The organism is Halomicrococcus pelagicus (assembly GCF_050954125.1).
Genome location: NZ_JBPBWC010000017.1, coordinates 57,672 through 114,506, shown reverse-complemented (window position 1 = coordinate 114,506; position 56,835 = coordinate 57,672). Strand labels below are relative to the sequence as shown.

Here is a 56,835-nt window from a genome sequence, read left to right as displayed (position 1 = left end):
ACGTACTCACGGCCGTCTGCCGCTTGTGCGAATGACCCGAGTTCTGAGGCGGTGCGAACGCCATGGACGACGACTGAAACATCGCTCTGGGACGACGTCTTACCGGGTGAGAGCACATCGACTTTGAGCGACTGCTCAAGATTAGCGATTGACTCTGCTTCCTCGTCAAGCGCTACTGTGACACGGTTGAAGTTGAAGAGATCGAAAGTAGTGAAGTCGAACTGTAAGTTTAGTCCCGACGCGTCTTTCGGGACTTCGAAGACGATATCTCCCCGGGCGACTTCTCCTGCTGCGAGGATACCACTCTGGATTGGGTGGTCAGTACTACTGACGGTGGCGTCATAGACGTGGTTCGAATCGTCTTTGAGTTGAGCCTGCAGGAACCCGTTAAAGTCGATATAGTCCCCGCTCGTGTTTTTGACGGCCATTCGAATAACCCGGTACGTGTTCCCACTTTTGGCCTTCTGGAACTCGCCCAGTTTCTCTGTTTCCTCCACTTCGCGGACAACCATCGCCAAGTTATCGCCTTCGACAACTTCCCCAACCTTGACTGACGCCTTCTTCTGTTTTTGCTTGGACTCCGAGGTCCCATCTCCGCCCTGTGACGATGATGAGCCGTCGCCTTTCGTCGAAGAACTAGTTGTCGTATTCGACCCCGTCCCTGCACAACCTGCAAGGAGAGTGAGAGCACTTGCTGCCACAAATTGTCGTCGACCTAAACGAGATTCCTTATCCATCGATATTATTACAACCCTACATGTTAAATAGAAATGTGCTATATTTATAGTTTTCGTATTGGAGTTTGTAATGTGAAGATTCAGAGGAAATACAGTCATCAAAAGGATGACTCCTAAAGGACTACATTGCCGCGGGACGGGGGTGTTTGGTCGAAGCATATCGCCACTCTGTTCTGCGATTAGGCCGCTGGTTGGCGGCGAGTAGTACCATAGCTGCGATGTGAGTTTTGTTTGACAGCTACGGGAAAACCTTGCGGAGGAATATCCTATATGGTGATAGAAATGTAGATCCGAATTAATTCGAAAATGAGGTCAATAATGGCCATGACGGCTCGTTTGGCGTTCTGGAAGGCTTGGTTATTGCGACCAGAATACTTGTTACCTTCTATGAGATGACTACAAATATGCGAGAGGAGCGCGTAAAGGCTGTGTCAGAAGCGATTGCGGACATCGGCTATGAAGGGATTGTTGCCTTCGATCAGTTCGAACCTGAGTACAACACTATCAAGAGACTCTATCGAGAGTTCGAAGATACCGACCGAGTTCAGCTGCTGGTTATTTGTGCGACGACCCAGGATTTCCAGCTCAATGGAGACGCTCAAGCATTCTGGCGCACACTCACCGACATCTCGCTTGAACACGGCTCCTTAGGCTCACTCACCGATGTAGAGACGATATTATGGGAGTTCATGGAGGAGCCGGTCAACGCCAGGTTCACTAGTATGAAGAGTGCTCGTCTCGAGAAGTTGCTCAATTCAGGATTCGCAGAATGGTTCTTAGCGAATCACCGGGATGTAGAACCGTTCGAAGTGTGGGAACAACTTGCGGATGGTATCGAGAATAAGAAGCGAAAGAAGACGGTGGTCCTCTCTATGAAAATCTATGATATCGCTCACCTCATTGAGACAGGCGAGTATCTGGAATTCCCCTATGATATTCCGATTCCGTGTGACCTACAGGTCGAGCGCGTCTCAGAGACCTCGGGGATAACGGAGTCCACAGAGACGAACAAGGTCATGGCCGCCTGGACAGAGGTGATGGAACGAGTAAGCGAAAAGATCGGTCACCCCATCTCGTTGCTCCGAATCGACTCGATCATCTGGCAAGCCGGGCAGATTATCGGAAAGGCAGGTGAGAATCTCGAAGAGAGCCGCCATGCCCTCGACGCCCATTTCCAAGAAGTCGGTCTCGAGAACCCCGAGCGCACCGCTCTTGCCAACGAACTGACCGCGTCTTTAGAACAGCATCTAGAAATACCATGAAGCGCTCGAGCCATCGAATCTGACAATTGGCGCAGGCCTTCGCAGACGCAATCCCGACCGTCGATGAGACAGCCAACCATAGTAGGTGGAAGCCCGGCATCGGCCCCTTCGAAGAAGAAAACCAAATCGAAAAGACACGAACGGAGCTAGAGAAACAGGCCGCCGTTGAGGAGACGATCAAATACGAAGAACCCTATCCCGACTCCAGCCGCCGTGTCGATCTGCTCCTGGAGAATGACGGCGACCAGTTGCCGATTGAGGCGAAGCTCATCCGGTTCCGACGTGACAACGGCAATATCGATCCGAACATGCATAAGAGCGTCTTCAGCCCATTTCCGGAACGGAGCTCGTCCTCGATGCTGACAGACTGCCAGAAATTGGCAGAATCCGGATTCGACTTCCCCTGTGGAGTACTCGGACTCTATTACGAGCGCAACGAGGAAGAGTACGAGGAACTCCGTGCGAAACGGATCGCCGAGAAATTCACCCTCGATGTAGAGTACTGGTACGACATTCCAATCGAAACTGTTTGCATCGAATCCTTCAGTGGCCTCCGCCACCCCCATCACCAGCACGGGGCGGTCATTGCCTGGAAGCTCACAGAACCATGACACGGGAAATCGGGCTCGTTAGCTGCGTCAAAACCAAGCAGGATAGGCTGGCGAAACCCCGTGATCTCTATACGTCTCAGTACTACCGGAAAATGCGGTCGTATGCCGAAGAGGAACACGACGAGTGGTGGATCCTCTCGGCGAAACACGGCCTACTCGATCCCGATGGACCACCCATCGAACCCTACGATGAGACGCTCACAGGTGCAAGAGTCGCAAAAAAGCGTGACTGGGCGGAAGAAGTGTACCAAGAACTCGAAGAAGCCGGGCTCCTCGAGACTGGTGTGCATCTTGTGATTCACGCAGGGCAAGATTACTACGGTGAACTTCTCCCGAAAATACGGGATTTGGATGGTGTGAGTGTGGAAATCCCGACAGAGGGTCTTTCCATCGGTGAAACGCTTTCGTGGTACACGGAGCGAGAGAACTGACGGATTTGACCCAGGTCCCGTCCAATATCGAACTGCGACCAGCTCGGAAGTCACGTTATGAATATACCCTCTGTATTAGACTATCGGACGGTCGCCACCCACTACGGGTGTGTATACAAGAACGACGGCTCTCGTACAATGGAGGAAATGGCCGACCAGATCTGACCAGCCGGGTGCGAGCACACAACGCCACCATGGGAGGAACTAGAAGTACTGGTCAGGCTGGTTGTCGAGAGTCTACGTGATGATGGCGCCGCGTTTGTGGACGGGGTGCTGTAGTCCGGAGAAGTGGGCGATGGTGTCGACGCTGATTGTGTGGTCAGTCCACTGGTCGACCTCGGTAGCGAATTTCTCTGCGATTTCTTGGGCGGAGATACCGGTGCCAGCGCCGTTGACTGGTCAGTAGTAAGGAGCGAGAAATGTTTTTGTCGCGCGAATGTCTGAGTCGGCGAGCTTTGAGACGTCGTGGACGAACGACCGCGAGTTCTTGTCCTGATAGGGATTGAAGACCTTGCTGAAGCCGCGTGAAGAGAGTTGTTCGTTGGCTTTCTGAAACCGGAAGAGCTTCGCTTCACAGTATTCGCGGCTATTCTCTGCGTCAATGACGAGATCAGCAGACTGCCCACCGGGATACCGTACCTGGCTGGCGTCGGACTTCACAGTATAGACAGTGCCCTCGAATAGGTCGCTGTCCACAACTTCGGCGACGAGGCGTCAATCCGGTCGTCTTCGTCGTGTGGGCCGATCCCCTCACATAGGCCCGATTCTCACCAATTGTTTCATCGACAGCATGTATCACATCCGAGAACTTGGTTGCAAGCTTCCCCGTTGATGTCATTAGCCATTATCAGTGCAAATGGTAATAAAAGTGTAGAAATCCCAGTAGAATTTTGAAACCCGAAACGTCGGGGAGGAAACGGCCGCGTCGGGCGCAGCGTCCTTGCGCATCTGAACGAGGAATCCCACCTATATGTAATAATTATTTTATGATAGCTTGGATACGACTGTCTAGTTGAGGACCGCCTCAGCTGGCGTTCGTCTCTATGAGCTGACTGGCGACATCGGGCTCATCGGTCCGGCGAAGTGGGCAAACAACTGATTCGATGAACCCGCAGTGGCCCACCTTTAACGAAGAGAAAATTGAACACAAGATAGATTATGCTCTGAATACTGATTACAGTTATATGAAATTGAGAAGTTCAAGTAGGTATATTTTTGGTTTCCTGGTAATCGTTGGGATCATTCTTGTTCTATCGTACCCAGGTTCGAGACAATTTCTGAATAATAATTCTGGGGCTGTTTCTGGAACGTTATCCGCATTCTTGATTCTTCTCTACTTCGCCCAGTACCGTACAAATCGAGAGCAACAGCAACTGATGGAGGCAAATCACAAACCGGTGGTAGAGATTGAAGACTACACAGTTGACGAAGACCGACTAGTTATTGAGCTTTCTAATTTCGGCAATGGCGTTGGGAGAAACTTGGAGCTCGTTGTTCTCTCAGTGTTTAAAGAAACCGACAATGTAGCTCCAGACATTTCTACCGCTACTCTCACGCGCCAACCAGAAGATCCAACTCAACATCGGCAAGGTCAATCCATCAAGCCAGGAGAAGACAGAGTATCGTTTGAAGCCCAACCTACTCTGAAGCTAAACTTCAAAGAAAAAGATGGGCTCCAGAATTCCAGATATAGCTTTAAATCTGGAATTCCCGAGTTAGGCCGCCAAGACGTCGGCATAACGTACTTGTATTTTTATATCCGATACGAAGATTTGCTTGGCAAATATTATATAAATAAAGTATTAACTCTAGAAACTAATCCAGAAAGTGAACTAAATGATTTTGCGAAAGTATACAAAGATGCGGGAATTCATCCTGCAGGCTCCCCGCTCGTTGATCAACCTACCGTCATACCGACTACCTTGAGTTTTGACCTTTCAGACGTTGAAATTCATAAAGAGAGAAAAGTAATGTAGATGTATCTCTATCTTATCGTATCGAAACGAATCAAAACTACGCTCTGATCATTCGTTCAGCACGGCTATTCTCTCTGAGTCGCCGTATGGTGATGTGCCGGCTATTTTCACGCACATAGAATAGGAGCGGGCAACCGAGGCCCGGCTATCCAGGCAGGAGTTGTATCGCGACCTTAGCAGTCTGGAACCGGAACGCGTCCCGTGATTGGCCGTTTTCGTCGGGAAGCGTATCGGTTTTATGCGAGACGTATTCGTACTCGCCGAGGTATGTGACGATCCACGGTATCTCGGTATCCTCGAACAAGTGAATGGACTCGCCGTTCGCTTTGTGGTCACGGAGGGCTTTGTTCCCGCTGTCCATCGTCATATCTCCCTCAGTTCCCTCACCGGTGTAGAGGAACGTATCGTCTTCGAGGAATTCGTCGTTGTAGCCGTAGACACTCCCCGAGTCGCCGGTGAAAATCATAATCAGCGGTAGTGCACTCGGGGTTGCAATTCCCTTGTAGCGTTCGCCCTTTAGCACGTCGTGGATGAACCAGCGATTGTATCGCTGCCCGACGTCAAACTCGCCGCCCTCAATTGCAATCCGATATTCGCCGTCTTGTTCTATGATGAGATCGAGTGATTTGAGCCAGTCAAGATGGCCGGTGATGACGTCTATCGGTAGATCATAATCAGGATAGGCTTCTTGCGGGTCACGCTGAATCGCTTCTAACGACCGATGCCCGGCGGCAATCGACCGTGCAATCTCCCGAAAGCCATCAACACCAGTCGCCAATCCCTCGTACATCACAAGTGGTTCCCGGTGCTGCCAGAACGCTTTGCCCTTATTCGTGCACTCTATGCTTTCGTTGGTGACATTGAGGAGGTCGATCGATTCGAGAAACGCAATATTCCGGCGGACGGTACTCTCGGCTCCAGCCGAGGTGTGATTAAGGATCCAGTTGGTAAGTTCGGTCTCAGTTGGCTTCGAGTTCGAAACATAGCGTAGCATCTTCTGCAGGTTGTCGAGTCGCTCATCCACACCACCGAAGAACCGCTCTGTAGTCATCCGAGACTCATTGCCCATGATATCACCAGTCTATCACTCATGTAAATATACTTCCCGTTTCACTGAAGATTACACCGACTCAGATCAAGATGCGATCTCTATTTTATTGAAATCGTGGTTGAGTATCTCAAAGTTCTATCAGCGCCTCTCAGCCCCACGCCTCACTGTAGATGATCAGTTGTTCTGTGATCTAATTCATTTACCGCTTTACCAGTGGATTTTATACATCTCGTACAGCACCACTCTACAACAATTCCCAATATGGATGAAGCCGATGTCGATGCCTACGTTGAGCGGTCTCAGTCACTGATCGAGCAGACGCCACAGATGGATGAGCAGAATACGAAGGTCAAACTCATCCAGCCGCTGATCGAGCTGCTCGGTTGGGATATCTACTCTGCTGATGTCGAATTAGAGTATCCGATGCAGATCGGTCGTGGGAATACTCGTGCAGACTATGCGCTTCAGTTAGAGAACGCACCGGTGGTCTTCATTGAAGCAAAGGGCTGTGACAACTCGTTGTCTGAGGGGGATCGTGGTCAACTAACGAGCTATATGCGACAGAAAGGGGTTGATTGGGGGTTGCTGACGAATGGAGCGCGTTTCGAACTTTTCCGCCGCCGGCAGGACAGTTCTCGACCGGACGAGGTCTCACTGGCCCAGTTCTCGCTTGAGGAGCTTTCAGAGAACTGGTCGACGCTGAAGCTGCTTTCGAAGGAATTGGTAGAGACAGGGGAAGCAGAAACGATTGCCCATCGTATTGAAGCACGGCGACACGCTGTTCAGCGATTGCAGGGAGAGAAGGAACGAATCGCTGAAGAAGTAACGGAGGTTGTCGTTGATGAGATTGGTGAGTCGCTGGCTCAGGAGGTTGAACCCGAATCAAAGGAGTTCATCGATAAATTGATCGGAGCCTTCGAAGAGAGGGAAAATGATTCGAAAGCTCCGGTTGCAGATAGTCAGTCTGAACTGACTGACAAACAGTCCCCGGATGAGTCGGGAGAGGAATCATTCACTGTTACTCTGTATGAGAATGGTGATATTGTTCAGTCTTTCACGGATGGGAATCAGTCGAATGTGATGGCGTCAGCGGTTGATTTTCTAATCCGGGACTATGCTCTCGACGAAAAACTGGAGTCGATTCCATATGTGCCCGGGAAGAAGAGCGCGATTCTCAATACTGAGCCAGTGCATGCGTCAGGTGATCAGATGCGACTGTATAGAGAACTTTCCACTGGATACTATCTTTTTGTCTCGCTAAACCAAGAGGCTAAAAAGCGGCACCTCAGGCACTTCACCGACTGCTGTGGACTAACCACCGAGTTCAGTGGCGATTGGTGACAGCAATGCCGGGGTCGCGTTGAGAAGGCGATCGCGTGACGGAGGAAATGGCCGACCGTGTTTCCTATGTGAACAATATGGAGAGTCAGACAGCATTGGCAGCCAACATATCGAGATCTCGTTCGCTGATCCCGATCTCGCCGGCTGGATGCGAGCCCACGACGCTGACATGGGAGGGAACTAGCCACGAGAGGCAGCGTTACCCGCTCTCGGCGGTCGCGACACGGTAGAAACCCTCTGCTAGTCGCGAATGGGGACTTCCTCCGGATCAAGTTCGTATAGTCCTCTATGGATTTGTTTAACAATATCTGCCATCTGAAGATCACGGAGACGGTTAGAAACGAGTTGTCGACTCTCTCCCGTTCGAGTGGCGAGATAGCTGGGTGTACCACGTCCTTCGCGGAGAATCTCGATGATCTCCCAGTGTAGTTCGTCTAAGTCCTCTTCTTCCGCCATCCTTAGTCTAGTCATTATAGGCCGGTGATTATAGTGTCTATCTGTTCTGCCATAGCTATTTTCACTTCCATTTACGATACTTTTTACAACGTAAATACTAAGGAGCTTGGGTGTGTGTATTCAATCAGAAGCGTGGAGTCGCCTGAAAAGGCCGGTGCTAGTGACACCGACCACGCTTCGGCAAGGATTCCGAAGCATGAGTGCAATCACGTGTGCGAGTGAAAAGCGCATCGACTACCAGCTAACCTCGACGGGAGGCCGTTGTTGATGGCGTCGTTCGACGAGCAGCCGAACGGCGGCGCGCTCTCGGTTGAGGCCACACTCGGCGAGACGGTGTTCGAACCAGTCGAACGCCTCGAGCCAACCGACCAAACCATCAGTGAAGACGCCGACCAACCCACCACTAGCGACACGCCCGACGACGAGATCACGCGAGCGTACCTTGTCGAACTCCGTGTTGGCTGGCAGACCCACAAGAAGACGAGCGACGAACAGCCCTATCTGTACTGCATTTACGCAACCGGGGACTGCCAGCGGTTCTTCGAACGCCGCCTAAGGATCGACTACGACGAGGACGGCTTCCAGATCCCCGACGACACCACCCTGTATAGCTCGGTCACCACCACAAAAACAGGCAACAGCACGCTGCCCTCCACCCCACCAGGGGAATCCCCCACAGAAACACGCAGGCACTACCGGCACATCCTCGAAGCCCGCCACGGGATCGACACCAACGCCCACCACGACACTACCGCGAGCGACTACAGGAGCGAGGTGCGTGCCTGAATGCCTACCAGTGCACGCCCCTATTGGATAGCGACAGCGCCCGCCGCACACCCAGGCCACCCACCACGCCACGCCGGGGGAGGTGAGCGACGGTGACGCGTGAGGACGACGGCGTGATCCGGTCGCTCGCCCAGACTGATCCGGTCCAGGTCGACACCAAACACCGCACACTCACCGGAGTGGTCTACCAACACACTCACCACGAGCCCGAACTCACCTTGCGTGGCCCCGAACCCGGCGAGCACATCCTGTACTTTGCGACGCCGTGCCACGACTGCTACCGGCTCGAATACACCTACTATCACGAGTACGACCACACCCAGACCAGGCTCGCCCGCTACGAATGCCGACCCGACGGCGAGTACGCCTGGCACCACACCCACGCCACCATCCACACCATCACCAGTCCCAACCAGGGTGACCACCAATGACCCACGGCGTCCCACAGCCGCTCGACCCCCGCGACCCCACCACGCTCGTCCAGGAGCTGTCGCCCGGCGACCGCGTTCGCATCACAACCACCGAGCGACCACGCACCATCCTTACCGTCGCTGATACCATACCCACCCCCTCCAAGGGGCCACGCCTCGTTTTCAGTGTACCGCCGACTACCACTAACGCTCACGAGCACGTCCAGCACGCCCACTACCACTGCAGTCCCTCCGAGTCTGATTCGTCGACGATGACTGTCACCGAGTACCCGAGTAGCGACACGCCCCCAGAGTGTATCGGCACGCTCACCACCATCGCCCACCTCCCACGGCTCTCCACGCCACCAACCGACGACGCTCCCACAACAGCACCAGCAGTATCGGAGGTGCACGTCAATGAGTAACAACACCACCAGTTCCGGAGTAACCAACCACCACACCAACCGAGAAGCGTCCCAACCCCAGTCTGACGACGGCAGCCAGCCACCGTACCGAGACCCCGACCGCCTGCGCGAAGTCTACGAGCAGGAGGGCACAATAGCTGCAACAGCTACCTATTTCGATATCTCCGCGATGACCGCCCGCACGTGGCTGATCAAGTTCGACATCTTCGACCCCGACACCGACAGGGTGGAGCGGCCCGCCCAGCAACTCCAGGAACTCGACCCCGAGGACGTCGGCCTCCCACCACGGGGTGAGCGATAGATGGCTGCCACCAGCCAGGCCACCCAGCCACAGCAGCCCGAGTCGGAGCCCCAGCCCAAGAACACTCAGAAGACGTTCTGGACCGACAACGAGGGCGACACCAAGCTCGAAACACTCGCCGCACTCAACGACTGCTCGCAGGGAGCCCTCCTCCGCAATCTCATCGACGACGCGTTCACCGACCAGTTCGACGACCTCGACCCCACGCATATCGAACAGGGCCATGTGTCGGTAGAGGACCTTCAGGCGCTCGCGAACGACGAGATCACCGTCGAGGAACTCGATCTCGAGGCCGACTCCGACACATCGATCGGGGAGTACGAGCCCGACTCATACTATCTCACGGTCACGCCCGACGACCTTGCCGAACCCGGTCCCGAACTCGACTGGAAGACGCTGCGGGACGCGGTCAAGAATCCCGAGGATGGCGGGTACTGGAGCGACGACCTCGAAATCCACGAGAGTCGTGTCAGTGAAGACACCCTGAAGGCGAGCCACCGACCAGCCGCTCGCATCCTCACTGGCCTTGCACGCTCACAGGCCTACGAGAACGGTATCGTCCCCCGAGAGACGATTGACGACCTCGTCGACACCTACTGCCTCCACCTCACAAACCGCGTTGCAGACGCTGAACAAGAGCGTGGCGAGGAACACATCCGCGAGACGTACACGAACATCGTCACCGACCTGCTGTACGAGAATCCGAGCCCGTCCGCCGATTCGTACTACTGTAGCAAGGACACCCTCCGGACACGGCTGCAGACGGAGCTCGACACGGCACAGTCTGTCGCCGAGCGCGCCGACACCGTCACCAACTTCGACGCCTGGAAATCGACCGATGTCGACGAAGACGATGACACCAACGAACTGCGCGAGGAGTGGAAGCGAGATCTCGCCCGCTGGCTCACCGATATCGCTCGCGCAAAACATACCGGCCGCATGTACGCCATGGAACTCCAGCGAGGCAACTACGAGGTCGACCACGCTGATGAGAATATGACGGCGTTCGATGCGGTACACGCTCGCCTGGACGACGCGCTCGAAGCGGTCGACGATCTCCCAGCGGATGTGACTGCCGACGTCATCAGCCGACTCGATGACGCGTTCGTCGCCGTCATCACAAACGAGTAGGCATCCATCGCCAGCGATAGTCGCCCTAGCGCCGGTAGCGACAGCTGTGGTGATCACGACCGAATAGCCCGGTAGAAGCGACTCGCTACGATTGCTCCGGCACCGGTAGCCACATACCAGTCGGAAGAGTACTACATCCGGGATGCGTCCAGCACGGTTTGTGACGCTGTGTTTTGTGTATAGCGGCGTAGTCTTGTTAGTACAGTCGCTGTTCGTCTATCACGTGCAACTCGGCCTCGTGAGTCTCGCGCGGGTTGGCGTTGCCCTGACGTTTCTTGGAACTGGTCTTGAGCGGCTTCGCCGGCCAGCGGTAGAAGAAGATAATCCAGCAACCTACGGGCTATTCGCATACACAATAGCGGTCCTCTGTCTCGCCCTGACAGTAATCGTGCTTGCGCAACTATTCGTCGTCTAAGAGTCACGGATAGTGCGATTAACACGGAGAGAAGGCGAGCCGTGACCGAGAGCCATCACGATAACGGCGCTGCCAACGGATGCAAGCGTGGGATCACGACTAGCACTGTTGCAGGACACACTAGACCATCATAGGACACAGTACCTGATGGGCGACCAACGAGAGTGATATCACTCGACGGGTGTCAACAGCTGCCGGGACACCACGTGTCCAGTGAAACTGACGCTCACCACCCCGAGACACCCCCGGTCGCGAGTGATATCACAATCGCCGCTCTTGTTCTCGTCCACGCTTGTCCACCTACATCTGGGGCCGACGAACGCAACACGAGACGCTCACGCCGATACGCCGTCGATAGCACGCAGAACGAGAAACACCACGGAGAGCGGCAAGCGAGTACCGTTCCGGACTCCCCGTGGTCGTCCGTCACTCCAACGGGTGTCGTACGGACGTCTAAATTCACTAGCCGTATAAAGGTTGCTCGTATAGCCAATTAGTTTAAACGTCTATACAGAGGAATCGACACAGGATTTCAACTGGTGTTGCCCCAGACGACCGTAGTCAGTGGTGCGTTCTACCCCCATCCCGGGGGTGGTGTCGGCGTGAGTTGGACGACGAGAACACCCGGGGTTGTGATATCACTTCGACGAACCGTGGTAGGTCTGGAGAATGCAGAGATGATTATATCGGAGGCTGTATCAACTCGGTTCTATGCCCATGGTCGGTATCGTGGTCAGCGTTCGCGTTACTCGAGTAGATGCTTGATTTCTCCGTCGAGACCGCGTGACGAGTTTTGATGGCAATTTAGAATGTGTTGGAATCCTTGTCGGAGCAGATTCGGGCGAGATCAGGGCGCGACGGCTGCCTGTCAATATCCTCGATAGGAGGCACTAATACAGAATAGCCAAATTCAGATTAGGCTATTTTGGAGTTGATTATTCAGGGACTTTAATGATATATAAATGTAAATAGTTTGGGCTGGTTCATGGACTGAGAGAGCGAGTTTGGACGGCGTTGCGAGCTAATTAGCAATTTTGTTACCGCAGGTTAAGGAGTATGAGGAGACAGCTGATAACCGATAGCTGGCACGACGATAATATGTTGACAGGTTTGTCAGCATTATCATCTAGATCGTTGACGGATCGGTTTTGTTGATGGATTCCTGTAAATCAACGACTGAAACGAATACGAGGCTAGTTCTTTGAGCAGTATCTCGATGATATTGTGCGCAGGGGAGCGATCAAATGGACACTCATGAATCTCGTGCAGAGCGATTCTGTTGTATCTTGGGGAGAGCGGAATCGGGGGGAATAATTATCTGGCGCCCCTCTGGTAAATTGTGAATAATCGTTTCGCGACTGTTGGACTGTTTGGGATTCTGGCTACATTATGGGGGCTTTCGTTTCTAGCAATTTCGGTCGGGCTGAAGTCGCTGGAGCCAGTACTTCTTGCTGCTTTCCGTTATGATGTCGCTGCTGTTCTCCTGCTGGGCTATGCGAATTTCCGGGATAACAATTAGTTGCCGACTGACCGTGCGAACATGAGTGCCATTCTCGCCGGTGCAGTGTTTCTCGTCGGATCAAATGCCTTTCTCTTTATCGGCCAGCAAACGGTGTCGACTGGAATGGCTGCCATCCTACAGAGTTTACTTCCGATTGTGACATCGTTGTGGGCGTTAGGTTTTCTTCCGGAAGAACGGGTCTCGATGATGGGTGCATTCGGTATTTTACTGGGCTTTCTCGGTGTTGGCCTGATTGTACGCCCGGATCCTAGCAACTTACTTGGGAACGAAATTGTTGGGCGGTTTCTAGTTTTTCTTCAGGTAGCGGGTGTGGCGCTTGGTGGTGTTCTTATTCAGCGTGTAGGCCCAACGCTTGACAAAGCTGCTCTCTCAGGATGGTCGATGTTCATTGGAGGACTCCTCCTTCATGCGGTTAGTGTTGGTGTCGGCGAATCGTTCTCGCTGCCAACATCTTTTGAAGCCAGTGTTTCTGTTGCCTATCTTGGAGTTTTTGCCACCGCTATCGCCTTTTTTATCTACTTTACTCTTCTAGAGGTCCGGGGCGCGCTCGAAACGTCGCTCATTTCCTACCTCATACCAGTTGTCGCTACGGTGGTGGGAGTTGTCGCTTTAGGAGAATCTATCACACCGCTCACTGTCATTGGGTTCCTCGTTGTCTTCACTGGGTTTCTTCTCCTCAAACGTCAGGCGATCGCTGAGATACTGAACGAGACGATGGGGAAAAAGGAGAAAACAGGAAGCTAAAATATACTTGAACGGTTTTTCGGACGTAGCCTTCGCTAGCTGTTCAACCATCACTAAAGTGATTTCACATCTGTTTCTATCCGTCCGGGTTCTGCTTTCGTCGGTTATGGAAATCTGAGAAAAGAATCTTCTATTTGACAGAGGAAGAAGACTATGACATCGCTCTGCTTGGTTATCTAACTGGAATTCAGGGGTTTGTAACGCTCTACCATCGAATTGCTTTTGTGGGTTGACTCTACAAGAGGTTCAGAAGAATGTTGAGTGTACGGATCCGGGTGAATTACGAAGGGGATTGGACGACGGATCTGCGTGGCTACGACGTGAGCGGACAGTTTCTGGCATCTACATTTCGTGGACGGCGATATTTGGGGATTATGAGTCTTGATCTCACTGAGGAGAATTTCGATGATGTTCTCCGGACAATACGGGAGCATGATAATACTGAATCTTTAGATGTAATCGAATCAAGCCAGTTCCAGTATCGTGATCGACTGACAGTAACAGTCCTCATCCGAGGCAACTACATGGAGTACACACCACTACAAATCCTCCTGTACGAAGGCTATCTACCATTTGGAGCATTCGGTGAGCTAGAAAATGGTCAAATGGTGTTTGATCTGCTAGTTGAGGATCGGGAAAGTATCTCCGAGGCAGTGAATCTGCTCCGGGAATTTGGCAGTGTACAAGTCGAACGAATCACGAAAGATTTCCAGACTCATGTCGTTCCGAGTGTAACCGAGTGGCAAAATCTCTTGCAATCGTTTTCTGACCGACAACGAGAGATACTAGATACGGCCATTGAGATGGGATACTACGAGCGACCGCGTGAAACGACGCTAAAGGAGCTTGCCGAGGAATTAGAGCTCGCGAAAACAACGGTATCACAGCATCTTCGTAAAGCAGAACGACGGGTAGTAGAATTTGTTGCTGAATACGTTAATCTAGCTCACTCCAGCTAACAGCTACTGAGTAGTATAAAAATCGATAACAAAGTACTGTGCTCAGTACTGTTTCACGGATTGTTTGCAGATGTAAATGATACTGCCGTAGGGGGAATAGTGAGAACCGGTACAGTAGCATTTAGCAGGATATGCTGGATGGTACTCCCGAAGACAGCTTTGCCAGCGGAACTCCGTCGTCTGCTGAAGAGATAGAGGCAGTCGACATCGACTGCTTCTGTTGCGTCGAGGATTGCTTCGCCGAGATTGTCTGAGACCGTGCCACGGGTCGTGATCGTGAATCCTGCTTCAGTGAGGATGTCTTGAGCTGCAGCGATATTTGACTGTGAGTTAGTGAGACGCGTAATATCTGAATTGTCTCCGAGGTCAGTATCAGCGAGAGCGGCTTGTTTTTCTTCCTCGGTAAATACATGCAGCAGGATTAGTTCAGTAGTGTCTGGTTCTTCTAAGTCAACAATTGCGGTGGCAAGCGCTCTTGCCCAGGGAACAAACGGACTAACAGGGACGAGGATGCGTTTCGGCATAGCTCGTTCGAAAGAATTGTCCCACGAATTATAGTCTCTCTGTTGGAAATGGGCAGTGTTTAATTTCGGTTGACGGTAAGACTTGGAAGTTACTACTTGTAGGTGAGTTCCACAATCTGATAGCCGATGAGAGCAGCTAAGTTGGTTACAGAGTATGCGAAAAGAGGATTCGAAAAAGTGCTAGTTGGAAAGTGAGCGAGTATCGAATGGATATGTTCAGGTCAACCCTTATCACAGAACGATAGAAACTACCGGCAGCGTCGGAGACCTCCGACGGATTCCATGGAAATCACTGATATCAACCAATACCATCTTCGGTATCCACTGGACAATAGTTGGGAACCTGCGTGGAAGCCCGGCTACGAACAAGACGAACACGAGGTGCTGCTTTTCGAGTTAGAAACAGACCAAGGCATCAGTGGGGTAACGACTGCCTCCGGATTCGCCGGCCGGATGGAGTATCTGGAACTGGCCGAGATGTTCCTCCTTGGGAAAGACCCACGCAACGTTGAGGAGATCGTCGAAGAACTCGATCCCCTCAATCTTTGGGGACCACGACCATGGCACTTCGAAGCTGCACTCTGGGATATCAAAGGAAAAGAGGCGGGAAAACCCGTCTATGAGTTACTCGGCGGTGACGATGAACCGCTTCCAGCGTACGCCTCAACTGGCGAACGACAGTCAGCGGAGGACCGTCTTGAATATGTTGCCAATCGCGTTGAAGAAGGATTTGAGGCAGTAAAACTTCGCATTGATTCCAACAATCCTGAAGTCGATCTTGAAGTCGCGCGTCAAGTTAGGCAAGAGTATCCCAACCTGACATTGATGGTCGACGCTAATCAGGGATGGAGCGTCCCTATGGTTGAGGAAAACCAGTGGAGTTTCCAGGAGGCACTGTCGGTCGCCCGTGACCTCGAAGAAATTGGTGGTGTCGCTTGGCTCGAAGAACCGCTTGATAGACGGAATTACGCGGGGCTGGCCCGCCTTCGTGAAAAAACGGATGTTCCGATCGCAGGCGGCGAATTCAATAACGGAATGTTCCATTTCCGCGAGTTCATCAAGCAGGGTTCGCTCGATATTCTGCAGCCAGATGCTGTCCTTGCTACGGGTATCCTCAACGGGAAGAAAGTAGCCGGCATGGCTGAAACACATGGCCTTGAGTTTGCACCGCACACATGGAACGACGGCCTCGGCTTCGCAGCGAACCTCCACATGCTGGCATGTACGAATCCGTCATGGTGCGAATACCCGATTGAGCCGCCAGGCTGGACGCCTGAGTCACGAGATTTCCTTCTCGAAGAACCGATCGTCGCAGAAAATGGAGCTGTGAAACCGCCGTCTGGACCAGGTCTCGGCGTTGAACTAGACTGGGATCTCATCCACGATCTCGACCAGTCTTCATCCGCCTAGTCTCTCTCACTTGCCGGGGTTCCCCACTACTATCGTGGTTTCTCACTGCTTTGTTCTCTCCTTTAGTGAAATTACGAAAATGGCCAATAGAACGTCGCTGGCCTAATCGTAGTCAGAATGCGGACACAACTTCGATGCCGACTGTGTCGAAATCATCCATCGACCGTAATCGGTCAGAGACCTCGTCAAGTGCGACTTCATCTGTAATAAGCTTCCGTGGCTGTAATTTGTCTGTTGCGATCATAGAGAGAAGTTCGTCGTATCGGTTCGGTGGCATTCCTTTGACGCCCACGACTTCCAGCTCACTATCAACGATCGTATCGATAGGAAGTGCGACCTCACCACCTTCTTCGTCGGTGGTCATCCCGACCTGAACGTGCTGGCCTTGCGTGCCGAGACAGTCGACTGAGTTCCGGCAGGTTTCGGCGATACCGAGTGCATCAACGGAGATGTCCGGCCCTCCGTTTGTGACGGACTGTACCTCTGTCGGAACGTCGTCGACAGCGGCTGCGTTGACTGTAGTTACAGCGCCAACGTCCTCTGCGAGGGTAAGGGCGTCCTCGCCGAGATCGACGGCGACAACGTTTGCGCCAAGTGCGTTAGCGATATGGACAGCGGACAAGCCGAGTCCGCCACAACCATGCACGGCAAGCCAGTCGCCGGCCTTAACTGTTGCTTGATGGGCGAGAGCGTGGAACGATGTTGCGAATCGACAGCCAAGGCCAGCCATTTCAGTCGCTGTCATGTTCTCCGGAAGGTGCATCGCATTAAAGTCCGCGTGCGGAATTTGGAATTCACTCGCGAACGCTCCCGGTAAATCCGGACTGAAGCCGAGGCTGAGTCCATCAGTACACTGCTGAGACTCACCATCCCAACAGTGTTCACAATGGCCGCAGGCAACATTGAATGGGATACCGACACGGTCGCCTTCACGGAAGCCGTCGACCTCTTCACCGACAGCGACAACGGTGCCGGCAGGTTCGTGACCGAGAACATGGCCTTCAGGCGGTGCCCCAGGCCAGTGGCCTTTCCAGCCGTGCCAGTCACTCCGGCAGATACCACACGCTTCGGTCTCAACAGCGATTCCAGTTGGACCAGGATCAACTGGATCGCGGTCTTCAATTGTAAGCGGTTCGTCGTATTCGGTGAGAACTGCTGCTCGTCGCATGATTAGCTGTAGTCGTGATAAACGCTTTTGAGCTGTGTGTATTTGAGGACGCCATACTTGCCGTCATCGCCGCCGAGACCGGATTCTTTCCAGCCAATGTGGTGACCTTGCCAAGCTTCGCCTAAAGTACGATTTAGATAGGTTTCGCCGTACTCGAGGTCATCAGCAGCGTTCATTGCTGTCTGGTAGTCAGTCGTATAGACGTACGAGGACAAGCCATAATCAGAGTCATTCGCCTGCTCGATCGCGTCCGAGACTGACTCAACCTCGATGATGGGGGTTACGGGACCGAACACTTCCTGCTGGACGACATCCATATCAGGAGTGACGTCACTGAGAACAGTTGGCTGATACCAGAAGCCGGTCTCGAATTGCTGGCCGTCAGGTACACTTCCGCCGGTACGGACCGTTGCGCCGGCGTCTATTGCATTAGTGACGGCCTCGTCAGTTTTCTGTAATTCGGCTGCACTTACTTGAGGCCCGATGTCTTCGTCTGCAGTCGGGTCACCAACAGTCACTGCTTCCGTCGCCTCGATGTACTGGTCGGTGAATTCCTCGATGATGTCCGTGTGGACATAAACACGCTCAGCGCAAGTGCACACTTGTCCGGTGTTAGTGATACGAGCCGTGAGGATATCGTTGACAGCGTCTTCAATGTGGGCGTCTGCAGCGACGATTGCTGGGGCCTTCCCACCAAGCTCTAAGGAAACAGGAGTGAGGGAATCAGCGGCGGCACGCATAATTGCTTTTCCGGTCTCGACACTCCCCGTCATTGTGACCATATCGGTCTGGTCGGCAGTGACGAGCTGCTCACCAACTGCACCGCTGCCCAGCACAACGTTAATGAGTCCAGATGGGAGCGATACATTTTCATCTAAGAGTTCTACGAGACGGATCGTCGAGAGCGGGGTGATCTCGCTTGGTTTGACAACCAAAGCGTTCCCGGCGATAAGCGCAGGAAGGATTTTCCGCATAAAGACGGATACCGGGTAATTCCAGGGGATAATGCCGGCGACGACTCCCATAGGGTGTCGCTGTAGGTTAATTTGTTCGTCACGATTATCACTTGGAACAATATCGCCCTCGAGTCGCCGTCCCCAGCCGGCCACGTATTCTGCGAGGTCTGCTGTTGCGGTCACTTCACCCCGCGCAGATGCGAGCGGTTTCCCTTGTTCTGCTGTTATTATTTCGGCGATGTCGTCGGCGTGCTCTTCGACGACAGCGCCAATCTCACGCAGGACTGTTGCTCGTTCAATACCAGGACGAGATGCCCACTCACTCTGTGCCTGTTCAGCAGCGTCAAAGGCATCTTCAACGACTGACGCAGTTGCGACCGGAATGTTGGTCAATTCGTCTTCGGTAGCCGGGTTTTCAACCGCTATTTGCTCTGCCCCCGCAGAGCGCCACTCACCATTCACATAGTGCCGTGCGTCCGGCAAATCTACCATGCTAAATCCTACCGAGATTAATGGCTTAATCCTTCGGTAGGACATATTCATATACAGCTGGCTCCGTTGATTGTATCACGCAGAGTCATTCGTTCTGGATAGCTGCTGAACTGGCGAGAGCGACGATAGAACACACGAATAACTTATTTGGAGATAGCGGACAGTATCACAGGGCGGTTTATATATCGGCCTGTATGTTCAGCACAATCTGGATACGGGTGTCTGCGTACGAATCAAGTGATGACTGCGAAAACAGACTTAGAGACCTACGATCTCCTCATTGACGGCGAGTTCGTCAATGCCGCCGACGGAGAACGTTTCGAGACAGTTAATCCGGCGACTGAAGATACGCTTGCAAAAGTTGCTCGCGGACGGCAGGAAGATATCGATGCCGCTGTTGATGCTGCTACTGATGCGTTTGCCGAGTGGCGATCGACAGCACCGCAGGAACGTGGCCGTATTCTGAACCGGCTGGCTGCTAAGATTCGGGACGAAAAGGATCGACTGGCAGAATTAGAGACGCTGGACAACGGAAAACCGCTCTGGCATGCAGAAGCTGATGTCGAGACATGTGCTCGATATTTCGAGTATTATGCCGGTGCTGCTGACAAGGTTCATGGCAAAAGTATCCCGTTGACAGACGAGTATACGGACTATACAATCCGTGAGCCGCTCGGGGTTACTGGTCAGATTATTCCATGGAATCTTCCGACCAACATTTTCGGCCGAAGTGTTGCACCAGCCCTCGCAACGGGGAATGTTGCTGTGGTGAAGCCTGCAGAGCAAACGCCGTTGACGGCGCTTGAGGTAGGGCGGCTCGCTAGCGAGGCTGGTGTCCCTGATGGGGTATTGAACGTTGTGCCAGGATTCGGGGGTGAAGCTGGTGCGGCATTGTCTGCTCATCCTGATGTAGATGGCATCAGTTTCACTGGGTCAGTGCCAACTGGTATTGAAGTCGCCCAGACTGCCTTAGAGAACGTCACGAACGTCCATCTGGAGCTTGGTGGAAAGAGCCCGAATCTTGTCTTCCCTGATGCGGACTTCGAGAAGGCGATCGAGAGCACGAAAACTAGTATCTTTGCGAACGCTGGGCAGGTCTGTTCAGCAGGGTCGCGGCTTCTTGTTCATGAAGATATCCACGATGAGTTCGTTGACCGCTTGGTTGAGCGGACGAAAGAAGTGAGTATTGGAGCAGGTATCGATGGGCCGGAAATGGGGCCGCTTGTTTCGGAGGAACAGTTCGAGAAAGTGACAAAGTATCTGGAGGTTGGTCGTGAAGAGGTAGGTGAACCGATTGTCGGTGGCGATGTCTTAGATCAGGACGGATACTTTGTTGAACCGACGATCTTCGACGGTGTTGACAATGATATGCGGATTGCTCAGGAGGAGATTTTTGGCCCGGTGCTTTCCGTGATCGAGTTTAGCGACGAGCAGGAGTCATTCGAGATTGCAAATGACGTCGAATATGGTCTCGTCGCAGGGATTCATACGGAAAATGTCGGTCGTGCACATCGGTTCGCTCGCGAGGTCGATGCTGGGCAGGTGTATGTCAATGAATGGTTTGCGGGTGGTGAGGAGACGCCGTTTGGCGGGTTCAAAAAGAGCGGGTTCGGTCGTGAGAAAGGGCTGGACGCTATCGATTCATACACACAGACGAAAAACGTCTGTACGTATATCGGTCAGGACTAGTTGTAGCCAGAATTAGTGGGAGAGACAACTTCTTCCTCTTCTTTTCCTGCTGTATCCTATTAGGTGCTATATCGCCACGAGATGGCTACATAAAAGGCAGGCTATGTTCACCTCAAATGGTTTGGAGATCATGGGAATAGCAAATACTGCATGAGCGTTGAAATTGCGAAGCAGTATTTCGAATTGATGGACAGTGCTGATACAGGAACCGACGATGTGCTGGAGCTATATGCTGACGGAGCGGTCGTTCACTCCTCACGTAAAGGCGTTATCCAAGGTAAAGAAAATATTCGGGCCTTCTATGAGGCAAACGCCGACTTCTTCACGGGTGGCGAGCACGAAATGAAGGAGTTTCACGAAGCAGGAAATACAGTCATCTGTGAAGGCTATCTTGACGGTGAAACGAGCGCTGGGCGGTCGGCCGAGGGCGTCCCGCTTTGTGACGTGATGGAGTTCAACGAGGACGATGAACTAGTGGCCTTCCGTGCGTATCTCGACTACTCCGGGTTTATTGGTGAAGTTCCCGAAGAGGTGCCGAATGTGGAGGCGGAGGCCGAGCAGCATGAAGAAGAAGAGGATGTGACGGCATGAGCCTGCAAGACACGAGTACGAGCGAAGAAACAACCGAAATGGGAGAACTCGTCTACATTGACGGACCAAAGGATCTCGAGTTCCGAGAGTATCCCGTCCCTTCACCGGAGCCACATGCCGTTGTAACCGAGGTAGTGCGGACAAACGTCTGTGGGTCCGAGCTCCACGTATGGCGTGGCGATCATCCACTCTCGGACTGCGTACTCGGTCATGAGGCGATCTGTCGGGTTAGCGACCTCGGCGAAAAGGTTACAACCGATAGCGCTGGCCAGCCAATCTCGGAAGGAGACCTCGTCGCGCCAGTGTATTTCCAAACGTGCCAGCACTGTGAATTCTGCCGACGGGGAGAGTTCTATCGGTGCGAGAACGACTATGAGCACGCTGGGAAATCCCCGGAAATCTGGCCGCATTTCCATGCACCGTGGGGGACTCACTACTATATTTATCCGAACCAGCATTTCTACAAGCTTCCAGAAGAGCTGCTAGAGACACCAAGTCTCGCAGCAGCAGCGAACTGCGCGCTATCACAAGTGAAGTTCGGGCTCGATCGTACTGGTATCGATTACAACGATACGGTTGTAGTCCAGGGCGCCGGTGGCCTTGGATTGAACGCAACTGCTTACGCGAATGAACGCGGCGCCGAGACCATTGTCATTGAAGGAGTCGATCAACGTATTGAGCGCGCACAAGAGTTCGGAGCAGACCATGTTATAGACTTCCGTGAACATGAATCGGCTGACGCCCGTGCCGACAAAGTCCATGCGCTCACAGACGGTGTTGGTGCTGACGTCGCTGTCGAAGTCGCCGGCGTCCCTGAAGCTTTCAATGAAGGAATTGAACTGCTACGAACTGGCGGGCGATATCTCGAAATGGGGAATGTCCGGCCAGGACATACAATTGACTTTGATCCCGGCAAGCTCGTGCGGAAGTCGATCGATGTGACAACTGCTGTCGAGTACGATCCGTGGGTACTGTATGAGTCGCTGGAATTCCTCGCGAACACGAAAGATGAATATCCGTACGAGAAGCTGCTTGACGCAGAGTACGACCTCGTCGATGTTGAAGAGGCTCTAGAGCGCTCTGAGCAGCGTGATCTAACGCGGGCAACGCTCGTTCCACACAGTCACTGATTACTCGCCCCGCTATATTTTCACTCATAGTCGAGCAGATACTATCCTGACAGAGGATATCTTTTGCCGTATCACGTTTCTCAGTCCTAAACGACCAGTTTCTCCCAAGAAGTGACTGGTGGATTGTAGAAGTTATGTAGGTTGCACTTATACCCCCGACTATGTGTACCACAATCACTATCCAATCCTCATCATTGTTGACTGACAGTGCGACAACAGACGAAACCAGTCCGAAGCCGGCCGGAACGCACCATATCGACAAACGAACTCACCCACCACTGCCATCCTACCACCCATGAGTACTAGCGACGATAGCCAACTTGCACAATTACGCGAAGAAATCCACCCCGGTGTTTTTGGTGGCGGCGTCCTCCTGACGCTGCTCCTCATCGCTTTCATCGGACTCACACCTGACCTCGCAGCCAGCACCCTCTCTGACGCAAACGATTTCATCATCACGAAGCTCGGCTGGCTCTACATGTGGATCGTCTTTGCTGCCGTCCTTTTCTGTGGCTGGCTCATGTTTAGCTCGTGGGGACGCATCAAACTCGGCGACCCAGATGAAGAGCCTGAGTTCACACTCATGGAATTCTTCGCAATGATGTTCTCCTCTGGGCTTGCCGTCGGCCTCGTCTTCTGGGGACCTGCCGAAGCACTCGCCCATTTCCAATCTGGGCCACCCTTCTTCGAGGCCGGCGCAAAATCACAAGCACTGATGCCAGGCGCAATCCAGTACACTCTCTTTCACTCCGGTATTTCACCGTGGGCAGCATACCTTGTCTTCGGTGTCGTTTTCGGCTATTTCGCTCATCGACGTGACTACGCACTACGACCCGCAACCATCTTTGCACCCTTTGTCAACGATGATTCACTCGATAGTTGGTGGGCAACTCTCGTCGACGCTGCAGTTGTCGTCATCTCCGTTGGCGGTATTTGTGTCTCACTTGGCTTTGGTGTCATCCAATTCACCACCGGCCTTCAGTATAACTGGGGCATCAATCTCGATGATACCGGTATCGTGCTCCTGACCATTGGTCTCACCATCGCATTCACTGCATCAGCGGCAGTCGGGGTTCAACGCGGTATCCGGCGCATCTCCGATTTTAACATTCTCCTCTTTGCCGTCCTCCTCGTGACGGCGCTCATATTCGCACCTATCTCGTACGTGTTGAACCTCGGCTCGCAGGCTTTCGCTGGCCTAATCACCGACTTCGTCGGCATGAGCTTCTACACAAACTTTGCAAATGATGCGAAATGGGTCGGCGGCTGGACCATGTTCTTCTGGGCATGGTGGCTTGCTTTTGGTCCGATGATTGGCATCTTCATCGCTCGCATCTGTCGCGGACGGACAATCCGCCAAGTCGTCTTCGTCGGCATTATCGGAACCTCAGCCGCGTCCTTCCCATGGTTCATCACTCTAGGCGGGTCCGCCCTCTGGGCGCAGACGACAGGCAAAGCCGACCTTCTCAAAGTGATGTCTAATTTCGGAATCGAGGGCGTCGGTTTCTCGCTTTTCGAGCAGCTGATCCCATTCAGCGGTGTGTTCTCCGCACTGTATCTGCTATTAGTGTTGACGTTCCTTATCACGACGGTCGACTCCTCCACGCTCAGTGTTGCGATGCTCACCGTTGGCGGTGACGAACATCCAACCGTTCTCAACCGAGTTGTCTGGGGTGTCCTCGTTGGCCTCCTCACGTCACTTCTCATCATTATCGGCGGCCTCAGCACCCTCCAATCATTCGTCGTTCTCGTCGGGTTCCCTACTGCCCTCATGTGCGTCGTCTGCATGGTTGGGCTCGTTCTCACACTCGAACGCCGCACACCAGTCCTCTTAACAGAATCAGAACCAACCGAGGCCGAAACCAGTCAAGACTTCACGCAAAGAAGCCACTCACAAACAACCACTGAAGACTAATCCGCTTCGACTAGAGCGTGAATTATTTAAATTCATGCTAAATTCCACGATCGTAGCCGCTTAGAGCTCAATCGGCTCGAGCGCCGGTCAGTTTCCCTATCATCTCTTGCCACTAGCCGTTATAGTCTCCTTTTGTTCGGCAGCTAGGAGAAACCTATATCGAGACCGCCGGCATGGGATAGCTCGCTACCGCCGTCATAATTGGGCAGCCGCACCTGGTTCTTATCTATTTTGCAGTACTCAACGGGCGCATCATAACTCGATGGACGAGAAACAGCAATTCGTTCCGCTAAATGCGTTACAGCGGAGCCGCAATATCGACGATAATTCGCAGACAGTCATCGTCAACCACTATACGGACGAATGGAGACAGCCAGGCTGGATCCAAATCCGGAGTACCGCGACGCATCGCCTCTTTGGAAGACCGGCCGATCATCAAAATAAATCCAGAGAGCACCCAATCGTGGAGGCAATTAAACCGACTGGACGAGACTAAATGGAGGTAGAGCCAGACAACTCGATAACAAAGTCCGACCACCCAACTCGTACTATCTCACGGTCACGCCCGACGACCTCGCCGAACCCGGCTTGGAGCTCGACTGGGCAACGCTGCGGGACGCAGTCAAGAATCCCGGGGACGGCGGCTACTGGAACGACGCCCTCGAAATCCACGAGAGCCGCGTCAGTGAAGAGACGCTGAAGACGAGCCACCGGCCCGCCGCCCGGATTCTCACCGGCCTTGCGCGCTCACAGGCCTACGAGAACGGTGTCGTCCCCCGAGAGACGATCGACGAGCTTGTTGATACCTACTGTCTCCACCTCACCGATCGCGTCGCAGATGCCGAGCAGGAACGCGGCAAGGAATACATCCGCGAGACCTACACCAATCTCGTCACTGACCAACTCTACGAGAACCCGAGTCCGACTGCCGATTCATACTACTGCAGCAAAGACGCTCTCCAGACACGTCTTCAGGCAGAACTCGACACCGCCCAGACCGTTGCCGAGCGTGCTGACACCATCACCGACTTCGACGCGTGGAAGCAAACTACCGAGGAGACTGACGCCGCTGATGATGAACTGCACAAAAAGTGGCGACGTGATCTCGTTCGCTGGGTCGAAGATATCGTTCGTGCAAAGCACGCCGGCCGCACGTATGTGACAGAACTACGTTCCAGAGAGTACACGATAGACCACGCGGACGGCGAGACAACTGCGTTCGACGCACTCCATGACTGGCTCCATGAGGCCCGGAGCGCGGTCGACAACCTCCCGGCGGATGTCGCTACCGAGATTGTGGAGCAACTCGATAACGAATACAGCATAGGGATCGCCAGCGACTGACGCTCGCGAGACACACCGATGGTCGCCCACGCGTAATAGCGATAGCTCTCGGCAAATAGCGCTCAGGATGAGTCTCGAGTACACGGTCGAAGCAGCGTCCGAGCGTTGCAGTATGTGTGTCGAGAGCCGAGTGATGCAGGGGGCGAAGAAGCACTCGTGCGCTACATGAGACGGAGAAGCAAGCTTACAATGGCAAATATCGCTCCAAGGATAGCCGCGTAGGTAAACGGGCTGTCGTTCGCTGGGCCGTCTACTCGCTGCGGATACAGTGCCCCATACATGGCCGGCAGGAGCATGCCACAACCCCCGAGACCGAACAGGGCCACATCAACCGCCAGGCCATGCGATAGCAACCGCTCAATTGCCAGCATCACGAAGACAGAGCCACTAATACCCATAGATACCCAAAAGCGGCGTGAGCTAGCCATAGTCAGTCCTCCAATGGCCGGAAACAAAGCAGTTCGGGAACTCTCATGAGGAAGACCGGGCGATATGACGATCGTGAATGGCAGTCCGACGAGCTGCAGTGACCCGCCTCGGGGGGACGTGGTTCGAGCAAGCGACGCTCTCTCGGCATCACGAAACGGCGACGCCTTGACGACCGTGAGGCATTCTATCTGCTCTCTGTAGCTGTGAGGTCGTTGTCGAAAACAGGATTTTCGAGGAAGGAAGCATACTGCAGGTGTAGACAGGCTACTGCAAGGCCTGGGATTCCCTGTCGGGGAGGCGTTCAACTGACGCGAAGTGAGTGGAATTTCGAGATTTATTGCTCGGCTGGTCGGGGGAGGGTTGGATAGGTTTGTTTTCCTCCCGTTGAGTTTCGGGCGACGATCAGCGCACGGGCTGCTGTACGATCGTCGACGGTCTCCGTTCCTTCTTCGTAGTAAAGAACAGTGAGATCGAGACAGGCATGGAGTAGTTCGTTTGACGCGAATCGATAGCGATCGGTACTGGGTCCGATGTCGGCTGGTTCGGTCGAGCGGAGATGATGCTGGTAGAAGAGAACGCCGTTGGGTTTCAACGCTGCTTTGATGTCCGGAAGGCGATCAAGCGTCCGGAAGTAGCTAATAGTGATTGCGTCGTACTCATTTTCTGGATACCCAAACTCCGTCGCGTCGGCCTGAATCCAGGTACAGTTCTCTTCGACGCTTCGCTGGGAGGCGTTCTGTCGTGCAATCCGTAACCCTTCTCGCGACTGATCGATAGCATCGACAGTGTATCCCTGCTCGGCAAGAAAGACTGCGTTCCGACCAGTTCCAGTCGCGATGTCGAGCGCCCGTCCCTCGGGGAACATCTCGATATACCGGTGGAGCACTGGGGACGGATCCGGATCCTGTGGATAATTCCCGTCGCGAAATCGGTCATCCCATGAGGTCATACTGTCCGATGGATGGTCTCAAGTATGTAGATTGGGTTCTGGTATGCTCTCCTCTTGGCGTCACCGCAGAAAGTACTTCTCCAGGATGAAAACCCACTATACTCACGCTCACTGGGATACCCAGTCATCGGAGGGACAGATGGTCGTTCTAGCGCTGGGAGCGACAGCACTCGTCAGCGCGAGACTGACGAATGAAATACGATCCAGGCGATGTTGTCTTCGGTGACAGTCCCTTCAACGACCGCGAAGCCCCGCGCCCGTGGGTAATCGTCTCCGACGAGACACATCCGTTCTATGGCGAGCAATACATTGCCGTGACGCCTACGTCGAAATCCTGGTACGACCAGACGGTCGAACTCACTGCGAAGAACTGGGAGTATGGTGGAATGCCCGAGGAGAGTGCTGTTGTGCCCTGGGGTTTGACCTCACCTGATCATGATGATTTCAACCACGATCGATACCAAGGGACGCTCACGTCAACGACGGTTAAACGGATTACCACTGCAATCACCGAATACTTCTTCACTTCCTGATTCTTCCCGACTTAGCGAAAGCAGTATTTTGACCAACAGCAACCAGTTCTCGACCCGTAGTACCGGTCACCGTCCATCAGGGACGTAGTGTATGATGGAACGTCCGGAAGTGCATCGAATGTGACGGCAGATCGACGTGAGTGATATCACTCGTCGGGTGTCCGTACTCCTGGAACATCAGGTGTCGACTGAACCCGACGCTCACCACCCCGAGACACCCCCGGTAGCGAGTGATATCACAACCGGCGCTATTGTTCTCGTCCAGACTCTGCGACCATCCTTAGGGCCGGTGGAAGCAACACGAGACGCTCATACCGGCTAGCCGTCGATAGCACGCGAAACAAGAAACACCATGGAGAGCGGAAAGAGAAGACCGTTCCGGACTCCCCGTGGTCGTCCGTCACTCCAATAGCTGTCGTACGGACATCTAATGTCACTAGCCGTATAAAGGTTGCTCGTATAGACAATTAGTTTAAACGTCTATACCGGGGAACTAGCACGGAATTTCAACCGGTGTTACCGCAGACGACTGTGGTCAACGGTGCGTTACACTCCCATCCCGGGGGATGGTGTCGGCACCGTTGGGACGACGAGAACACCCGGGGTTGTGATATCACTACGATTAACGTTGCTACTGGTCAAGTGCTGAGAGAAACAGGAGTGAAGAAGTGACGCGAGGCTATCTAGAGAGAACTCGAACACACGTCAAGAGCTCTGTTTTAAGCGGCAGTTGGTAGAGTGATCTCTCCCTGCTAGTTGCGCTGCTGTCGTCCTGATTATTGGTAGTGCGGGGTTGTTCGAGCGCAGGGACGGTTGACTACCATTCGCGCCACTGCCAACCGGTGCCGGCAAGTAAGGGCTAGACGAACGCTTAAGCGACTCGGAGAGCAGTTAATAGGTATGTATAGTCCGCCGACTCGTCTTCTTCGAGTTGATCTCACTACTGAAACAGTTGAGAGTGAGACAGTCCCCGACGAGTGGCGACAGCGATTTATTGGTGGCAAAGGGCTTGGGGCTCGGTACCTCTATGAAGAGCTTGATGCTAATGTAAATCCATTTAGTGATAAAAATGCTCTCATCTTCATGCTCGGACCACTGTCGGGTGTTCTTCCTGGCGACTCACGGTATGCAGTTGTGACAAAATCGCCGCTCACTGGTGCATTTCTGGACTCTTACGGCGGTGGAGAGTTTCCTGAGCGTCTTGTTGGGGCACTTGGAGATCACCTTGGTATTCTGGTGACTGGTGTGGCTGACCGGCCCATACGACTCGATGTTTCGGACGGAACCGCTCAGATTCGGTCAGCTGAGGACTTATGGGGTGGAGATACGAAGACGACTGACGAGGCGTTTCCGGATGCTGGCGTCGCCTGTATCGGGCCAGCAGGTGAGAAACGAGTCCGATACGCAACTATTGCATCGGATGGCGGTGAACACCAAGCCGGCCGGGGTGGTGCAGGAGCAGTGATGGGTGGAAAACAGCTTAAAGCAGTGGTCGCTCGCGGCCAACCGCCTGATGCACTTGCGAAATTGCGGCGTCAGTTGATCGACCGCTTTACTGGCGACTCGAAAAATGAGTGGTACCTAGCGAGTGAAACGCTAGAGACCGTCGATTTCGCCGATGAAATCGGGGCTTTGGCGACACGTGGGTGGCAAGAGCAGGAGTTCGAGGGAGCCGACGGTATCGGTATTGAAGCAGCCCAGAGCGTAGCAAGTGAGCGTGAACGCGAAGACGATCCGCTTCCGGGTGGGTTCCGTATTGAGACCGAGATGGGGGAGAGTGTCCCGCGTGGGGGTACGCCGATGTCGCTCGGGGCAGGACTCGGGATCGATGATTTCGATGCGGTTGCTACTCTCGGCGAGATGTGTGACCGGCTTGGAGTCGATGTTATTAGTGCCGGAACAGCCATTGCCTGGGCCATTCAGGCGGATGTCACCGACGAGTACAATTCTGATCTCGAGTTCGGGAACGCGACTGCTGTCCGCGAACTGCTTGAGGATATTGTGTTTCGCGAGACTGAGCTCGGCGATAGATTGGCCGAGGGGGTTGCGCGCGCGGCACAGCAATATGATGGGCCCGACCGTGTACCGACGGTGAAAGGCATGGCACTGCCCGCCTATGATCCGCGTAGCACGGTTGGTATGGCACTCGCGTACGCCACTAGTGATCGAGGGGCCTGCCACCGTCGGGCACTTCCTATCGAAACCGAAGCGTTCGAAGGAGCATCATGGACACTCGATGATACCGTCCGACTTGTCGTTTATGAGCAAAACGTTCGGTCGCTCGTTTGGAGCCTTGTCGCCGATGATTTCGTTGGCCGGTCGCTTTGGGAGACACTTGGTGCGGAGTGGTTTCGTGCCGTCGGGATGGAGTTCACACCTGAGGAGCTGCTCCGGACCGGTGAGCGAATCTGGAATCTGACACGGCTATTCAACCTGCGCGAGGGGTTTTCTCGCGATGATGACGCTGTCCCAAACTTTCTACTGGCGGCGCCGGATTCTACGGACGGCGGGCAACTTGATGCGGAGACATTTGAGACGATGCTCGATGCTTATTATGCCGTTCGTGGCTGGGACGCCGAAGGGCGGCCGACAGGGGGGACGCTCAAAACAGTTGGACTTGACGCTGGGATTGAGGAAGCGACGGGGACGGGGTCGCGTGACCCCGGATGATGGTTAGTCGTTGAGTGGTTCGTCGGTTATTGCGACTTGTCCCTTCCCTTGGCCGGGACCCAGCGAGTCGGGGCTGATGTCGAAATTGAAGACTCCCTTCGGCAACGCGAGCGTCGAACAGGCGCTGGGAATGTCGACGACGCCGCTTTGGCGTCCCTCGACTGGCACGGTCCCCAGTATCATGTACGCTTGCTCGCCGGTGTAGCCGAACTTCTTCAGGTACTCGATGGCTTCGAGTGCTGCCCGTCGGTAGGCGACGTGAGAGTCGATGTACTTCTGTTCCCCGTCCTCAGTGACCGAGTAACCCTCGAAGACCACGTAGTCCTCGAACGTAGGGCCGCGGTGTCCGGGTTCAAAGATGGGATGGTCGATGCCGTACTTGTTCATCCCATCCTTGATGAGGTCAACTTCGATATCGAGGTAGCCGGCCATCTCGATGGCACCACAGAAGGTTATCTCGCCGTCGCCTTGCGAGAAGTGAATGTCGCCCATCGAGAGCTTGCCACCGTCAACATAGACTGGGAAGTACACTCGCGACCCCAGTGAGAGGTCCTTGATGTCGCAGTTACCGCCGTTCTCTCGCGGCGGAACGGTCCGAGCCCCTTCTTCGGCGGCCTCCTCTGCTTCGTCGTCGTCCATGTCACCCATGATCGCGGAGTTCGGGGTCGGCGCGTTGGCGACTGGCGGCTGGGCCTCCTTGGTCGGGTGGTCCGGGATCGATTCAGGATCTTCTTGGTGTTTGTCGATGAGCTCCTGTTCGCGCTTGTTCCACTCCTCGAGAAGTTCGTGCGACGGCGCCGTCCCGACCAGCCCCGGGTGGATCTTCCCCTCGAAGCGAACGTCGGGGATGTGGCGCGACGTGGCCTTGGTCCCTTGCAGATCCCAGATGGTCTTTGCGGCGTTCGGGAAGTGGTCGGTGAGAAACCCGCCGCCGTTCTGCTGGGAGAAGATCCCGGTGAATCCGTACTCCCAGCGTTCGTTCAGGACCCCGATGTCGAGGATGTCCATTACGAGCAGGTCGCCTGGTTCCGCGCCATTGACTTCTATCGGGCCGCTCAGGTAGTGCACTGCGTCGAGATCGACGTCGCGGACGTCGTTCGCGTTGTCGTCGTCGTGAATCTGTCCCCCCGTCCAGTCTAAACACTCGACACGTAGCTGGTCGCCGGGATCAGCACTGATGACCGACGGAATGTCGGGATGCCAGCGGTTGTGTACCGGCATCGGTTGTTCATCTGGGTCGGCGTCCACGTCTACTTCGAATTGGACTTCTGGCATGGTACCCCCTCCTACTGAGTCGCCACCCACACAAATATAGATTATGCAGAATTTACTGTTGCATCACGTATCCCGTGAAATGAACGACGCCAGTGAATTGCCTACTCTCCACCTCTTCCGACAGCAAATTGCGTCGATAACCGATAATATCTTCCACTGTGGCAAGAGGAAAACGTAAAAAATGCCATCTTTCTATGACAATCAGTTGTCCGTCGTCCCCAGTCGCCAGAGAGCGCGATACAACATCTGTAAATCCACGGCGAGGTGATCCGCCAACATTCGACACCGATCTAGATACGTGAGATATTCCGTGACCGACGGCGGGTCTGGATACGTCTCGCTCACTTCGTCGGCGTCGTACAATGTCGCCCAGAGACGCTCATCGACGACGAGGTATTCGGACGGGTCCACGTACTGGAGGATTGCGGACGCAACCGGTACAGTCACCCCTGTCAATTCCTGTAATCGTCTGACCGCTGGTTCCGCCTCTGTGGCCTCGACGGCCGACCGCAGGGCCTCTTGGACCGCTCCCCAGTCGTTCTCCCGGAATCGGTCTTCTGCCGATGCACGCACTTTGTGCGGCGTTCTACCAAGATCTCGACGATAGTACCAGCGAACGATCCATTCAACGTCCTTCCAGGTTATCGTCTCATCAGCGAACGCATCTGGCAACGTGTCGAGTCGGTCGCGTTCGACGAGATACAGTGGCTCACGTTGTTCATACTCCTCGCTCTTCGTGAGGATGAGTTGTCTGTTGAGGTTCATACGTGAGAGGGTCGTTTCGTTGCGACGAAACGCCACAGTAGTGACGACCAGCCACCTGAGATCGACGAGTCGAACGTCTCATCGCCCGTCTCCAGAGCTACAGTCCAGACAACCATAACGTCTTCTCCCGACTACGAGCTGTGAACAGACACACAATTATTGCAGCGTAGGAGAGAGCCAAGCTCAGGGCAGCGTAATGGCTAAGAACCTGCATCCCGTTTGGGAAACGATAACGTTGCTATTGGCGATGTCGTTCGATGGGTAAGACCACCAACGGCCATCCGGGAAATCGGACGACGATGCTAACCAGCAAAGAGAGGGACTACGAACTATGAGCCAAGAATCCGAGGACGGCGTTCACACGATCTGTCCGTATTGTGGAGTCGGTTGTGGACTACAACTACAGGAGGGTGATGAGGCAGGCGAGGTAAATATTAAACCGTGGTTTGATGCACCGGTCAATGAGGGTGCACTCTGCATCAAGGGCGGGGCGGCGACGGAGGTAGTGGACCACGAGGAGCGATTGAAGGAGCCGTTGATACGTGACGGCGACGAGTTCCGCGAAGCATCCTGGGAGGAGGCATTTGGACGGGTTACCGACGAGATGGAACGTATCCGCGAGGAGCACAGCCGGAACGCGATGGGGTTTTTCGGGTCCTCGAAGTGTACAAACGAAGAGAACTACCTGCTACAGAAGATGGCACGCCGGTACGGTACCAACAACGTCGACAACTGCACTCGGATGTGCCACGCCTCGACTGTCGCCGCGCTCAGAGCGAGCCTCGGTGCCGGTGCAATGACCAACAGCATGCAGGACCTCCGCGAGGAGGCCGACGTGTACTGGATACAGGGAGCGAACCCGTCCGAACAGCATCCCATCGCCCACAGCAAGTATTTCAAGCAGGCCGCACTGGAGGACACCTTCGTCGTGCAGATCGACCCGCACGCAAACAAGACCACGCGCGACGCCGACCTCCACCTGCAGTTGAAGCCTGGCACTGACATCCCGCTACTGAATATCGTGCTGAAAACAGTGCTGGACAACGACTGGGTCGACGAGGAATTCCTCGACGAACGGACCGAAGGCTTCGACGATGTCGCTGAAACGCTCGAGAATTTCGATCTCGAAGAAGCTGCTGAAACCTGCGGCGTCCCGCTTGAAGATATCCAGACGGCGGCCGAAGCGTACGCCACCGCAGACAACGCTGCTATCTTCACTGGCATGGGCATGAGCCAGCACGCCTGCGGGACAGACAACGTCCAGAATCTCATCAACCTCGCGTTGATGACCGGCAACGTCGGCCGCCCCGGAACTGGCGTGAACCCGCTCCGTGGCCAGAACAACGTTCAGGGGACCTGTGACGTTGGTACGATGTACAACACGCTTCCCGGCTATATCCCGGTCGACGACGACGAAAAGCGAGCGGAGGTTGCAGACGTATGGGGATTCGAGCCGCCAGCCGACGAGGGACTATCCAATGTCGAAATAACACAGGCCGCAGGCGACCAAATACACGGCCTCTACGTAATGGGTGAGAACCCGGTCATCAGCGAGCCAAACGGTAACGAGGTCGTTGAGAACCTTGAGCGGATGGAATTCATCGTCGTACAGGATATCTTCATGACCGACACGGCTGAGCTAGCCGATGTTGTCCTCCCTGCCACGTCGTGGGCTGAGCGCGGCGGAACCGTCACAAACACCGACCGACGCGTCCAGCGGATGCGGGCGGCGACGCGGGTCCCGGGGAACACGAAACACGACTTGGAGATACTGTCCGAGGTGGGGACGCGGCTGTTCGACGAGGGATTCGAGTTCGACTCGGCTGAGGATATCTTCGAAGAGCTCCGGCAGGTTATGCCGATCTACCATGGAATCACGTACGATGACCTTGGGTTGGAGGGAATCCACTGGCCCTGCTACGAAGAGGGTGACGAGGGCGACCCGTACCTCTATGAGGAGTCGTTCGACACTGAGAATGGTCTCGGCAAGCTTCGGGGCGTCCGCCACCAGCCCCCCAAGGAGGTCGAGGATGCCGAGTACCCGTTCGTGTTGACGACGGCGCGACTCGAAGAACACTACAACACGGGGACGATGAGCACTCGGTCGCCGACGCTGATGCGTCGGACAGGGGAGAACTTCGTTGATATCCACCCAGATGACGCGGATTCGCTGGGGGTTGAGGACGAGGAGTATGTGAAGCTCGTCTCTCGGCGCGGAGAAGTGGTTGTCAAGGCGCACGTTACAGACGACATTAAACAGGGCGTTATTTGGTCGACGACTCATTTCCCCGATTCGCCGATAAACAGGTTGACGAACGATGCTCTCGACCCGGTCGCGAAGATCCCAGAATATAAAGCGTCGGCCGCGATGGTTGACGTTGAGCCGAACGCGCAGCCAGGTGACTGACCGCTGACACGGCGGTCTGGCCGCCTTCGAGATTATGCTTAGAGAAATCGGTGGGCTAGTGGCTCGGATTGACCTCTAATCCGGGGAAAAGACAAGAGGGTAGAAGTGTTTCTGTAGCTTCGTAACGATATGTCGACAGCCCATCCACTACTCCGGTTGGAGGAGCTTTTCCTCGTTGCTATCGGCGGATACGTTGGGGCGAATTTGCGGTTCTTTGTTAGTACTTTTCTCCCTGGCCTCTCCGGCACCTTCTTCGTCAACGTTGTCGGAAGCTTTTTACTTGGATTTCTACTTTATGAGGCTGCTTACACCGGGATACTGGCGGAGAAATCTATTGTCGTCTTCGGAGCTGGGTTTCTCTCTTCGTTTACTACGTACAGCACATTTGCATTTGAGAGCGTGCAGACGACTCCGCTTGTTGGAGTAGTAAATGTAGTGGGAAGTTACACGATGGGATTCGTTGCGGTGCTAGTCGGTCGGCACTTCGCGTTGTCGATCGAGGAGGCAAGCTAATGGTGATGCCAGGCCATCTCGTTGGCTTTGGTGGTATGGTTGGTGCTGTGCTTCGCCATATTGTCAGCGAAGCGGTAGCACGTGAGACATTCCCAGTTGGGACACTTACAGTAAATGTCGTCGGGAGTTTCGTCCTGGGGATTGTGACATTTCTCGGTGCCGACAGCGATGTACTGCTGTTCGTTGGGACCGGAGCCTGCGGATCATTCACAACGTTTTCATCATTCTCTCACGATACAGTGGGGCTTTGGGAAGACGGTAAACAGTACAAGGCGGTCACGTTCGCCTTCGCGAACATTGTCGGTGCGGTGTTCGCGATCGGTCTGGCATGGTTCGTCGCACTGTAGTGGGTCACCCTGACCGGAAGACAGACCTGAAGGCCATCTTTCTTCGAGGAGAGAATCTCACTCTGTAGGAAGAGAGCAAGTTGTCTCGTAGACGGACAGCTATTTCAATTGCGATGCGGGAAGCCCCAGCGTTCACGCTAGGGGATGTCATGCGGGAGCCCACGGCCACATACCGGCGGCCATGATATACCCGGCGGCAGCAGTGACGATGCCGACTCCGACGGTGTACCAGGCGACGGGCGAAGTGTATTCGCTGCGTTGGAGAGCAAGCAGTAGCCAGAAGGTTGCCCAAAGGACAGCCCATATCCACCAGAGGGCGGCGAGACCGACGTCGCCGCCGAGCCAGACAATGTACCCGGTCGGGATGGCGACAACGGTAACGAAAATACAATACCAGCCAAGCGACCGTTGATCGCTTGCACTACGATATGCATTGTATCCGACCCAGAGATATGTGAATGAGAAGAGTAGTGTTCCTGCAGCATTGAATGCCGTTCCTTCGGACGCCTCACCGCCGAAAGCCCACCACATAGCAATGATGAATGTTAGTGCCCCAACAAAGAAATTTAATACTGCCGTATCACGGTCTTCAGCTCGTCCAAGAAGCCAGATTCCGTTGACTATTAACACAGCACCTACGAATACTAACCCCATTCCCAGAATCGTGTACAGTGACATGTTTGCAACCCCCGGTTATTCACCATCTGTATTTCTATGGAGAAGTATATATAGCTAACAGTTCGTCAACCAATCCTGCTCTCCTGATTTTAACGGCATTTCAGATCGAATCCCTCACCAAATTCCACAACCCGGCGCATATATTGAGCCACATTTCTATATAAGAATATGAATGGCCCCGCTCTAGTATAGTTGAATAGTCTACATATTGATCACCTTTTTGTAGAACAACGTAGTGGGAAGGTGTGCTATGACCACTCCCGCGAAAGGTCGGCCACTCTCCGCAGTGAGCTCCACAACCACAGAGCGACTGCAAGGAGCAGATGCTCGAGAGTCAAACATCGCCGCCGGAACGGCACTCGCCGATGCTATCGGGACGACGCTCGGACCGAAGGGACTGGACAAAATGCTGGTCGGGGCGTCGGGAACAGTCGTCGTCACAAACGACGGTGCTAGTATCCTCGACAGGATGGACATCGAGCATCCAGCAGCAGAACTCGTCGTCAACGTCGCCAACAATCAGGCGACGAAAGTAGGAGACGGAACGACGACGGCCGTCCTGTTGACCGCTAAGCTCCTGAACAAAGCACAAAAACTCTTCGAGAAAGGATTGCATCCGTTCCGCGTGACCAGAGGATACCGACGCGCGAGCGAGGTCGCAATCAACCGCCTCGATTCCGCAGCAATCACTGTCGCCCCTGACGACGAAAGACGGCTTCGTGACGCTGCATCGACGGCAGTAACCGGGAAGTGGGACGACAACGCGAGCGCAACGTTCGCCGACCTCGCCGTTCGCGCCGTTCGCGCCGTCGAAACCGATGGCACCGTCGATCTTTCTCGAATAACGCTCCGCCCGGTTACCAGCGGAGGACTCGACGACTCGACGCTCATCGCAGGGCTCGCGGTCGACATGGAGAGTTCGTCAACGTCCATCGAAGGCGTCGACTTGCCTCACCATATCGAGGACGCGACACTCGCGCTCGTGGACACGGAGTTGACTATCGATGAATCGAACGCGGTATCGAACGTCTCCGTCGACGCCCCGTCGACATTACAGGCGCTCCGAGAGTTCGAAAACGACGCCTACGCAGCGAAAGTAGCCGCGTTCGTCGATGCCGATGTAAATGTCGTCGTCTGCCAGAAATCAATCGACGACGCGCTCCGACGGGCGCTCGCCAGTGAGGATATACTAACAGTTGAGCGAACCAGGCAAGACGAGATGCACAAACTCGCCGCAGCGACGGATGGCGAACTCGTCACCTCGGTTGACGAACTGTCTCCGAAGACAGTCGGCGACGCCGACTCGGTTGAGAGACGTCACCTCGGCAACACAGACCTCCTGGTCGTCACCGAGAACCGTGACTCTCAGCATGTGTCACTGCTCCTCCGCGGCGGCACCCAGCACGTCGTCGACGAGTCAAAGCGCATCACCGAGAACTGCATTCGTGTCGTGACACTCACCGTCGAAAGCGGGCAAGTGCTTCCCGGCGGTGGAGCAACAGAACTCCGTCTCGCGCGCGAGCTCCGGGACTATGCGGATGGCGTCGACGACCGCGAACAACTCGCCGTTCGTGCGTTCGCTGACGCTCTCGAAACGGTGCCGCAAACGCTCGCTTCGACGGCGGGTGTAGACCCGATTGACGCACTCGTCGAGTTGCGGGCGCGTCACCACGACGGTGACCACAACGTTGGTCTCAACACGGCAACCGGTCAGCCACAGAGTATGGTCGATAGCGGCGTCGTAGAGCCCCTCGTCGTCAAACAGCACGCCGTCGCTAACGCGGAGGAAGCCGCGAACATGCTCCTCCGTATCGACGATGTCATCGCGGCGGAACACGAGGACAACGGCGACGAGACAAGCGGCGACCACGCCAGTCACGACCACGGAAGTGGCGGCTACCCGTGGGCTATCGGTCACTGACCAGACGGCGAATTACGTGGCGAGATTATAAGGAGATCGCCGGCAGGTTAGGAGGGTTTCGCCGCGTTACCGCGCTTCTCGGCGGAAATATCGGCGAGGTGATCTGGATCGACGTCGAAGTCGAAGGCGGCCTCCGGCACCGAGACCGTGACGCAGGTGTTCGGAAGGTCGACGATACCGGCGATTCGGCTCTCGACTGGAACGGTACTGAGAATGATGTACGCCTGTTCGGGTGTGTAGCCAAAGTTCGTCAGGTAGTCGATAGCGTCGAGACAGGCACGCCGCATCCCGACGTTCGCGTTCTTGTAGTGTTGCGTTCCGTCCTCGTCGACTGAGTACCCCTCGAAGACGACGTACTCCGAGAACTGTGGTTCAACGTTCCCAGGCTTGAAAATCGGATGGTCGACACCGAATCGCTCGACACCGTTCTTGATAAGGTCAACTTTGAGGTCGACATATCCAGCCATCTCGATAGCGCCACAGAACGTAATCTCACCGTCGCCCTGCGAGAAGTGGAGGTCGCCAGTAATCAGGTTCGCCCCCTCAACGAACACTGGGAGGTATACTCGTGACCCACGGCTGAGATTCTTAATGTCGCAGTTCCCAGCGTTCTCGCGTGGTGGAATTGTCCGTGCTGCTTTCTCAGCGGCTTCCTCAACCTCATCCTCGTCCATATCGCCGAGCAGCACTTCGTTCGGCTCAGGTGGTAATGCAAGCGGCGGCTCGTCCTCATGCGTTTCGTGATTGACTGCCGTCTTATCATCGGGTCCTCGCTCAATGAGTGCCTGTTCACGCTCGTTCCATTGCTCGAGGAGATCGTGAGATGGTGTGGTTCCGAGAATACCTGGGTGGGAGAGTCCTGCGAATCGGACGTCTGGGATATGGCGCGATGAGGTATAGACACCGTCGAAGTCCCAGATGGCTTTTCGGGCGTTCGGGAAGTGGTCCGTCAGAAAACCACCGCCATTCTCGAGGTCGAAAATACCAGTGAATCCCCACTCGTTATCCGGGAAGGGACCGAGATCAAGGATATCAACGACTAGCAGGTCCCCGGGCTCTGCCCCGTCGACAGCAATCGGGCCGCTGAGATGGTGGTTTGGGTCGAGCCGCATGTCTCGAATGTCACTAGCACTATCATCGTTGTTGACTTGGTTACCGGTCCAGTCGAGACATTCGACCCGGAATTTTTCGCCGGGCGAGACACGGTCGACCGGCGGAACATCAGGATGCCACCGATTTACGATTGGGTCCGGCTGATCCTCTGGTGATTCGTCAACATCAACTTCGAATATTGTCTCTGGCATAAGCCGTGCTAGCGTCCAACTTTCCCATCTAAATAGGTAGTTAGTCATCGCTATAGGTATTGTCATGATGGATTTTCGTATCAAGAGAAGTAATCTGTCCAGAAGCCGCTGTGAGCACAGACGCCAAGCGGGCTAAAGTTTAATCTCGTCGCAGTTGTCTCTCCCCTGATGTCCACCTCCAGTCCACTTCCAGTCCTCGATCAATGTGTTGACCTCTATATGGCCATCTGGCGACAGTACGGAGATGACGCGTTTACCGTCAACTCCCTGTTGAACGACCTCGAGGGCCGTCGGCATGGGATCGATCTCGCAACAGTCGACGTGTCCAGAGAGCTCGACCTGCTCATCGCGTATGGCCTCCTCGACCGCGAAGACGACGAAAGCTATCGGATTCGCTGTTACCCTGACAGGGACGTCCACTTTTGGCAGGAAAAGCAGAAAGCCCGCGTCGAACAACTGTACGAAGCGGTTCAGGCGGCTCGCAACGAAGGAGAGGCGTCGGATGCGAACGAAACAGAGTTCGACCGGTACCAGGGCGAGCGGTACGCACAAATAACATTCGACGATGTCGACGACGTCGCGGACTTCGTTACTCTCGCCGACAAATCACTGTCGAGCGACGGACGGCCGACGGGGGTGGTAGTGCGAGCACCTGGGACCGAAGCTGGCGATGTCCAAGACTTCGCCGATCGGGTCTGTAATGTCGACATAAGAGCAGATCATCCGGGAACATTCGAGAAAACGGGATCTGTAGTTCGAGGTAACGATGTCGATAATTTAGAGTTCCGAATGTATCTCCGTCTGCATCGCGATGAGCAGTGAACGCTAGATTATTGGTAATCATGGACTTCTATAAATATTCTTGATTGTGTCTTGTATGAATGTCTAGATATGGATTCCGTATCTATTGTTAGATTTGAAAAGGGAAAGCTTGTTTTTGGCTACGTTAATTATTAGCACAGCCGCGAAGTATTCGTCGATATGTCGTCCCGACCGAAACCCCTTCGACCTACAGAAATCGATGATGAACGTGCGAAAGAACTTCTCAAAGAAGCTAAGACTGGGTGGTACGGGGACACCGCCTTCTTCGGGGCAATGGCTCATGTAACAGAGCTTCTCAAGCAGATAACCACTACACTCCAGCTGTTCCCACAGGGACAACATATCAACACTATAATGCTAGAATTGATGCGACTCAAAATCGCAGAGTGCCACCAGTGTGCATACTGTGCAACCGTCCGGACAATAGAGATCCGCGACGAAGTCGCCCCGAAGGAGGATGCCGTTTTCGGGGAAGTTGACAAACACGGGCTGACTCACCGAGAATATCTCGCCGTCTCTCTTGCCGAGAAGCTTTCAGAAGATCCACATAAAATTCAGGACAGTCTTTTCGAAAACCTCCAAAACGCGCTCACTGAGGGGGAAATAATAGAATTGTTACTGTTTGCCAGTCTCGAAATCGGACTCGACCGCTTCTGTATCGCGTTAGAACTCAATACGACTGATGACAGTTCGTACCCCGATTTAGAATACCCATTAGAAGACCCGCGTCCAAAAACAGAATATTGACCCCATCTCATACCCAACTACATGGCACCCGTTAAATATTATAAGGTAGTCAACTGGCCGAAATCGAGCTATCGGCCAACCGTTCGCATTCTCTCCAGGCTTGCTCACTCGAAATTCTACCAGAACGGTATTATCCCCCAGTAGATGATCGACGATCTTGACGATACTTTTGCATCTCACCAATTGAATCGCAGACGCCGACCAAGAGCGCGGTGAAGAGCACATCTCTGAGACCCATACCAACCTTGTTATCGACCAGCTCTACGAGAATCCCTCGCCGACCGCTAGTTCGTACTACTGCAACCGAGAGCAGCTGCAGGCACGTCTCCAGTTAGAGCTCGACGCCGCTCAGAGTGTGGCTGAGCCCGCCGACATTATCATCGACTTTGACGCCTGAAACCCGGCTGACAACGATACCGACGTTGAGGAATATGAAAATGGAGCCCTACGCAAGGAGTTGCGGCGTGATCTCATCCGCTGGTTGTGATATCGCGCGGGCAAAACACGCTGGCCGCATGTACGCGACTGAACTCCGGCGTGGTGACTACGAGCTCGACCACGTCGATGAGAGTCTGACGGCGTTCGATGCAGTGCACGCTCGTCTGGACGACGCGCTCGAAGCAGTCGACAATCTGCCGACGGATGTGAAGACCGACCTCATTGACCGGCTCGACGACGCGGTTGTCGCCACCATTGCCGGCAACTAATCGGCGCAAGACGACGACAGCGTTCGCCCGATGCCCGTAGCGTCAGCGGTCGTCAATAGAACGCAATCTCACGAATATGTACTCAGAGCGTATCGAACGGGCACCGATGAGCGACTGCTAAACAGACGTTTCGCTGGACAGAATCACAACGTAAGGATCCGGTCGGAGTTGGTTGTGTGAACGGCAGGTGACGACGTCTATTCGAAAGTGTCGGTGATGTGTACCTGAATGTCGTTGCAAGTCCGCGAGATGGAGACAGTGACGTCGTCGATGTCGAACTCGACAGAGAGGCCAGTCGTTTGCTGGCCGCTGAAGAGGGTGTCGAGTGCGTCAGGGTCGACCACATCGTAAAGTCGGAACTCGCTGTCGTGGGGGTCAACGCCATTGTATTGTTCGAGTGCTTCAATCACGGCGATGCTTGCACAGGATCCATATGTGCAGTCAAGCGGTTTCTTGGCAGTTATAGATGCCATTGTCTATGCTCACTGTAGTCACTGTCGTGCATAAGAGTGTTGTTTAGTTTGTACTACAGTCCATGGACTATCTGTTGGTATCCCTCCAGTCACGTTTTACCGCGCACACTGCTAACCAGTGAAGGTGATTTTCTGATGAGTCTAGAGAGAAGTGTCGAGATAAGAAAAGGAGTGATATCACTTGCCGGGTGTCTGCAGCAGCCGGGACACTAGGTGTCGACTGAATCGACGCTCACCACCCCAACACACCCCCGGTCGCGAGTGATATCACAATCGCCGCAGTTGTTCTCGTCCACGCTCCGCCACTGACCCATGGGGCGGGGGGAAGTAACACGAGATGCTCACGCCAGCTAGCCGTCGATCGCACGCAGAACGAGAAACCACACGCAGAGCAGCGGTGTCGTGCCGTTCCGGACTCCCTACAGTCGTCCGTCACTCCAACGGCTGTCGTACGGACATCTAGAGTCACTAGTCGTATAAAGGTTGTCCGTATGGACAGTTAGATTAAGTTTCTTTGTACGGGAATCAGAGCGTGATTTCGACCGGTGTTCCTGCAACCGACCGTGGTTAGTGGTTAGGTACACCCCAGCCCCAGGGGGTGTTGGTGGCGTCACTGGGACGACGAGAACACCCGGGGTTGTGATATCACTGGAATCGAAGGAGGACTATGGCCGAACAATGAGATACCCGGTCAGTCATGGAGAAGCTGTAGCGGATTCGGGAAATGGCATCTAATAAGTCTTTCCCATATGCCGACTGAATGCGGCCGCTAAAACCATTTTCGTCTCCATTGACAGCCGTCGTTTCGCACGGTTTATCGGCGACCCAGCGAAAGGCGTTCTCGTGTCGCTTGCCGAGCGCGTTCGTGGCCTCGTTGAGCTCACCCGGCCAGGCAACGCCATCGCCTCTGGCGTCCTCACCTTCACAGGAGCGTTTATCGCCGAAGGCAGCGGGATACTCACAAACAGTACCGCTGTTATCGCCGCGACGCTCACAACGATTCTAGCGACCAGCGCGGGGATGGCGATTAACGACTACTTTGACCGGGATATCGACCGGATTAACAATCCTGAGCGGCCAATCCCACGCGGCGCAGTCGCCCCGAATACAGTGCTCGGCTTCAGTATCGTCCTGTTTGCCATCTCCGGAGCACTTACGTTCATGCTGCCGACGCTGGCAATAGCGATCGCTGTCGTGAATCTCGTTGGGCTCGTCACCTACACCAAATTCTTCAAGGGATTGCCGGGGATGGGCAATTTGCTCGTGGCGTATCTTGGCGGGAGTACATTCTTACTCGGTGCTGCAGCTGTTGGCCAGCTGAGCGCGTCCGTCATTGTGCTGTTCCTCCTTGCAGCGCTGTCGACGTTCTCCCGGGAAGTGATCAAGGACGTCGAGGATCTCGCCGGCGATCGCGAGGAAGGCCTTCAAACACTGCCAATTATGATTGGCCGTCGTCCAGCACTCAGTCTTGCTATGGCGGTACTGATCGTTGCAGTGGCTGCCAGCCCGGTGCCGTATCTCCGTGAGACGTTTGGAATCGCATATCTCGTCTTGGTCGCGCCTGCAGTCGTTGTCATGCTGTATTCTGGATATCGGAGTTTCGACGATCCAGCCAGCGGCCAATCGCTGCTGAAGTATGGAATGTACATTTCAGCCGTGGCGTTCATTGGCGGCCGTATAACGCTCTTGCTATAAGAGAAAGCCAGCCTAGTAACACCGCCGTCCACCGTGCGGAAAGACGCTCTAACGTATATTCTCTGGCCTCTTAGCACCTCCTGAGGTGAATCGATGACAATCGAAGATTCAGTTAGCCGAGGACCGTGTCTATCACCGTGTTACGCCCATCGGCAGACCATCCTGTGTCTGCAGGGTGAGCTCAGGTTCGAGTTCGACCGACTTGTTTTCTCCTTTCCATTCGACCGCCCAGTTCTGGCCGATCGTCGCTAACACGAGCGCTCCTTCGAGCAGCGCGAAGTCCCGACCAATACACGACCGGCGGCCACCACCAAACGGCATATAGGCGTACTCCGGCAGCTCATCCTCTAAATCAGTCGTCCAGCGGTCCGGCCGGAATTCCATCGGATTATCATAGAATCGTTCGTCGCGGTGGACGGCGAGAATACTTAGATGTACTTGCTCATCGGCTGGCAGCTCATAGCCATTGACGTCGACTGGCTGTGTCGTCTGGCGGGGAATTGTATGAACCGATGGGTACAGCCGAAGCGTCTCTTTGAGGATTCGGCGGGTAAGATCCAGATCGTCGATGTCGTTACGAGTCGGCGGATCACCACCAAGAACACTATCGAGCTCCTCGTGAAATGCTGCCTGGAGCTTCGGATTCGTCGCCAGTGCATACCAGGCGAATCCAAGCGCGGAAGCAGTCGTCTCATAGCCAGCGAAAACCATTGTGATCATCACTCCCTCGACCTCCTCTTGACTCAGTTGGTCGTCACTGGTTGCCTGCTGTGCTTGCTGGAGTTTCGAGAGTAACGTCTCCGCCTGTCCGTCTCCTTTGTCCCTGGTACTCTGTTCGGCTAGGAGTGGACGAATCTCAGACCGGAATCGGTCCTTCGACTGCACAAACTTCCGCCGAGACGGTGTTGGAATCCAATTCGGCAAGAGCCACGACGTTGGTGCGAACCAATTATTGAGTCCGTCCGCCGCTGCCCGGAGGTCGTTGCCTTCACCTGGCTGGAGTTCACGGCCGAACAATATCGCAAATAGCACTTCGAACGTGAGGTTCTGCATCTCCGTCTCCATATCGAGGATTTCTCCGTTCAGCCAGTTGTCGACGCGTCGCTGTGTCGCGGTTGACCGAGCGTGTCGAAGACCTCGAGCAGACGGTTGCAGAAAAGAACGACCGGATTGCAGACCTACAGCAGCGCGTCGACACATTAGAGGAGCGTGTCGACGAGGCGGAGAACGAGATAGCAAACGCGGAAGCGCATAGAGAAGCGCTCGCCCGAAAGACGAACGCTCGCGACGACCGGATCGAAGAACTCCAAGCCCGCGAACTCGAGAAAGGTGCACACCTGCTCGCCGAGAACGTCGACCAGGACCGCGTCACGGTCGAGGGTAATAAGCTCGAACGCATCACGAAAGACGACGGCAAGCACTACTTCCGCGTCCCCGGCGAAGACGACGCCCTCGATCGCGGCGGTGCAGTCACATATGCCACAGCAGACCTCCTACCGATCCAGCGGCTGGCGCGCTACGACGATGAGATGCTGGCGTCCGTGTCGAATCGCAAGCCCGACGAACTCGCCGGGAAAGTTTGGCGCGAACGCGACCAGACCGGCCGCCACGAACTCTGGTCGAGCGGCAGCGGCGAGATTCGCGCGTATCTGGATGCGCCGGATCTCGCCGAGTGGATTCGCGTCAAGGAGGCCGGGGTGAGCAAGAAGTATTCCCAGGAGCTTGCACGCCGGACGATGGACGCGATGCACGAGCTCTCGAAGAACCGCCTGGGGAAGACCAAACGCCAGCGGTCCAAGGACGGCCTGAGTTACCAGGAGACTCGGCTTGTGTTGAAAGCTGAGGTGGAGATCCCCGGTGAGCGACTGTCGGAGAGCAAGGGCGGTGATCCGACCACAGACACGGCTGCCGGAGAGTAGTGTGGTTGGGGTGAAATCACGCCCGAGAGGGTTCGATATCTAACGCAAACCACACCTCGAACGTGGTTGTAGACGTCCCGAATTGACACAGTTCGGGACTGACGCCGTACGGCTAGCTGTTAGTACGGCAGTTGTATCGGCTTCTATCGGCCATTAGCCAGCAGGGGGGGGTGAGAGCGGATGCCGGCCACCGCATTTGTGGTCGGAGATCAGTAAATCACAAAGAAAAGGTGGACAGAGGCGATGTTGTTGAGCGATATATTTCACTACCCGAAGTACCCCTGATACTGAGTGTTATCACAATCGATGCTGTTGTTCTCGTTCTCGCTTCGCTACCGTCCCACAGGTCAGAGAAAGCAATACGTGACTCCTACGGCAGCCAGCCGGTGATTGGCTACACAAAAAGAAACAGGTGGGCTGGATTAGCACTTCATCCATACAGCTTGGTAGTCTTCTTACTCATAATGCGGCCTGAGAGAAATAATTGTATCTGTCGCAAACCACGGGGCTTAGTAGTTAACGAGCGTCACGTCGCTATACGTCGCGAGATTGCCGTTTTCTGCGCGGGTCACGGCGTCATAGGCATCGACGAACCCGGTGCCGATGTTCCAGGGGTTGTAGTTGCTGTGGACGTCGTGGGCCTCAGCCGTGAGCGTGTTCAGTAGTTTCATCGGTCCAATATCGCCGCTGTTGTTCTGGCGGTACGCGTCCGTAACCAGTGTGGCGATGCCAGATATCATCGGTGTTGACATGCTAGTTCCGGAAATAGTCGCGTACCAAAGCCGGCCGTCGTCGGAGCTTTCTGCCTGCAGGGCGTCGGCGGGTGACATCGTGCTGACGATGGCGTTACCTGGTGCACCGATACCAGGGCGATAGACGCCGAACGGGCGGGAGCCGCTGCCGTCGGCGTAGTAGGCTTCGAGGTTGTTCACCGCAGTCTTGCGGTCCCAGTTGTCTCGCTGGGCGTCACTACCTTGCTTGCGCCCACGTGAGGAGAAATTCGTGACGTGCTTGTTGTCCTTGGTCGCCGCAACGCCCAGCACGTGCGGGGCCTTCGCGTACTGGTTCAGCGTGTTCGTGCTTGGCCCGCTGTTACCAGCGGCGAACACCGACAGTAGACCTTCCTGAAATGCGTTCCAGGTAGCGGTGTTGAGTGCGTTGTCAGGATGGAACTTCTCGCCGTTCGAGGAACCATAGGAGTTCGAGACGATCTTTACGTCAGTTGCGCCATTGCGAATGCGTTTGAGCAGGTGGTCGTACGCGGCGGCTGCCTTCACGACAAGCAAGGTTGCGCCGGCTGCATACACCGTGAGGTCGGCCTTCGGAGCCATTCCCTCGAACTGGCCATTACTCTTGGTACCGTCACCGGTGACGGACCCTGAGCAGTGCGTGCCGTGGCCGATCATGTCGGTATCGGCGGCGCCGGCACGGACCCACAGCGTCGGCGACCCAAGCGGATTGCCAGCCCACTGCCAGTTAGCGACGAGCGCGTCAGCGAGGTCGGGGTGGTCGCCGTCGACCCCTGAGTCGATGACTGCAGTGTGGACGCCCCCACCCTGGTATCCAAGACTCGACTGGACCTCATCTACGCGAGTGACGTCGCTGCTGTCGTCGTTGTAGTAGTCTAGTTCGGCGTTCTTGCGAATGAACCGTACTGAGTCCCACGTAGCAACTTCCCGAATTTGATCGGGGTATAGTTCGGTGTAGCCGATGGGGAGGACATTGAATTTGTGGTACCCATTGGGGAGATTTAGGGTGGCGAGTTTGTCCACGTCGCTGCGGGAGTCAAAGACAACGAGCGCTTCGTGGAGAACGCCATCTGTCAACACGAAGGCATCGTCGATAATGGCGCTGGTGTGCTCGTCAGCGGCGGCTGGGCTACTGAGCCCCACAGTTGAGGCGACGCCTACTGCGCCGGTTGCTTTGATGAATTCGCGTCGATCGAATTTGGACTGGTCAGACATTCAAGAATAAAATCGTTATAGACTCACTAAAATTTAATTATTAGTTTTTAAGTATATTATATTGTCATTTGTTCTTAAACGAGGGCAACTACCAGTTACGTTTACACAGTTATTATCTAACCGTGTCCACCTCCTCCGAAAGTCGATCGCTATACTGGCTGACGAGCCCTACAAACGTGAGGCCGCCCGCCACCAAGCCAAAGCTCGACAAAGAGCTGTCAGGCTTGTACCGCAGGGCATACACGCCCGTGTTGATGTCAGCAGCGTAGGTGACACCGTCTTGGGTCACAGCCGTCCAGGTGAACGGTGCGGCGTGGTTCAGCCCGACCACCTTCGACTCCTCGGGAACGTCCTTGGCGGCTTGGAAGAAACCCTGCTCGGTGAGCGACCACTCACTAGAGTCGATGTGCAGGAAGCGAGTCCCGCCGTGGTAGTGGCCGACGTGGACCCACTGGCCCTCGGTAACGGTGAAGTTGTGTGGGCTGAAAGTGTAGGTGCCGTCGAAGGACACGTCGTCCCGCCACTCCCAGGAGTCTAGTTCGACGATGTTGTCCTCGCCTTTCGTATACCCGCCGTCGAGCCCATCGGCATCAAGGAACTTCACCTCCCCAGAGTGGCCGTTTTTATCGCTTGGATACTCGTGGCCGGCGACTACCACCCGCTTACCGTCGAAATATGTCGGCGCAGGTTCGGCATAGTGAGCGTTCGACATCGTGAAATGCCCAAGTACAGAAATATCAGTCGGATTGGAGAGGTCAAGCGCGTACATACCAGCGTTCCAGTACGAAAGATATCCCACGGGTTTCTCCAGCCGAGGGTCGTCCTGGACGACAATGTCGTGGATATATTTGTCGCCGCTGGTGAGGTTGCCGTCCGCGAAGTTTCCCGCCTGGTTCCATGTGTTAACAAGTTCAAGCGTGCCCGTCGCTCGATCGAACTCGAAGATGTACACCCCGGCAGTGCCATCCTGTTCGATGTCCTTAATGGTGAAGACGTAATCAGTGCCGCTGATCTCGTGGTGCCAGCAGTTGTGGAAGCCGGTGTCGTGGGGAAAGGCGCCGGCAACCGTCGGGTTCTCGGGGTCGGTCACGTCGACGGCCGTGATGGAGCCCGCCATCGGATCGGTCGAATCTTCCTTCGTTGTCGGCGTCGGGTCAGGGTCGTCGAACAGCGCCGAAATCGGTTGTTCGTGTAGAACACGTAGTCACCATCGGCACTCGTCTTCAGATCCATTACCGCCGCCGTATCGTTGTCGTTGCGAACGAATGCGACAAAGTTCATCTCCGCGTCCCGCAAGTCGCTGGTGTTACTCGCAGCGTTGAACTTCGAGACATCGATAACGCCGATCCCCCGGTTGTTTGTCGGATCCTTCGAGGAGAAAAAGCACACATATGCGTAATCGCCGACGATACGCATTTCGGAGATGCCGCCATAGTGCGGGCTGTCGGCCGAGTTCTCACTCGATGGTCCTCGGTGACCGAGGCTATGATAGTCGAGCAGTTCGACGTCGCTCGTCTTCCCGTGGACGCTCGCGTCCGTGTGGTCGTGGCTCGATCCATCCGACGAGCCCGAACTCCCCATGTCGTGGGCGCTAGCCGCGCCCACAGTGGTTGAGAGTGCCGATGCGCTTGCCGCTGCCTTGAGGAAAGTCCGCCTATGAGTTATTTTCATGAATTTATGATTGAACAATACTTGAATGCTGGTGGTAGTGTAGCTCTTTGATTGGATCGATGGCGGATGAGACTAGGTGTTCGTCGATGCGCCGAGGACGGTGTTTGTATCAGTGCCGGCAACCTGGTCTTCTGATTTCTCAACCCTACTTGGATCAACCACGGTCGCGACTGCAGGGCCAAATGTATCTCGACCCGTCTCTGTCACCTCTGAGGGAGCCTCCACGAAGTACGTCCGCGTCACCGCGCTATCAGCAACTTCATCGGCTGAAACAGTTCCGAGTTCGACGATGTTCCCGTCGACAGCGGTCACATCGCCATAACCATCTTTTACCGTCCAACCGTCGGGAACCGAGTCAGTAATGGTTGCATCGTGGCTCAGCGAGGACACTGTAATTTCTACCTGGTTCGTCTGTCCACCAGTGAACACAGATCCGTCGTCAGCTCGGGTGCCACCGGCGGTAAACGTCTGCCCAGGAGCTTCAGGAGCAGTGGCGTTGACCGAGAAGTCAGGTCCAGCCCCATACGTCTTCCCCCCAGCATCGTCAGCGGTTCGACGCACTTGCTGAAAGCCGAAGGCGGAAGTGAGCACGAGGTAGCCGAGGAACGTTGGTGTGTAATTAAGCAGGCCGAAGGGATGTAGATTCTTCTGGGTAGGTGGCGGCACTAAAGAAGAGACCACGTGGACACCGGTACCGTCGTCTGCCGACTGGGTGAGTGATCCGGTGGCGACGAAGCCGTCCGTGCGAGCCGCAATCGATGGGATTCCATCGCCGAGGTCGTCGCCTGGTTCAGCGCTCGCACCAGTAAACGCCCCCTCGTCGAGCAACCGCATCGGTGCTTCCCCGGTCACTGCGTAGCCGAGCGGTGCTACCTTCCAAAGCTGCTCTTGAATCGGACGCACGTCGGTCAATAACGGGTGATCGCTATTTTTCTCAGTATAGCGAGCCACATCGTAAGTGTCAGTCGTGAAGTCGCCGGACGTGAACCGATCTGAGCCGATAAGGTTGTTATCCATTGACTCAAGAAGATTCACGCCCATATCCGTTAGAACGAGGTTGCCGCCGTCGTTCACGGATGAATCGAGTGCCGCAACATATCCTGAAACATCATAGCCTGCGGCAGGATGGTCGGCTGAAGTATAGCCTGGCACCGACCCACCAAGATAGCTCGCGTCGGCGTTCGCGCCGTAGTCGTGACTGATGACTGCATGGTCGTAGTCAGCAAGCGCGCCATTCGCCACCTCCGCGACAGTTACGGGTTCCATCACGCCGTCGTCGGTGATGGAATCGGCATAGTCCTCGAAGAAACGCAGCGGCGTCACATCGTATTCGTATTGGTCGTAGCCAACCGCTGGCATAGGGTCCGGGTTCGTTCCGGATGATGCAAGAGTGTTAAAACGTACTTCATAGCCCGACGCATCTTCGTGAACATTCGATATTTCGACCGTCCACTCACCAGGTTCGGGATCCGATACCACCCACTGGGGGTGCCCACAGCACTTCCCGCCGGCACGCTCGTCGGTGACGGTATCATGCGAACGGACGACCTCGTCCGACGGCGAAATCAGTTTCAAATCGAACATCGCCTGCTGGGAGTGAGTGTGAACTGCCAGACTGTGGAGGTTCGATGCTGAGACTGCCTCTGTGACGGAGGCAGTGCTCAACCCGACGATCACCCCCTCCGTACTGCTTTGTGTCTGGTTCGATCCATCGAACTCAAGCGCACCAGAGTGCCTGCGGAGGGCGTCCTCACTTGTTCCAACCGTGCCAGTGGTGACATACGCGACGCGCTGAGGATCCGCACTAGCGTCGAATCGCGTTTTCGTTGTCGCCGAGAACTGATCACTCGTATTGGGAGTGTCCGAGTTCTCGACCGCGAACTTCGTAATAGTCCGAATCGCTGTTCGGTAGCCTCTTACCTCCATGTCAAGCAGTTCAGGGTTATACACATTTCCGCCGGTGAGGTGAGAGAACGCCATCTCAAAGTCGAGAGTAGTCATTCCGAGCCCCCCAAGGTCCTCGGGATGGGACATCCAGTCAAGCATCGCGCCCGACACTGTGTAGTCGATAGTGTCGTAGATAGTTGCGTAGTCGAATGCTTCCTCAGGCGCGATACCGAATAGAACAGGGTCGATCTGCTGTTCGCCTAACACCGCCAGTTTCGCATCGCCTGCCGTCGACCAGACCGAGAGCTCCTCCTCGAGTACAGTATCGATAGCACGACACATCTCATACACTTCGTGCATCTCACGCGTATCGTATTGGTCTTGGCTGATGAGGCCCAGCACGAATTCATTAAACACCGGTCCGCCGTGGAGATCCGCGCCATAATTCAAGTTTTCGTAATTCCTGAAGTGCTCAACAATAGCTAAAGCATCAGTTACACGTTCTTTCGAGCGGTCAGCGGGATTTCGAGGTTCAGCCGGATAGTAGGCTGGCGTGATGTAGCCCACGGTGGGATACTGGCGATTTGTGTCGTAGATCTCTGCGTTCCCACGCTCGTACAGCGGCGCCGCAGGGATGCGTGGATGTGAGGCACCTGGACCGCCGGTCTGGTGACCAGAGTCATACTGAGGATTGCGTGCCACCCATCCATCGGGATTTGTAAACCCGAAGACCAGAACAATATCATCCAACAACGAGGGAATCTCACCGGCTTTGTCATCCCCGCGTAGAATATTCTCGACGATGCGTGCGCCCGCCTCAGCACCCGCTCGCTCGAGTCCATGGAGCGACAACGAGTAGAACACTTTCTCCTTCTCTTGGAAGCTCTGCTTATCACCGACGTTGTTTGTTACCTCTGCAACAAACATCCCCTTCGGGTCGTCGCGGGTGGTAATATTGTTATAGTGGCCCGGCGACTGGCCAATCCCCGTGACGTTCATTTTCGTAGGATGCTCGCGTTCGAGGTGTCGAATCCCGTCTTTCATCTGCTCATAGCTAATGAAGTCGACCGCTCGCTTTGGTTCGGGGAACACGCCGAGCGGATAATAGCCGAGCCGCCAGAAGGGGTTCGACCCGGGTGAGACCGAGAGCGTTTCCGCGGTTGGCAGGTCAGCGGTGCTCTGGGCTTGCGTCGTAGTTAGCTGTGCGTACGCGGCGGGTTTCGGCGTAGTCGTCGTTTTCGCGTCCGATGCAATCGACGAGATAGCGTCGAGTCCTGAAGCACTCGAAAATTCTACCAACGTCGGCACAGCGTAGTCGTCGGGCGTGTGGTTAATCACGTACTCGTACTCGGTCGTCATCGCCGCCGCTGAAACGCCCGCGCTCGCATTGCCAGGGAACGCGAGCGCAGTCCCGGTCGTGGCTGCCGAGAGACGCATGAACGTTCGCCGGTCAATCGAACTGTCGCGGAATCGGTCATCAGCATCTGTTTCGGTTGCTTCGTTAGCTGGATCACTCTCGACCATGCCATGAAATGAGAGTAGATAATAAAAAACAATTATCCTAATCAATTAGGGAGGAGCGGATCACCTAATTTCTCACTCGGTAGTGACCCGACCACAGACGCGGTTGCCGGAGAGTAGCGTGGTCGGAGCAGAATCACGCCCGAGAGGGTTCGATATCTAACGCAAACCACGCCTCGAATGCAGTTGTGGACGTTCCGAATTGACACAGTTCGGGACTGACGCTATACGGCTACTCGTTAGTACGGCAGTTGTATCGGCTTCTATCGGCTACCAGCCAGCAGGAGGAGGAGAGCAGGTACCGGCCACCGCAGTTGTGGCCGGAGATGAGTATACGGTCAGTGGAGCGGTGGAAGCAACGACGGTAGCGTCTTGGATATGGAGAGATGGAATGCGCTGCTGGATGAGGGGCGTGATTCGTGTGAATCGGTGGACTCAAGTTACTGTTAGTGGTGTGAAAAATGGAGCGAGACATCGCTATGGAGATTGATAACGAATTGCTCTGTTTGTTTAGTGCAGATATCGACGAACAGAACGGCTCATATACAGTCACGATTCCGAAACGGGAGGTCGAAAAGGGAGAGGTCGACGACAATGGCGTATATCGCGTTGCGGTACTCCGGTCGAATACACCAGCAGACCGCAGTGACCAGGACACACACGAGTCACAGCCAGCGACTGACGACGACTCCGGGCCGCCGGTCGATGTTGGTGACCGGCGGCGTGTCGAAATCGAAGATATCGGTGAGCAAGGCGATGGAATTGCACGGGTCGAGCATGGCTATGTGATTATCGTCCCGGAGACCGAGCAAGGCGACTACGTCACTGTCGAAATCACCGAAGTCAAACAGAACGTTGCATTCAGCGAGGTTGTCGAACAGACCGTCGAAGAACAAGCGGTCGCCGGATAAGCTCTCCTGTCCTACTCGTTCGCTTGTGCCCACTCAGTAATCCGGAGTTGGCCGTCGACTTCGTAGAGATGGCCCCGCAATAGCAGACGTTCGATGGTATCGTCAGCCGCCGGTTGGCTGAGGTCTTCTTCCTCGGCAAGGATCGTATAGGCACGATCGTAGCTGAACCCCTCGTTTGCTGGAATCGCCGCGGTCAGTGCGTCAAGTGAGTCCTGAGCGAGTGGGGGAAGCCGAGGAGAATCTATGCTATTAGATGCCATTGGCATGAATAGATTCAACTGGTGAATAAATAAAATCTCGGTGTAACAGACCCATGATCCAGGGACATCTACTAAAGAACGTGAAGTAGACCCTCTCTTTTTAGCAGATCTACCTGGTACGACGGTTCCACAGTTATTCGTAGTAATTCCCGAGAAAACTGCGTAAGAACGAGACTCAGAGGGAACTGGGTTAGCATATTATACTAACCAGTGAGGAGAATGAGACGTGCCAGCCACAATTTGTTGTATAATTTCCATAGGTGAAATATACAATTAAGGTGAGCAACTAGTTCTATAGAAGACAAAGGAAACGCGCTAAGCTCGTTTACCTGGGGTTCGCTACTCTGGTTTCGTGATGAGCTGGCCGCGGTCGTCCCAGTCGTCGGGATCGAACTCTGTGTTTTTCGCCCAGGACGCTCGGATTCCTGTCCACTTCTTCGGGTCCTCTGTTTGGGGTTGGAAAGCCCATGGTGGGACACCGGGATTACGGTCTTTCAGATCTTCAATGACGTCTCCGTGTGAGGATTGGGCGTCGGAGACGATGTCTCTCTTCTGATCCTTATCGCGAATTTGGGCGACCTTCTTCAGTCCCATCCATTCGCCAGTGACTCGAGCTCCATTGTAGAGACGGTCTTCGACGACTTCAAGCGCTTCCTCGTAGGTGGCGTCGTCGGGTATGTCGACGGATGTAGAGATCATTATTGATTCCTATCCAATCGACCACGAAATAGATTCGGCTAGAGAGTATCCACACCGGATTTCCGCTGCTTTTTATAATTCGAGTCAAAGATCGGCTAGCCTATACGGTCGCAACATAGAGCCACGACCAATGGTCATCGGAGTGGTTGTCGATTACGGCTCAGTGAGCCGAAGCTCACCCTCGACCTCGTAGAGATATCCGCGCATTAGCAGCCGTTCGAGGATATCATCAGCGGCTGGTTGACTTAGATCTTCCGCTTCGGCGAGAATCGTATAGGCGCGGTCGTAGCTGAAACTGTCGTTGTGCGGCGCGGCAGAGATGAGTGCTTCAAGCGCGTCTTGGGCGAGTGGTGACAACGGCGGTTCACCGTCCGAGACCATGTCTATGCCTAGATGTGCGAAGCCAACGGGTAAACCCTCGGTCACAGTCAGTTTTTGAGGCGAAGACCGGCACGCGAGGACAAGGGGGATCAGAACCAGACGACATGTCATGCTGAGCTTGGGTTGGCTACGGCAGTGTCGTCTGGTATGCCACGGCGACTGCATTCCACTGTTTGAATTTGATGGTAAAAGACGTGAGCCAACCAGAGCAAAAGTGAAACTAGATGCCCTGCCTGACAACGATGAGAAAGCACGGGAGAGACTTTGACATTAGTATAGTGTACTAACCACTAGCAGTCTTAGACATGGCTGCGGTAAGGCGACTTCAGTGTTGGAAGCGGGCTTTCTAGGCGCGGTCACGCCCAAAGCGTTACTACGGCTTGCCCGTCTCTATGCCTTATTCTCCGCAGCGGCGAAGTGACGGTCGACGATCTCGTCGCCGACATAGATACGCCACGGACGACCGCCTACTCAAGGGTAGGAACGCTTGTCGACCTCGGCGGCGTCAACCGCGATGAAAACGAGAAAGCCGACATCTATGCCGCTGCGCCGATCACGCTCACGGCGAACCTCAATGGCAATACGTTCTTCAACCAGCGTTCGGGCTGCCGTCCTCCAGGCGCTCCAGAAGGTAATTCTCGACATGTGGGAGGACTCTTTCTTGAGTGAGCGGTAGATTCGATAAGGAGTACTGGAGATCAGACACCCTCTGTTTCCGTCGTTTATCACGACGTCCGGGTCCCGATGCAAGAGAGAATAGTTAGTCTGCTGTCTGTTCGGCTATAGTTCGGACTGCCCGTTCGAAGGAAATATAGTCAGACCACGTGTGGAGCTGGTCGTTTCGTTCGAGAAGTTCGAAGAGTTTCGCGATCATGGCGTCGTATTTCTCGTATTCGATGTCGTGGTCGATTGAGACTGCTTCGTAGTCGCGTTTTGCTACATAGGTTTCGTCGAGTGGGAGTTCGCCAAGTTCGAGTTCGTGTCCCCCGTCGTTGTCTTCCGCGATGAGGATGGGATAGTCGATGAGAGTTAACGTATATCGGAATTTGAGATAGAAGTTCTCCCAGTTGTCGTTCGCTGGGTCGAGATCGTCAAGGAGCAGCGCGATAGCAGTTGGATTTGCATCTTGGAGAATCTCTTTCGCGTCGGACAGGCGTTGTTTTGGGCGGGTATCGTAATTTCCGAGGAGGAGATATCGTGTGGTCTGTGGATCGGTGAGTGCAGAGAACTCTTCAGTGAGACTTGCGACAGCAGCGTGGAGATCCTGGATTTCCGTTGGAGTGAAGCCATCAAAGATGAACTCGGCGTCCTCAATTCGTGGACCGTCAGCGAGGTGGTCTGGGAAGCCGGCTTCGTCGTCCATATACTACAGATGATTGCATCGGAGTATAAACTGGATGGATATCCCTTGTCGAGGATTGCGAGAGTCGTCGCAATCCTTATTGAGGGCGGTACCGTACAGACAAGTATGAGCAAATACCCGTCGGCTGACCGCCTTCGCTCGTTGAGGAGTGACGCAACCCCGGATGGAGGAGTTAGCGGGGTACCATCAGTGGATGATATCTCTGCAGGATCGACGGGGATTCCAGAAATCGAGTACGACGAGGACC

The 56,835-nt window shown here is 54.7% G+C and carries 53 protein-coding genes (1 of these 53 cut by a window edge); 32 read left to right on the top strand and 21 right to left on the bottom strand.

Going from position 1 to position 56,835, the window contains the following annotated elements:
• On the bottom strand, positions 1-701 hold a 701-nt coding region (locus tag ACRYA2_RS21625), incomplete at its 3' end, for a DUF4352 domain-containing protein (protein WP_433632963.1).
• Positions 702-1,141: 440 nt separating this feature from the next.
• Between ACRYA2_RS21625 and ACRYA2_RS21620 the strand changes: the two genes are divergently transcribed.
• The 3 genes from ACRYA2_RS21620 to ACRYA2_RS21610 are packed head-to-tail and all read left to right on the top strand — an operon-like array spanning position 1,142 to position 3,041.
• Complete coding sequence (locus ACRYA2_RS21620) at positions 1,142-1,999, top strand: N-glycosylase/DNA lyase (RefSeq protein WP_433632961.1); 858 nt, start codon at positions 1,142-1,144, stop codon at positions 1,997-1,999.
• Between the two features lie 26 nt (positions 2,000-2,025).
• On the top strand, positions 2,026-2,610 hold the full coding sequence (locus ACRYA2_RS21615; RefSeq protein ID WP_433632959.1) for a transcriptional regulator: 585 nt from the start codon (positions 2,026-2,028) through the stop codon (positions 2,608-2,610).
• Positions 2,607-3,041, top strand: coding sequence for a DUF6884 domain-containing protein (locus tag ACRYA2_RS21610; protein ID WP_433632957.1), 435 nt, complete (start codon positions 2,607-2,609; stop codon positions 3,039-3,041). The genes ACRYA2_RS21615 and ACRYA2_RS21610 overlap by 4 nt, the downstream gene beginning before the upstream one ends.
• A 399-nt stretch (positions 3,042-3,440) precedes the next feature.
• Here ACRYA2_RS21610 and ACRYA2_RS21605 read toward each other — a convergent pair whose 3' ends face one another.
• Positions 3,441-3,701, bottom strand: coding sequence for a hypothetical protein (locus ACRYA2_RS21605; protein WP_433632955.1), 261 nt, complete (start codon positions 3,699-3,701; stop codon positions 3,441-3,443).
• Between the two features lie 443 nt (positions 3,702-4,144).
• On the opposite strand from ACRYA2_RS21605, the gene ACRYA2_RS21600 reads away from it, so the two are divergent.
• A complete protein-coding gene (locus tag ACRYA2_RS21600) occupies positions 4,145-5,017 on the top strand; it encodes a hypothetical protein (RefSeq protein WP_433632953.1) in 873 nt (290 codons plus the stop codon).
• A gap of 145 nt (positions 5,018-5,162) precedes the next feature.
• Here the strand turns inward: ACRYA2_RS21600 and ACRYA2_RS21595 are convergent, their stop codons facing one another.
• The gene (locus ACRYA2_RS21595; RefSeq protein ID WP_433632951.1) at positions 5,163-6,086 is read right to left on the bottom strand and encodes an SRA domain-containing endonuclease; all 924 of its coding nucleotides are present in this window, start codon (positions 6,084-6,086) and stop codon (positions 5,163-5,165) included.
• 243 nt (positions 6,087-6,329) lie between these two features.
• On the opposite strand from ACRYA2_RS21595, the gene ACRYA2_RS21590 reads away from it, so the two are divergent.
• The 8 genes from ACRYA2_RS21590 (at position 6,330) to ACRYA2_RS21555 (ending at position 14,558) form a co-directional block, all read left to right on the top strand.
• Complete coding sequence (locus tag ACRYA2_RS21590; RefSeq protein ID WP_433632949.1) at positions 6,330-7,409, top strand: type I restriction enzyme HsdR N-terminal domain-containing protein; 1,080 nt, start codon at positions 6,330-6,332, stop codon at positions 7,407-7,409.
• Positions 7,410-8,132: 723 nt separating this feature from the next.
• Positions 8,133-8,651 carry a hypothetical protein gene (locus ACRYA2_RS21585; protein ID WP_433632948.1) on the top strand — a complete coding sequence of 173 codons (519 nt, stop codon included), beginning with the start codon at positions 8,133-8,135 and terminating at the stop codon, positions 8,649-8,651.
• 92 nt (positions 8,652-8,743) lie between these two features.
• The gene (locus tag ACRYA2_RS21580; RefSeq protein ID WP_433632946.1) at positions 8,744-9,082 is read left to right on the top strand and encodes a hypothetical protein; all 339 of its coding nucleotides are present in this window, start codon (positions 8,744-8,746) and stop codon (positions 9,080-9,082) included.
• The gene (locus tag ACRYA2_RS21575) at positions 9,079-9,486 is read left to right on the top strand and encodes a hypothetical protein (protein WP_433632944.1); all 408 of its coding nucleotides are present in this window, start codon (positions 9,079-9,081) and stop codon (positions 9,484-9,486) included. Before ACRYA2_RS21580 ends, ACRYA2_RS21575 begins: the two co-directional genes overlap by 4 nt.
• The gene (locus ACRYA2_RS21570; RefSeq protein WP_433632942.1) at positions 9,479-9,787 is read left to right on the top strand and encodes a hypothetical protein; all 309 of its coding nucleotides are present in this window, start codon (positions 9,479-9,481) and stop codon (positions 9,785-9,787) included. Before ACRYA2_RS21575 ends, ACRYA2_RS21570 begins: the two co-directional genes overlap by 8 nt.
• Positions 9,788-10,918 (top strand): hypothetical protein, encoded by a 1,131-nt coding sequence (locus ACRYA2_RS21565; RefSeq protein WP_433632940.1) that lies wholly within the window; start codon positions 9,788-9,790, stop codon positions 10,916-10,918. It begins immediately after the preceding gene.
• A gap of 1,955 nt (positions 10,919-12,873) precedes the next feature.
• The gene (locus ACRYA2_RS21560) at positions 12,874-13,599 is read left to right on the top strand and encodes a DMT family transporter (RefSeq protein ID WP_433632938.1); all 726 of its coding nucleotides are present in this window, start codon (positions 12,874-12,876) and stop codon (positions 13,597-13,599) included.
• A gap of 524 nt (positions 13,600-14,123) precedes the next feature.
• Positions 14,124-14,558, top strand: coding sequence for a helix-turn-helix domain-containing protein (locus tag ACRYA2_RS21555; protein WP_433632936.1), 435 nt, complete (start codon positions 14,124-14,126; stop codon positions 14,556-14,558).
• 53 nt (positions 14,559-14,611) lie between these two features.
• Here ACRYA2_RS21555 and ACRYA2_RS21550 read toward each other — a convergent pair whose 3' ends face one another.
• Positions 14,612-15,082, bottom strand: a complete 471-nt coding sequence (locus ACRYA2_RS21550; protein WP_433632934.1) for a universal stress protein — start codon at positions 15,080-15,082, stop codon at positions 14,612-14,614.
• 282 nt (positions 15,083-15,364) lie between these two features.
• Between ACRYA2_RS21550 and ACRYA2_RS21545 the strand changes: the two genes are divergently transcribed.
• On the top strand, positions 15,365-16,492 hold the full coding sequence (locus tag ACRYA2_RS21545) for a mandelate racemase/muconate lactonizing enzyme family protein (RefSeq protein ID WP_433632932.1): 1,128 nt from the start codon (positions 15,365-15,367) through the stop codon (positions 16,490-16,492).
• A gap of 112 nt (positions 16,493-16,604) precedes the next feature.
• Here the strand turns inward: ACRYA2_RS21545 and ACRYA2_RS21540 are convergent, their stop codons facing one another.
• Together ACRYA2_RS21540 and aldA are read right to left on the bottom strand one after the other, a co-directional pair.
• A complete protein-coding gene (locus ACRYA2_RS21540) occupies positions 16,605-17,660 on the bottom strand; it encodes a zinc-dependent alcohol dehydrogenase family protein (protein WP_433632930.1) in 1,056 nt (351 codons plus the stop codon).
• Between the two features lie 2 nt (positions 17,661-17,662).
• A complete protein-coding gene (gene aldA / locus ACRYA2_RS21535) occupies positions 17,663-19,108 on the bottom strand; it encodes an aldehyde dehydrogenase (protein ID WP_433632928.1) in 1,446 nt (481 codons plus the stop codon).
• Positions 19,109-19,348: 240 nt separating this feature from the next.
• Here aldA and ACRYA2_RS21530 point away from each other — a divergent pair, with 240 nt between their 5' ends.
• The 5 genes from ACRYA2_RS21530 (at position 19,349) to ACRYA2_RS21510 (ending at position 25,777) form a co-directional block, all read left to right on the top strand.
• Positions 19,349-20,797 (top strand): aldehyde dehydrogenase family protein, encoded by a 1,449-nt coding sequence (locus ACRYA2_RS21530; RefSeq protein ID WP_433632926.1) that lies wholly within the window; start codon positions 19,349-19,351, stop codon positions 20,795-20,797.
• Positions 20,798-20,947: 150 nt separating this feature from the next.
• Positions 20,948-21,388 (top strand): nuclear transport factor 2 family protein, encoded by a 441-nt coding sequence (locus tag ACRYA2_RS21525; RefSeq protein ID WP_433632924.1) that lies wholly within the window; start codon positions 20,948-20,950, stop codon positions 21,386-21,388.
• Positions 21,385-22,518, top strand: a complete 1,134-nt coding sequence (locus ACRYA2_RS21520; RefSeq protein WP_433632922.1) for a zinc-binding dehydrogenase — start codon at positions 21,385-21,387, stop codon at positions 22,516-22,518. The genes ACRYA2_RS21525 and ACRYA2_RS21520 overlap by 4 nt, the downstream gene beginning before the upstream one ends.
• A 295-nt stretch (positions 22,519-22,813) precedes the next feature.
• A complete protein-coding gene (locus ACRYA2_RS21515; RefSeq protein ID WP_433632920.1) occupies positions 22,814-24,433 on the top strand; it encodes a BCCT family transporter in 1,620 nt (539 codons plus the stop codon).
• Between the two features lie 588 nt (positions 24,434-25,021).
• The gene (locus ACRYA2_RS21510; RefSeq protein WP_433632919.1) at positions 25,022-25,777 is read left to right on the top strand and encodes a hypothetical protein; all 756 of its coding nucleotides are present in this window, start codon (positions 25,022-25,024) and stop codon (positions 25,775-25,777) included.
• Between the two features lie 763 nt (positions 25,778-26,540).
• On the opposite strand, the gene ACRYA2_RS21505 is transcribed toward ACRYA2_RS21510, so the two are convergent.
• Positions 26,541-27,155, bottom strand: coding sequence for a class I SAM-dependent methyltransferase (locus ACRYA2_RS21505; protein ID WP_433632917.1), 615 nt, complete (start codon positions 27,153-27,155; stop codon positions 26,541-26,543).
• A 191-nt stretch (positions 27,156-27,346) separates the two neighbouring features.
• On the opposite strand from ACRYA2_RS21505, the gene ACRYA2_RS21500 reads away from it, so the two are divergent.
• Complete coding sequence (locus ACRYA2_RS21500; protein WP_433632915.1) at positions 27,347-27,688, top strand: type II toxin-antitoxin system PemK/MazF family toxin; 342 nt, start codon at positions 27,347-27,349, stop codon at positions 27,686-27,688.
• Positions 27,689-28,588: 900 nt separating this feature from the next.
• A complete protein-coding gene (locus tag ACRYA2_RS21495; RefSeq protein ID WP_433632913.1) occupies positions 28,589-30,358 on the top strand; it encodes an aldehyde ferredoxin oxidoreductase family protein in 1,770 nt (589 codons plus the stop codon).
• Between the two features lie 3 nt (positions 30,359-30,361).
• Here the strand turns inward: ACRYA2_RS21495 and fmdA (ACRYA2_RS21490) are convergent, their stop codons facing one another.
• Both fmdA (ACRYA2_RS21490) and ACRYA2_RS21485 read right to left on the bottom strand, forming a co-directional pair.
• Positions 30,362-31,633 carry a formamidase gene (fmdA, locus tag ACRYA2_RS21490; RefSeq protein ID WP_433632911.1) on the bottom strand — a complete coding sequence of 424 codons (1,272 nt, stop codon included), beginning with the start codon at positions 31,631-31,633 and terminating at the stop codon, positions 30,362-30,364.
• A gap of 201 nt (positions 31,634-31,834) precedes the next feature.
• Positions 31,835-32,398: a hypothetical protein gene (locus ACRYA2_RS21485; RefSeq protein WP_433632909.1), complete on the bottom strand. Its 564-nt coding sequence runs from the start codon at positions 32,396-32,398 to the stop codon at positions 31,835-31,837.
• Between the two features lie 331 nt (positions 32,399-32,729).
• Here ACRYA2_RS21485 and fdhF point away from each other — a divergent pair, with 331 nt between their 5' ends.
• From fdhF to crcB, 3 genes are all read left to right on the top strand, one after another.
• The gene (fdhF, locus tag ACRYA2_RS21480; RefSeq protein WP_433632907.1) at positions 32,730-34,805 is read left to right on the top strand and encodes a formate dehydrogenase subunit alpha; all 2,076 of its coding nucleotides are present in this window, start codon (positions 32,730-32,732) and stop codon (positions 34,803-34,805) included.
• Positions 34,806-34,961: 156 nt separating this feature from the next.
• Positions 34,962-35,318 carry a CrcB family protein gene (locus tag ACRYA2_RS21475; protein WP_433632905.1) on the top strand — a complete coding sequence of 119 codons (357 nt, stop codon included), beginning with the start codon at positions 34,962-34,964 and terminating at the stop codon, positions 35,316-35,318.
• Positions 35,318-35,665, top strand: a complete 348-nt coding sequence (crcB, locus tag ACRYA2_RS21470; RefSeq protein ID WP_433632903.1) for a fluoride efflux transporter CrcB — start codon at positions 35,318-35,320, stop codon at positions 35,663-35,665. The genes ACRYA2_RS21475 and crcB overlap by 1 nt, the downstream gene beginning before the upstream one ends.
• A 147-nt stretch (positions 35,666-35,812) precedes the next feature.
• Here crcB and ACRYA2_RS21465 read toward each other — a convergent pair whose 3' ends face one another.
• A complete protein-coding gene (locus ACRYA2_RS21465) occupies positions 35,813-36,343 on the bottom strand; it encodes an AmiS/UreI family transporter (RefSeq protein ID WP_433632901.1) in 531 nt (176 codons plus the stop codon).
• Between the two features lie 286 nt (positions 36,344-36,629).
• Between ACRYA2_RS21465 and thsA the strand changes: the two genes are divergently transcribed.
• Positions 36,630-38,264, top strand: coding sequence for a thermosome subunit alpha (thsA, locus tag ACRYA2_RS21460; protein WP_433632899.1), 1,635 nt, complete (start codon positions 36,630-36,632; stop codon positions 38,262-38,264).
• Positions 38,265-38,311: 47 nt separating this feature from the next.
• Here the strand turns inward: thsA and fmdA (ACRYA2_RS21455) are convergent, their stop codons facing one another.
• Positions 38,312-39,568, bottom strand: coding sequence for a formamidase (gene fmdA, locus ACRYA2_RS21455; RefSeq protein WP_433632897.1), 1,257 nt, complete (start codon positions 39,566-39,568; stop codon positions 38,312-38,314).
• Between the two features lie 168 nt (positions 39,569-39,736).
• On the opposite strand from fmdA (ACRYA2_RS21455), the gene ACRYA2_RS21450 reads away from it, so the two are divergent.
• The 3 genes from ACRYA2_RS21450 to ACRYA2_RS21440 all read left to right on the top strand — a co-directional run bounded on the left by ACRYA2_RS21450 (position 39,737) and on the right by ACRYA2_RS21440 (position 41,844).
• Complete coding sequence (locus tag ACRYA2_RS21450; RefSeq protein ID WP_433632895.1) at positions 39,737-40,390, top strand: hypothetical protein; 654 nt, start codon at positions 39,737-39,739, stop codon at positions 40,388-40,390.
• Positions 40,391-40,549: 159 nt separating this feature from the next.
• Positions 40,550-41,137 (top strand): carboxymuconolactone decarboxylase family protein, encoded by a 588-nt coding sequence (locus ACRYA2_RS21445; protein ID WP_433632893.1) that lies wholly within the window; start codon positions 40,550-40,552, stop codon positions 41,135-41,137.
• 515 nt (positions 41,138-41,652) lie between these two features.
• Positions 41,653-41,844 carry a hypothetical protein gene (locus ACRYA2_RS21440; RefSeq protein WP_433632891.1) on the top strand — a complete coding sequence of 64 codons (192 nt, stop codon included), beginning with the start codon at positions 41,653-41,655 and terminating at the stop codon, positions 41,842-41,844.
• A 197-nt stretch (positions 41,845-42,041) separates the two neighbouring features.
• Here the strand turns inward: ACRYA2_RS21440 and ACRYA2_RS21435 are convergent, their stop codons facing one another.
• Positions 42,042-42,317 carry a HalOD1 output domain-containing protein gene (locus ACRYA2_RS21435; protein ID WP_433632889.1) on the bottom strand — a complete coding sequence of 92 codons (276 nt, stop codon included), beginning with the start codon at positions 42,315-42,317 and terminating at the stop codon, positions 42,042-42,044.
• Between the two features lie 843 nt (positions 42,318-43,160).
• Between ACRYA2_RS21435 and ACRYA2_RS21430 the strand changes: the two genes are divergently transcribed.
• On the top strand, positions 43,161-44,012 hold the full coding sequence (locus tag ACRYA2_RS21430) for a geranylgeranylglycerol-phosphate geranylgeranyltransferase (protein WP_433632887.1): 852 nt from the start codon (positions 43,161-43,163) through the stop codon (positions 44,010-44,012).
• 132 nt (positions 44,013-44,144) lie between these two features.
• On the opposite strand, the gene ACRYA2_RS21425 is transcribed toward ACRYA2_RS21430, so the two are convergent.
• Positions 44,145-45,077, bottom strand: coding sequence for a cytochrome P450 (locus tag ACRYA2_RS21425; protein WP_433632885.1), 933 nt, complete (start codon positions 45,075-45,077; stop codon positions 44,145-44,147).
• A gap of 41 nt (positions 45,078-45,118) precedes the next feature.
• Between ACRYA2_RS21425 and ACRYA2_RS21420 the strand changes: the two genes are divergently transcribed.
• Positions 45,119-45,931, top strand: coding sequence for a DUF8008 family protein (locus ACRYA2_RS21420; RefSeq protein ID WP_433632883.1), 813 nt, complete (start codon positions 45,119-45,121; stop codon positions 45,929-45,931).
• A 509-nt stretch (positions 45,932-46,440) separates the two neighbouring features.
• On the opposite strand, the gene ACRYA2_RS21415 is transcribed toward ACRYA2_RS21420, so the two are convergent.
• From ACRYA2_RS21415 to ACRYA2_RS21400, 4 genes are all read right to left on the bottom strand, one after another.
• A complete protein-coding gene (locus ACRYA2_RS21415; protein ID WP_433632881.1) occupies positions 46,441-47,895 on the bottom strand; it encodes a S8 family serine peptidase in 1,455 nt (484 codons plus the stop codon).
• A gap of 112 nt (positions 47,896-48,007) precedes the next feature.
• Positions 48,008-49,012 carry an LVIVD repeat-containing protein gene (locus ACRYA2_RS21410; RefSeq protein ID WP_433632879.1) on the bottom strand — a complete coding sequence of 335 codons (1,005 nt, stop codon included), beginning with the start codon at positions 49,010-49,012 and terminating at the stop codon, positions 48,008-48,010.
• Entirely contained in the window at positions 48,982-49,566 is a 585-nt protein-coding gene (locus tag ACRYA2_RS21405) for a hypothetical protein (protein ID WP_433632877.1), read from the bottom strand. Before ACRYA2_RS21405 ends, ACRYA2_RS21410 begins: the two co-directional genes overlap by 31 nt.
• 72 nt (positions 49,567-49,638) lie before the next feature.
• Positions 49,639-52,977, bottom strand: a complete 3,339-nt coding sequence (locus ACRYA2_RS21400) for a M14 family zinc carboxypeptidase (RefSeq protein WP_433632875.1) — start codon at positions 52,975-52,977, stop codon at positions 49,639-49,641.
• Between the two features lie 476 nt (positions 52,978-53,453).
• On the opposite strand from ACRYA2_RS21400, the gene ACRYA2_RS21395 reads away from it, so the two are divergent.
• A complete protein-coding gene (locus ACRYA2_RS21395) occupies positions 53,454-53,885 on the top strand; it encodes a TRAM domain-containing protein (protein ID WP_433632967.1) in 432 nt (143 codons plus the stop codon).
• Between the two features lie 11 nt (positions 53,886-53,896).
• On the opposite strand, the gene ACRYA2_RS21390 is transcribed toward ACRYA2_RS21395, so the two are convergent.
• The 3 genes from ACRYA2_RS21390 to ACRYA2_RS21380 all read right to left on the bottom strand — a co-directional run bounded on the left by ACRYA2_RS21390 (position 53,897) and on the right by ACRYA2_RS21380 (position 55,225).
• Complete coding sequence (locus ACRYA2_RS21390; protein WP_433632873.1) at positions 53,897-54,145, bottom strand: hypothetical protein; 249 nt, start codon at positions 54,143-54,145, stop codon at positions 53,897-53,899.
• Positions 54,146-54,484: 339 nt separating this feature from the next.
• Positions 54,485-54,844, bottom strand: coding sequence for a hypothetical protein (locus tag ACRYA2_RS21385; protein WP_433632871.1), 360 nt, complete (start codon positions 54,842-54,844; stop codon positions 54,485-54,487).
• Positions 54,845-54,997: 153 nt separating this feature from the next.
• Positions 54,998-55,225: a hypothetical protein gene (locus ACRYA2_RS21380; RefSeq protein WP_433632869.1), complete on the bottom strand. Its 228-nt coding sequence runs from the start codon at positions 55,223-55,225 to the stop codon at positions 54,998-55,000.
• A 417-nt stretch (positions 55,226-55,642) separates the two neighbouring features.
• Here ACRYA2_RS21380 and ACRYA2_RS21375 point away from each other — a divergent pair, with 417 nt between their 5' ends.
• Positions 55,643-55,894 carry a hypothetical protein gene (locus ACRYA2_RS21375; RefSeq protein WP_433632867.1) on the top strand — a complete coding sequence of 84 codons (252 nt, stop codon included), beginning with the start codon at positions 55,643-55,645 and terminating at the stop codon, positions 55,892-55,894.
• 91 nt (positions 55,895-55,985) lie between these two features.
• Here ACRYA2_RS21375 and ACRYA2_RS21370 read toward each other — a convergent pair whose 3' ends face one another.
• Complete coding sequence (locus ACRYA2_RS21370; protein ID WP_433632865.1) at positions 55,986-56,588, bottom strand: DUF8170 family protein; 603 nt, start codon at positions 56,586-56,588, stop codon at positions 55,986-55,988.
• Between the two features lie 105 nt (positions 56,589-56,693).
• Here ACRYA2_RS21370 and ACRYA2_RS21365 point away from each other — a divergent pair, with 105 nt between their 5' ends.
• Positions 56,694-56,835: the 5' end (the start) of a winged helix-turn-helix domain-containing protein gene (locus ACRYA2_RS21365; RefSeq protein ID WP_433632863.1), read on the top strand. The gene runs 383 nt beyond the window's last position; the window shows 142 of its 525 coding nt (coding positions 1-142); its start codon is at positions 56,694-56,696; the stop codon falls past the right edge of the window.

Excerpts from the sequence above, each read along its gene's own strand:
- ACRYA2_RS21620 (WP_433632961.1), top strand. The coding sequence starts at position 1,142 with ATGCGAGAGGAGCGCGTAAAGGCTGTGTCAGAAGCGATTGCGGACATC.
- ACRYA2_RS21610 (WP_433632957.1), top strand. The coding sequence starts at position 2,607 with ATGACACGGGAAATCGGGCTCGTTAGCTGCGTCAAAACCAAGCAGGAT.
- ACRYA2_RS21600 (WP_433632953.1), top strand. The coding sequence starts at position 4,145 with ATGAACCCGCAGTGGCCCACCTTTAACGAAGAGAAAATTGAACACAAG.
- ACRYA2_RS21595 (WP_433632951.1), bottom strand. The coding sequence starts at position 6,086 with ATGGGCAATGAGTCTCGGATGACTACAGAGCGGTTCTTCGGTGGTGTG.
- ACRYA2_RS21590 (WP_433632949.1), top strand. The coding sequence starts at position 6,330 with ATGGATGAAGCCGATGTCGATGCCTACGTTGAGCGGTCTCAGTCACTG.
- ACRYA2_RS21585 (WP_433632948.1), top strand. The coding sequence starts at position 8,133 with ATGGCGTCGTTCGACGAGCAGCCGAACGGCGGCGCGCTCTCGGTTGAG.
- ACRYA2_RS21575 (WP_433632944.1), top strand. The coding sequence starts at position 9,079 with ATGACCCACGGCGTCCCACAGCCGCTCGACCCCCGCGACCCCACCACG.
- ACRYA2_RS21570 (WP_433632942.1), top strand. The coding sequence starts at position 9,479 with ATGAGTAACAACACCACCAGTTCCGGAGTAACCAACCACCACACCAAC.
- ACRYA2_RS21565 (WP_433632940.1), top strand. The coding sequence starts at position 9,788 with ATGGCTGCCACCAGCCAGGCCACCCAGCCACAGCAGCCCGAGTCGGAG.
- ACRYA2_RS21560 (WP_433632938.1), top strand. The coding sequence starts at position 12,874 with ATGAGTGCCATTCTCGCCGGTGCAGTGTTTCTCGTCGGATCAAATGCC.
- ACRYA2_RS21555 (WP_433632936.1), top strand. The coding sequence starts at position 14,124 with ATGGAGTACACACCACTACAAATCCTCCTGTACGAAGGCTATCTACCA.
- ACRYA2_RS21550 (WP_433632934.1), bottom strand. The coding sequence starts at position 15,082 with ATGCCGAAACGCATCCTCGTCCCTGTTAGTCCGTTTGTTCCCTGGGCA.
- ACRYA2_RS21545 (WP_433632932.1), top strand. The coding sequence starts at position 15,365 with ATGGAAATCACTGATATCAACCAATACCATCTTCGGTATCCACTGGAC.
- ACRYA2_RS21540 (WP_433632930.1), bottom strand. The coding sequence starts at position 17,660 with ATGCGACGAGCAGCAGTTCTCACCGAATACGACGAACCGCTTACAATT.
- aldA (WP_433632928.1), bottom strand. The coding sequence starts at position 19,108 with ATGGTAGATTTGCCGGACGCACGGCACTATGTGAATGGTGAGTGGCGC.
- ACRYA2_RS21530 (WP_433632926.1), top strand. The coding sequence starts at position 19,349 with ATGACTGCGAAAACAGACTTAGAGACCTACGATCTCCTCATTGACGGC.
- ACRYA2_RS21525 (WP_433632924.1), top strand. The coding sequence starts at position 20,948 with ATGAGCGTTGAAATTGCGAAGCAGTATTTCGAATTGATGGACAGTGCT.
- ACRYA2_RS21520 (WP_433632922.1), top strand. The coding sequence starts at position 21,385 with ATGAGCCTGCAAGACACGAGTACGAGCGAAGAAACAACCGAAATGGGA.
- ACRYA2_RS21515 (WP_433632920.1), top strand. The coding sequence starts at position 22,814 with ATGAGTACTAGCGACGATAGCCAACTTGCACAATTACGCGAAGAAATC.
- ACRYA2_RS21505 (WP_433632917.1), bottom strand. The coding sequence starts at position 27,155 with ATGACCTCATGGGATGACCGATTTCGCGACGGGAATTATCCACAGGAT.
- ACRYA2_RS21500 (WP_433632915.1), top strand. The coding sequence starts at position 27,347 with ATGAAATACGATCCAGGCGATGTTGTCTTCGGTGACAGTCCCTTCAAC.
- ACRYA2_RS21495 (WP_433632913.1), top strand. The coding sequence starts at position 28,589 with ATGTATAGTCCGCCGACTCGTCTTCTTCGAGTTGATCTCACTACTGAA.
- fmdA (WP_433632911.1), bottom strand. The coding sequence starts at position 31,633 with ATGCCAGAAGTCCAATTCGAAGTAGACGTGGACGCCGACCCAGATGAA.
- ACRYA2_RS21485 (WP_433632909.1), bottom strand. The coding sequence starts at position 32,398 with ATGAACCTCAACAGACAACTCATCCTCACGAAGAGCGAGGAGTATGAA.
- fdhF (WP_433632907.1), top strand. The coding sequence starts at position 32,730 with ATGAGCCAAGAATCCGAGGACGGCGTTCACACGATCTGTCCGTATTGT.
- crcB (WP_433632903.1), top strand. The coding sequence starts at position 35,318 with ATGGTGATGCCAGGCCATCTCGTTGGCTTTGGTGGTATGGTTGGTGCT.
- ACRYA2_RS21465 (WP_433632901.1), bottom strand. The coding sequence starts at position 36,343 with ATGTCACTGTACACGATTCTGGGAATGGGGTTAGTATTCGTAGGTGCT.
- fmdA (WP_433632897.1), bottom strand. The coding sequence starts at position 39,568 with ATGCCAGAGACAATATTCGAAGTTGATGTTGACGAATCACCAGAGGAT.
- ACRYA2_RS21450 (WP_433632895.1), top strand. The coding sequence starts at position 39,737 with ATGTCCACCTCCAGTCCACTTCCAGTCCTCGATCAATGTGTTGACCTC.
- ACRYA2_RS21445 (WP_433632893.1), top strand. The coding sequence starts at position 40,550 with ATGTCGTCCCGACCGAAACCCCTTCGACCTACAGAAATCGATGATGAA.
- ACRYA2_RS21440 (WP_433632891.1), top strand. The coding sequence starts at position 41,653 with ATGTACGCGACTGAACTCCGGCGTGGTGACTACGAGCTCGACCACGTC.
- ACRYA2_RS21435 (WP_433632889.1), bottom strand. The coding sequence starts at position 42,317 with ATGGCATCTATAACTGCCAAGAAACCGCTTGACTGCACATATGGATCC.
- ACRYA2_RS21425 (WP_433632885.1), bottom strand. The coding sequence starts at position 45,077 with ATGGAGACGGAGATGCAGAACCTCACGTTCGAAGTGCTATTTGCGATA.
- ACRYA2_RS21415 (WP_433632881.1), bottom strand. The coding sequence starts at position 47,895 with ATGTCTGACCAGTCCAAATTCGATCGACGCGAATTCATCAAAGCAACC.
- ACRYA2_RS21410 (WP_433632879.1), bottom strand. The coding sequence starts at position 49,012 with ATGGCGGGCTCCATCACGGCCGTCGACGTGACCGACCCCGAGAACCCG.
- ACRYA2_RS21405 (WP_433632877.1), bottom strand. The coding sequence starts at position 49,566 with ATGAAAATAACTCATAGGCGGACTTTCCTCAAGGCAGCGGCAAGCGCA.
- ACRYA2_RS21400 (WP_433632875.1), bottom strand. The coding sequence starts at position 52,977 with ATGGTCGAGAGTGATCCAGCTAACGAAGCAACCGAAACAGATGCTGAT.
- ACRYA2_RS21395 (WP_433632967.1), top strand. The coding sequence starts at position 53,454 with ATGGAGATTGATAACGAATTGCTCTGTTTGTTTAGTGCAGATATCGAC.
- ACRYA2_RS21390 (WP_433632873.1), bottom strand. The coding sequence starts at position 54,145 with ATGGCATCTAATAGCATAGATTCTCCTCGGCTTCCCCCACTCGCTCAG.
- ACRYA2_RS21385 (WP_433632871.1), bottom strand. The coding sequence starts at position 54,844 with ATGATCTCTACATCCGTCGACATACCCGACGACGCCACCTACGAGGAA.
- ACRYA2_RS21380 (WP_433632869.1), bottom strand. The coding sequence starts at position 55,225 with ATGGTCTCGGACGGTGAACCGCCGTTGTCACCACTCGCCCAAGACGCG.
- ACRYA2_RS21370 (WP_433632865.1), bottom strand. The coding sequence starts at position 56,588 with ATGGACGACGAAGCCGGCTTCCCAGACCACCTCGCTGACGGTCCACGA.